Below are 55810 nucleotides of genomic sequence, written 5' to 3'. Positions count from 1 at the left end.
GAGACCTGGATCCAGCGCGATCTCAAGAAGGTCGGCATCGACGTCGAATTGCGCAAATATGAATGGGTGACCTATCTCGGCAAATGGGCCGGCGGCATGCCGGAAGACGTCGCCATGAACGAGATCGGCTGGGGCATGTCGACGCCGTCCTGGATCGACATCGTGTCGCGCTGCGACTCGGCCCCTCCCGGCGGCATCAATTCCGGCTATTATTGCAATCCGGAAGTCGACAAGCTGCTCGACCAGGCGATCCTCGAGCGCGATCCGGTGAAGGCCAAGGAAATCTACCAGAAGGCCAACCGCATCATCATGGACGATGCCGCTTTTGTGCCGCTCGTCGACGACCTGCAGCCGATCATCACGTCGGCCAAGGTCAAAGGCTTCGTCAATCCGCCGGAAGACTGGTACGATCTCTCCGTCGTCACGGTGGAATAGAGTGGAACCGGCCGCCTCCGGGCGGCCGGACTTAAAGGGCGCATATGGGATCGTTCATCGCCAGACGGCTCTTGAGCATCGTTCCGGTGATCTTCGGCGTGTCGGTTGTCATCTTCCTCCTGGTCCAGTTGACGCCCGGCGATTCAGCCACCGCCCTTCTCGGACCCCAGGCAACGGAGGAGGCCAAGCAGGAACTGCGCCAGGCGCTCGGCCTCGACCGCCCCTTGCCGATCCAATATGGCGCGTGGCTCAAGCGCACGCTCTCGGGCGATTTCGGCACCTCGATCGCGACCCAGATCCCGGTCACCGACCTCGTCCTGCCGCGTTTCGTCAACACGCTGATCCTCACCTCCTCGGCCCTCCTCCTCGCCATGATCATCGGCTATTCGATCGGCCTCTTCGCCGCGCTCAGGGCGCATTCGGCCTTCGACCGCTCGACCATGTCGCTGAGCCTGCTCGCCGGCAGCGCGCCCGAATTCTGGCTCGGGCTGATGCTGGTGCTGCTCTTCGCCATCAAGCTCAAATGGCTGCCGGTCTCCGGCATGGAGGACATGGCGGGCGATGGCGGGCCCCTCGACCTCCTGAAGCATCTCATCCTGCCCGCCATCACCGCAGCGCTCGGGCCTGCGGCAATCATCACCCGCATCGTGCGGGCGAGCCTCATCGACACGCTGCGCCGGCCGCATGTGCGCGTCGCCCGGGCGAAAGGCATCAAGCGCGCATCCCTGCTGCGCCGCCATGTCATTCTGAACGCCCTGCCATCGATCACCACCATCACCGGCCTGCAGCTCGGCTATCTGATGGGCGGCACGCTTCTCACCGAAGTGGTCTTCGCCTGGCCGGGCCTCGGCTCGCTGCTCTATGATTCGATCACGGCGCGCGACATTCCGGTGCTGCAGGCGACGACGCTGCTCATCGCCTTCACCTTCGTCATCGCCAATATCGTCGTCGATGTCATCAATGCCGTGCTCGATCCCCGGTTGCGCGAGGCCTGATCATGACCAGCCCCGCGCTCGAGCAGACCGAACCCCTTTCCCGACGCTTGAGGTCGCCGCGGCGCTTCTGGCGCATCAAGGCCTTCTTGCGCAACTGGACCGCGGTCACGGCCGCGGCATTCCTGCTCATCGTGCTCCTGGCGAGCGTGCTCGCACCCTTCCTCAGCGCGCATGGTCCCTATGATGCCGACAACCTGTCGCGCTATGTCCCGATCGGGACCGAAGGCTATCTGCTCGGCACCGACCAGCAGGGCCGCGACATGGTCGCCCGCCTCCTTTATGGCGGGCGCATCTCGCTCCTGGTCGGCATCCTGCCGACATTGACCGCGAGCGCCATCGGCCTGGCGCTTGGTCTCCTCGCCGGCTATACGCGCGGGCTTGCCGATCACGTGATCATGCGCTGCCTCGATGTGGTCTTCGCCTTTCCGATGGTGCTGCTCGCCATCGCCATCGCCGGCGCCATGCAGCCCGGTGTCTCGACCGAGATCATCTCGATCACCGTCATCCTGATCCCCTATTTTGCCCGCCTTGCCCGCACCGCCACGCAGGACGTCGCCGCCATGCCCTATATCGAGGCGGCCCGCGCGGCCGGCGGCTCGCCCACCGACATCATGCTGCGCTATGTGCTGCCCAATGTGTTCAGCCCGGTCATCGTCTATGCGACGACCTTGATGGGCCTGATGATCGTGGTGGGCTCGGGCCTGAGCTTCCTCGGCCTCGGCGTCCAGCCACCGACGGCGGACTGGGGCGCCATGGTGGCGGAGGGACGCGTGGTGCTAAGGCGCGCCCCGCATGTCACCGTGCTCCCGGGAATCATGATCCTTGCCGTCTCGCTTGCTTTTAACTTCCTCGGCGACGGCATCCGCGACGCGCTCGATCCGCGGTCGATCCGGCGATGACGGACGCAGCCGACATCACGCTCGAGGTCAAGAACCTCACCACGCGCTTCGGCAACGCCCGAACCGGCGCCACCGTCGTCGATGGCGTGAGCTTCAACTTGAAGCGCGGGCGCACCACGGCGCTGGTCGGTGAATCGGGCTGCGGCAAGTCGGCCACCGCTCTGTCGGTGATGCAGTTGCTCGAGCCGCCGGGCGAGGTGATCGCGGGCGAGGTCAAGCTCGGCGGCGTCGATCTCATGCGCCTCAGCGATGCCGAGATGACTGAAGTGCGCGGACGCCGCATCGGCATGGTGTTCCAGGACCCGATGACGTCGCTCAATCCGCTCCTGTCCATTGGCGACCAGATCGCCGAGACGCTCACCGCCCATACCGATCTCTCGCGCCGTGAGGCCGAGCAGCGCGCCGTCGATCTTTTGACCCGGGTCGGGGTCGCCGATGCCGGGCGGCGCGTCCATGATTATCCGCATCACTTCAGCGGCGGCATGCGCCAGCGCGTCCTCATCGCCGCGGCGATCAGCTGCTCGCCCGAGATCATCATCGCCGATGAGCCGACGACCGCGCTCGACGTCACCGTCCAGGCCAAGATCCTGCGCCTGCTCTACGACCTGCAGCAGGCCATGCATGCCTCGCTCCTCCTCATCACCCATGATCTGGGCGTCGTCGCGGCGATGGCGGATGAGGTGATCGTCATGTATGCGGGCCGGATCGTCGAGCAGGCCGATGTCGACACGTTGTTCCACCGGCCGCGCCATCCCTATACCAAGGCGCTGCTCGCCTGCGTCGAGGGCATCAGCGACCGGGCTGCGGCGCTCGAGCCCATCCAGGGCATGGCGCCCGATCTGAAAGATCCGCCGCCGGGCTGCCGCTTCGCGCCGCGCTGTCCCTCGGTGCGCGATGTCTGCCGGCGCCGGGATCCCCGCCTCGCGCCCTATTCCGCGCGCCATGACGTGGCCTGTCTTCTCGTCGGCGAGGAGGCCGCAGATGGCTGAGACGCTGCTCGAGGTCGCCCATCTCATCAAAACCTATCCGGCGCGCGGCAAGGGCCAGAAGGTCCAGGCGGTGGCCGATGCCAGCCTCGCTCTGGCGCGCGGCGAGACCTTGGGTCTCGTCGGCGAGAGCGGCTGCGGGAAATCGACCCTGTCGCGCCTCATCCTTTCGCTCGTCGCTGCCGATCAGGGCGCGGTCAGGATCGCCGGCGCCGATTTCCTCGGCGCGCCCCGCGAAGAGCAGCGGCTGATGCGGCGGCGCATCCAGATCGTGTTCCAGGACGCGTTGTCATCGCTCAATCCGCGCATGACGGTCGGCGTCAACATCGCCGAGCCCATGCGGCTGCAGGGGCTTGGCACGCAAGCCTCCAGGCGTGAAGAAGCCCGCCAATTGCTCGAGCTCGTCGGCCTCAGGGCCGAGGACGAAGACCGCTATCCGCATGAGTTCTCGGGCGGCCAGTGCCAGCGCATCGCCATTGCCCGCGCCCTCGTGCTCAAGCCCGATATCGTCATCTTCGATGAAGCGGTCTCGGCCCTCGATGTCTCGATCCGCGCGCAGATCCTGCGCCTGATCCTCGACCTGCAGCAGAAATTCGGCCTGTCCTATATCTTCATCTCGCACGACCTCTCCGTGGTCAAACGCATCTGCGACCGGATCGCGGTCATGTATCTCGGCCGCATTGTCGAGATCGGCTCATCCGATGCCGTCTGCGGCAGCCCGCGCCATCCCTATACGGAGGCGCTGTTGCGCGCCATCCCGATCGCCGATCCGCGGCGCATGCGGGTCGAGAATCTGGGATTGATCGAGGGCGACACGGTCGCCGCTGCGGGACCGTCCGGCGGCTGCGCCTTCGAGCCGCGCTGCCCGCATCGCTTCGCGCGCTGCGGCCTCAGCGTGCCGCCGCTCTTCGATATCGCCGCGGGCCACCGCGCCGCGTGCTTCCTCAACGAGACCGACCGCCAGCAAGGAGATCCCTGACCATGTCCACCAAGATCGTCGTCACCGGCTTTGAACCCTGGCAGCACGGTGCTGAAAACCCGACGCTCGAAGTCCTGTCGCAGCTCGAGACCGCCAATGACGTCGACGGCGAGCTGACGCTGGTCAGGCTGCCGGTCGATTCGAACAAGCTCGCGGACATCACGTCGAAGACGCTCGACGAGGTGAAGCCGGATCTGTGGTTCAGCCTGGGGCTGGCGCCCGGCCTCTCGGTCATCGCGGTCGAGCGCATCGCCGCCAATGTCATGGATTTCCCGATCCCCGATAATGTCGGGACGCAGCATGGCGGTGAGCCCGTCTTCGCCGACGGCCCCGCCGCGCATATGGCGACGCTGCCGGTGAAGCTCATTACCGAAAAACTGCGCCAGAGCGGCATTCCAGCGAAGATCTCCAACTCGCCCTCGACCTATCTGTGCAATCAGATGATGTATACGGTGCTGCATCTCATTGCCAAGAAAGGCCTGAAAACGCGCGCCGGCTTCATCCACGTCCCGGCGCATCCGCGTCTCGCCGCCATGCAGGACTATCCGCTGGTCGAGATGCCGTCGATGAGCACCGAATTGATGGCGCAGGCGGTGAAGAATGCCATCGGCACGACGCTGGTGTCGACGAAAGACAGCCGGGCGCCGGCCTTCAATTACTGAAGCGTCTGCACGATCACGTCGGACGCAGGAGCCCCGGCAGCGACGGCAGGATCGCCGCCGCCGGATCCATGCTCTCGGCGATGCCGGGCGGCAGTTTGCGGTCCAGCAAAAGGGTAGCCGTCCCATGGACCAGCGCCCACACTGCCGCCGCCTTGGCGTTCACCTCACTTTGGCGCTTCTCGCCGAGAACGGCCGCGACACTGTCGCAGAGCTGCTGCCAGGCTGCCCTCGAAGCGGTTTTGAGATGCGGCGAGGCCAGCGAACCGGCGCCCAGACGGAACATCAGGCCATAGACGGCGGGATTGGCGAGCGCGAAGGCGACATAGGCGCGGCCCATGGCTTCGAGCCGCGCCAGAGGCGATCCCTCCGCCTGATCGGCCGCCTTGCCAAGCGCCGCGACGAAGCGCTCGAAGCCCCTGGCGGCGATCTCGGCCAGGAGATCGTCGGCGGTCGCGAAATGATGGGCGGGGGCCGCATGCGAGACGCCGGCGCGGCGGGCGCATTGGCGCAAGGTGAAGCCTGAGAGCCCCTTCTCCTCCAGGAGTGCTATGGCCGCCGCGACCAATGCCTCACGCAGATCGCCGTGATGGTAGGTCCTGGGTCGCTTGCGGGCCGGCATGAAACTCCTCTACACCGCAATCCAGACACTGTCAAAATTAATCTTGACAATGACAAGATTTCGGCATTTTATGTCTTGTCACTGTCAAGATCGGAGTGGAGCATGACCCCCGAAGGCATTTTCACGGCAGCGAATTTCACCGCCATGGCGGGCTGGGCTGTGCTGGCGATAGGCGTGGTCTTCAACAATGCGCTGCTGCGCGACCTCATCGCCGGACGGGTCGTTCCCGCACTTCTGGCCGCCCTCTACACGGCGCTCATCCTGCTCCATTGGGCGGGCTCGCAAGGCGGCTTCGGCAGCCTCGCCGATGTCGCAAGCCTGTTCGCCAATCCCTGGCTGCTGCTCGCCGGCTGGGTGCATTATCTCGCTTTCGACCTCGCGATCGGATCGGCGATCGCGCGCAAGACCTTCGATGAAGGCCTGCCGCGCCTCGCTCTCGTGCCGATCCTGCCTTTGACGTTCCTGTTCGGTCCCATCGGCTGGCTCTGTTTCGAAGCGCTGCGCCTCATCGCACCGCTTCTGCAGCGCAAGGCACCCGCATGAAGGAGCACGCCATGACTCTCTCGATGACGGCTTCCACGCGAATCCCGCAATTGCTGCGCCAGGCGCCGAGCGGTTCGCCCCTGCTCTGGCGGAGCGCGCTCGTCTTCCTCGCCTTCTTCGTCATCCTCTATGCCGGCACCTTCATCGACAGCCGCCTCTTCAATGGGGTCAGCGTGTGGGAGAAGCCGGCCAAGTTCTTCCTGTCGCTCAGCCTGCATATGGCGACGCTCGCCTGGGGCCTGACGCTGCTCCCGGTGAATGATCGGCATAGGCCTGCGATCCGCCTGGCAAGCATCCTCTTCCTCGCGGCGGCCATCGGCGAAGTGATCTACATCACCTTTCGGGCGTCACGTGGCGAGGCTTCGCATTTCAACGAGGCGACGACGATCACCCGACTGCTCTATGCAGCAATGGGCCTGGGCGCCGTGGCCCTTTCGGTCGTGACCGGCTTCATCGGCTGGCGCATCCTGAGGCGGGCGCCTTCATCACCGCTCGCTTTCGCCACGGGCCTGGGCTTCATCCTCGCCGGTGGCATGGCCATCCTGTTCGGCGGGTATATGAGCGGACAAGGCTCACACTGGGTCGGCGGGGATCTGAGCGATGCGACGGGTCTTCCTTTCTTCCACTGGTCGACCACCGGCGGCGATCTCAGGGTTCCGCATTTCTTCGGGCTCCATATCATGCAGGCCCTGCCGGTCCTGGGATTCCTGGTCCGTGATCTTTCGCCGCCACAGGCAAAGAGCCTCACCGGGCTTGGCGCCGTCATCTGGGTCGGGCTGACATTCCTTACCTTTTTCCAGGCGATCTCCGGCCTGCCGTTCATCCCCTCCTAACTCGCCACTTGACGGCCGGCTGGTTTTGTAACACGCTTTACTAAAGCGCTTTACAAACCAGTGGAGGGGTATGACCAGGAAAGCCACGATCGGCGACGTCGCGAAGCGGGCGAAAGTCTCGCCGACCGCCGTATCGCGCTGGCTCAATGGCGGGCTCGAATTGCCGGAGGCGACGGGAGCGCGCATCCGCGCCGCGGTGACGGCCCTCGACTATCAGCCCCATGCCCAGGCGCGCCGCCTGTCGAAGGGCAAGGCCGAGGCGATCGGCATCGTCGTGCCCGACATCTCCAACGCCTTCTTCGCCCTCCTCGCGGGCGAAGCCGAACGTGTCGCCGTGGCATCGGGCCATGATGTGGTGATCTGGTCGTCGCGCAACCGCATCGAGCGCGAGCTCGCCTGTTTCGACCGCCTGCGCGGCGGCTATATCGACGGTCTCCTGCTCATCACCAATCACGAAGATGACGGCCGCCTCGCCGAGCGGATCAAATCCATGCCGGGCCGGGTGGTCATCATCGATGAGGATGTGGTGGGCGGCGTTGCGCCGCGCTTCTTCGTCGAGAACGAGCTCGGAGGCTTTACCGCCACCCGCCATCTGATCGAGCATGGGCATCGCCGCATCGCCCATATTGGCGGACCGAAAGGCGTCATGAGCGCCATCGAGCGCGCAGAGGGTTGGCGCCGCGCCCTCGCCGAGGCCGGCATCACGCCCGACGCCCAATGGCATGTGCGCACCGAATATGAAGTGGAGCCCGCGACCCGCGACGCTGCCCAGCTCTTCGCCCTCGATCCGCTGCCCACCGCGATCTTCGCCGGCAGCGATGCGGTGGCGCTGGGCGTCATGACACAAGCGCGCCGGCGCAGCATCGCCATCCCCAAAGATATCTCGCTTGTCGGCTTCGACGGCATGCCGATCAACGATTTGCTCGGCCCGCCGCTCACCAGCATCGCGCAACCGATCGACGATCTGGGGCGGCTCGGCGCCGAAAAGCTCCTCGCTTTGATCCAGGGTGAGCCCTTTGACGCCACGCGAACACGATTGCCGGTGGAACTGGTCCGGCGCGCCTCGGTTGCCGCCCCAAGGGATGATAAGTTTCGGGCTAAGCCCGCAAAAGATCGATGAGCAAGGGCCGTTGCCTTTGCATCGAGCACAGGGAGAGTGAAAGATGCTGAATATAACACGCAGGAAAATGATGCTGTCGGCAGCCGGCGCGGCTCTGGCGCTGTCTGTCGGCACAAGCCACGCCCAGGACAAGCCGACCATCGCGCTGGTGCAGATCAACCAGCAGGCCTTGTTCTTCACCCAGATGAACGACGGCGCCCAGAAGGCCGCCGATGCCGCCGGCGTCAAGCTCGTCATCTTCAACGCCAATAACGATCCCGCCGCGCAGAACAATGCGATCGAGACCTATATCCAGGAGAAGGTCGCAGGGCTCGTCGTCGTCGCCATCGACACCAACGGCATCATGCCGGCGGTCAATGCGGCGGCCGCGGCCGGCATCCCGGTCACCGCCGTCGATGCCGTCCTCCCTGCCGGTCCGCAAAAGGCGCAAGTCGGCGTCGACAATGAAGGGGCCGGCAAGGCCATGGGCGAGTTCTTCAATAAATATGTGACCGAAAATATGGGCGGCAAGGCCAAGCTCGGCATTGTCGGCGCGCTCAACTCGACCATCCAGAACATCCGCCAGAAGGGTTTTGAGGACGTGGTGAAGACCAATTCCGGCGTCACTACCGCCGGCGTCGTCGATGGCCGCAATGTGCAGGATTCGGCCCTTGCCGCGGCCGAGAGCCTGATCACCGCCAATCCCGACCTCAATGCCATCTATGCCACGGGCGAGCCGGCGCTCCTCGGTGCGGTCGCCGCGGTCGAGAGCCAGGGCAAGCAGGGCGACATCAAGGTCTTCGGCTGGGATCTGACCGCCCAGGCGATCAAGGGTATCGATGCGGGCTACGTCGTCGGCGTGGTGCAGCAGGATCCGGCTGGCATGGGCGCCGCCGCGGTCGATGCCTTGGTCAAGATCACCAAGGGTGAGAGCGTGCCGGCGACGATCCCGGTGCCGATCACCATCGTGACCAAGGACAATGTCGAGCCCTATCGCTCCGTCTTCAAATGACCGGCAGGGCATCAGCAGGGGCGGCTTCGGCCGCCCCACTTCCCCGCATCGCGCTTTCCGGCATCAAGAAGCGCTTCGGCAGCGTCGAGGCGATCAGGGGCGTCGATCTCGAGCTCTATGCCGGTGAGTGTGTCGGGCTCGTCGGCGACAATGCCGCCGGCAAGTCGACGCTGACCAAGATCATCTCCGGAACCTATATTCCCGATGAAGGCTCCATCGCCGTGAATGGCGCCGACGTGCGCTTCGCCACGCCCGCCGATGCGCGCAAGCATCATATCGAAATGGTCTATCAGGATCTGTCGCTCTGCGACACGATCGATGTCGCCGGCAATCTGTTCCTCGGCCGCGAGCCGATGAACGGCCCCTTCCTCGACCGCAAGGCAATGCGCCAGGGTGCGCGAGCGATGCTGGAGCGGCTCGAGATCAAGATCCCCAATCTCGATGCCCTCGTCGCGCAATTGTCCGGCGGCCAGCGGCAATCGATCGCCATCGCGCGCGCCGCGGCCTTCGATCCGCATGTCCTCATCATGGACGAGCCGACCTCGGCGCTCGCCGTCAAGGAAGTCGAGGCCGTGCTCGCGCTCATCAATCGCGTCAAGGCCAAGGGCGTCAGCGTGGTGCTCATCACCCACCGCCTGCAGGACCTGTTCAATGTCTGCGACCGGATCGTCGTCATGTATGAAGGGCTGAAAGTGGCCGAACGCAATATCGCGGAAACCGATCTCACCGACCTCGTCAGCCTGATCGTCGGCAAAGGCCATAAGGGAAGCAAAGCATGAATGCCTATTCCTCCCGGCCGCAAGGCTCGCGCTCGGCCGACCTGCTCGGCAGCCATGCGCAGCTTCTCTCCATTGCCGGCTTCTTCCTCATCATGGTCGTGATCTTTTCCATCGCGAGCCCGGTCTTCCTCTCGACCGGCAATATCCTGAACCTGGTGCGCCAGACCGCTCCCATCCTCATCGTCGCCGTCGCCATGACCTTCGTGATCACGACGGGCGGCATCGATCTCTCGGTCGGCTCGGTGGTGGCGCTGGTCAATGCGTCGGCCGCTCTCCTCCTGCAAGCGGGGATGCCCTGGCCTTTGGCGGTCATCGGCCTCCTCCTGCTCGGCGCCTTGATCGGCGCCACGCAAGGCTGGTTCATCGCCTATCAGGGCATCCAGGCCTTCATCGTCACGCTGGCGGGTCTTTCCGCCTTGCGCGGCATCGCACTCCTGATGACCGAGGGCTTCTCCATCCCGATCTCGACCGATCTCGGTTTCGTCACGATCGGCCGCGGCTGGTTCCTCGGCGTGCCGGCGCCGGCCTGGATCGCGGTCATCGTCGCCGTCCTCGGCCTCATCGCTTTCCAGGCTACCCGCTTCGGCCGCTATGTCACCGCCATCGGCGCCAATCAGGAAGCGGCGCGGCGCTCAGGGATAGCCACCAGGCGCATCATCCTCTGGGCCTATGTGCTGACCGGCATCGCTTCCGCCGTCGCCGGCATCGTCATCGCCGCCCGGCTCGGCTCCGGCAGCTCCAATGCCGCGGTCGGCTTCGAGCTCGATGTCATCGCGGCGGTGGTGCTCGGCGGCACCTCGCTCATGGGCGGGCGCGGCTCCATTCTCGGCACCGTGCTCGGCGCCCTCACCATCGGCGTCATCGGCAACGGCCTCATCCTGTCGCATGTCTCGCCCTTCTTCACCCAGATCGTGACCGGCGCCATCATCCTGCTCGCCGTCTGGCTCAATGCGCAGGTCTTCTCGCGTCTCGCCGGCGCGGTCCGGAGAACAAACTGATGACGGAACTCTCGCAAGCCCATATCCGCTCCGGCCTGGTGATGACGGTGGACGGTCCTGTTTCCGCGCAGGATATGGGCGTCACCCTCATGCATGAGCACATCCTCAATGACTGCCGCTGCTGGTGGAATCCGCCGCAGGAGCCGGAGCGCGCGCATCTCGGCTCCGACAAGGTCCATGCCGGCATATTGGGCGAGCTCCGGATGGATCCCTTCGTCAATCTCGATAATTGCGGGCTCGACGAGCCCGAGCTTGCCATTGCCGAGCTCATGGCCTTCGGACAAGCGGGCGGGCGCACCGTGGTCGATCCGACCTGCCGCGGCATTGGCCGCAATCCGAAACGCTTGCGCGAGATCTCGGCCGCGACTGGGCTCCAGATCGTCATGGGCTCGGGCTATTATCTGCAGAAGTCACATCCGCCGGCGCTCAAATCGATGAGCAAGACAGATGTCGCCGATGAGATCGTGCGCGAGGCGCTGGAAGGAACCGAGGGAACGGACGCGAGGATCGGCCTCATCGGCGAGATCGGCGTGTCGAGCGACTTCACGGCCGATGAGGAAAGATCGCTGCGCGGCGCGGCACAGGCGCAAGCGCGCACGCAACTGCCGATCATGGTGCATCTGCCGGCCTGGTTCAGGCATGGCGGGCGCGTGCTCGACATCATCGCGGAGGAAGGCGGCGATCTCGCCCACACCGTTCTTTGCCATATGAATCCGTCGGGCGAGGATGTCGCTTATCAAACGTCATGCGCCAAGCGCGGCGCCTTCATCGAATATGACATGATCGGCATGGATTACTGGTATGCCGACCAGCAGGTGCAGTGTCCATCCGATGAGGACAATGCCCGCGCCATCAAGCGCCTGATCGATCGGGGCTTCCTCGACAAGATCCTCCTGTCTCAGGACGTCTTCATCAAGATGATGCTGACCCATTATGGCGGCTTCGGCTATGCCTATGTGGTGACCCACTTCGCAGAACGGCTCAAGCGGCACGGCGTCACCGACGGTGAGATCACCACCATGCTTATCGACAACCCACGGCGCGTCTTCAGCGCCCTTTGAAATCATCAGGAGGCCAAATTGACCAATAAGAATGTGCTGCTTGTCGGCGAAAGCTGGGTCAGCGCCGCGAACCACTATAAAGGCTGGGACACGTTTTCGAGCGTCACCTTCCATCTCGGCGCCGAGCCGCTGGTCAAGGCGCTCAAGAACAGCGAGTTCGATCTGACCTACATGCCGGCGCATGAGGCGGCGGAAGGATTGCCCTTCACGCTCGAAGGCCTCGCCAAATATGATGCCATCATCATCTCCGATGTCGGCGCCAACACCTTGCTCCTGCCGCCCGATGTCTGGCTCCATGGCAAGACGGTGCCGAACCGGCTGAAGCTGATCCGCGACTGGACCCAGCAAGGCGGCGGCCTGATGATGATCGGCGGCTATTTCTCCTTCCAGGGCATCGATGGTCGCGCCCGCTGGCGGCGCACGCCGGTCGAGGACGCGCTCCCCGTGGCCTGCCTTCCCTATGACGATCGCGTCGAGGCGCCGGAAGGCATCATCGCCGAAGTGCTAAAACCCGACCATCCGATCCTCACCGGACTTCCGGCACCGTGGCCGGCGCTGCTCGGCGTCAATGAAGTGACGGTCAAGAAAGGTGCCGAGGTGATCGCCCGCTTGCCGGAAGACCAGGGCGGACATCCTTTGCTGGTCGCCGGCGCGCATGGCAAGGGTCGCACGCTCGCCTGGACGTCCGATATCGGTCCGCACTGGCTGCCGACACAATTCGTCGAATGGCCAGGCTATGCGAGGCTTTGGCGCCAGGCGCTCGCCTGGCTCACCAGCAAATAGCCTGGCATGTCTCGCCCGAAGCTCGTGGTGGTCGGCAATGCCTGTCGCGATGTCACCTATCATCTCGACAGATTGCCCGAGCCCGGCGAGACGCTCATCGCGCGCGAGGTCGTCATCGATCTCGGCGGCAAGGGCCTCAACCAGGCCGTTGCCGCTGCGCGCGCCGGCGCCGGCGTGCATCTGATCGCCGCCCTTGGCGATGATGCGACGGCGGCCAGGATCAGGGCCGCGCTTCAGGAAGAAGGCATGGACGATCGCGGCCTCATCACGCAGGAAGGTGTCAGCGATGAGTCCCTCCTTCTGCTTGATCCGCAAGGCGAGAACCTCATCGTCAGCAATACGCAAAGGGCGCAGAGCCTGACGCCGTCGCAAGTGGAAGCCGCCGTGAAGGCTGTGCTCGACGGCGCCGATCTGCTTCTGCTCCAGGGCAATCTGGCGCAGGAGACGACATTTCACGCCATGAAGCTCGCGCGGATGGCGGGCGTGAAAGTCGCCGTCAATCCTTCGCCCTTCCAAGCCTGGCTCGGCGCCATGCCCCAACTCGATCTCATCATCGCCAATCAAGGCGAGGCCAATGCCTTGGGCGATATCCGCGCGGACATGGCGGTCGTCACCTTAGGAGCCAGAGGATGCCGTCTCCGCTTTGCCGGCCGCGACATCGATATCCCGGCGCCGAAGGTCCAGGCCATTGCAGCCGGCGGCGCCGGCGATGTGTTCGCCGGCACCTTCATCGCCGAATTTCTGTCGAGCCGTGATCCTGAGCGCGCAGGCCGTCTTGCCGTCGCCGCGGCGAGCGACAAGGCGACGCGGCATGGCTCCCTTTCCGCCTTCCCACGGCGAGCGGCGATCAATGCCCTGCGCCGCTTCCTTGTGTGAGACCTCGTCATGACCGATGCCTCCCCTCTCCTCTCTTCCGCCGCGGTCCGCGCTGCCGGACAGCGCATGCTGGCTGACGGGCTCGCGGGCCGGCTCGATCATTGGTCGGTCGATCCCGACCGCTTGGCCGACGTGGCGCGCTTCGTCGCCACGGTCACGCGTGCCGCCTATCCCACGCTCACCGTCCCGTTCCATTCGCGCTGGCGCCATTTCGAGGCGGGCGGGATCGCGCGCTGGCAGCAGGCGGCAACGCAGCGCCGGTGGGCGGACAAGGCGCAACGGACGCGCGCCGCTTTCGATCTGGCGATCGTTTCGGTGCTGCTCGATGCCGGAAGCGGCGGGCGCTGGCGGTTCACCGAGAGCCAGACCGGCATGAGCTTCGCCTCCTCAGAAGGGCTTGGCGTCGCGAGCTTCCATCTCATCGCCGGCGGAGCCTTGTCGAAGAATCCGGGCGATCCCTGGCGGGTCGATGCCGAGCGGCTGGTGAGTTTCACGACGGACGACCTCGTCAGGGCCTTCCAGGTCAGTGACGAAAACCCCTTGGCCGGGGTCGAGGGCCGGGTCGAATTGTTGCGGAGCCTCGGACGTGCCTGCCTTGCCGATCCCGTCTTTGCCCTGGAAGACGGTCCGCGTCCCGGAGGCCTCGCCGATCATCTCGCTTTATCCGGCAACAGGATCGAGGCTCCCGCGATTCTCCGTTCGCTTCTCGATCATCTGGGCTCGATCTGGCCGAGCCGTCTCAGGATCGGGGCTCAGCCCTTGGGCGATACCTGGCTCTATGAGCGCTGGCGGCGTGCCGATGATCCGCTCTCGGCCTATGTGCCCTTGCACAAGCTTTCGCAATGGCTGACCTATTCGCTGATCGAGCCCTTGATCGAGCGCGGCATCGATGTGACGGCGATCGACGGCCTGACCGGCCTTGCCGAGTATCGCAATGGCGGATTGTTCATCGATATGGACGTGCTCGGCCTGAAGGATGCGGCGCAAGCCGCCGCGACGCATCAGGTGGGCTCGCCCTTGATCGTCGAATGGCGGGCCTTGACGGTGGCCCTGCTCGATCGGCTGCTGCCTCTTGTCCGCAAGGAGCTCGGCGTCAGCGCGGAGCGCTTCCCCATCGCTTCCATGCTGGAAGGCGGAAGCTGGGCCGCGGGCCGGCGCATCGCGCGCGAGAAGCGGACGGACGGGTCGCCGCCGCTCAAGATCCTGAGCGACGGCACGACGTTCTAGTGCCCGGTCGGGTCGCCGGAGGAATTATTCTCGCCGACCAGATAATGGTTGCGCGCGATCGGCCAGACGGCCGAGACATGCTCGCCGACGCTGCGGGGCCTGGCGAAATAATCGCCGTCCGTCAGATAGACCAGGAACTCGTCCTTCTGGCAGGTCTTGAGCGCCACCTTCACGAAAGTGCCCTGATACTCGATGTTCCTGATCTCGCCCTTGATGGCATTGTCGTGTGCCGCTCTATCGTCGGCGAGCTTGGCGCCGTCGCGGCGGACCGAGAAGGCGACTTTCTGGCCCTTGGCGAGTGTGAGCGCGGCATCGAGCTTGTAGTGATTGTCGGCCTCGTCGGTGACCCGGAAGCCGTCATTCTCCTTCGCACCGACAGTGCCGAAAATCACATTCTGGCCGCCCATGAAGCGCGCCACATAGGGGCTGTGCGGCTCATCGTAGATCTCGCGCGGATGGCCCGATTGCTCGACCACGCCGTGATCCATGATGATCACCTGATCGGCGAGCGCGATGGCTTCGGGCTGGGTATGGGTGACATGGACGAAGGTGATGCCGAGCTCGGTCTGCAGCCGCTTGAGCTCGCTTCGCATGCGCAGGCGCAGGAACTCATCGAGCGCCGACAAGGGTTCATCGAGGAGGAGGACCTGTGGATTGGTGACAAGCGCCCGGGCCAGGGCGACGCGCTGCTGCTGCCCGCCCGAAAGCTGGGCCGGGACCCGGTCAGACAGGTGCGAGAGCTGCACGCGCTTCAGCATGTTCATCGCCTGCTCGCGGCGCTGAGCCGTCGCGAGGCCTGCGACCTTCAGGCTGAAGGCCACATTGTCGAGGACCGAAAGATGCGGAAACAAGGCATAATTCTGGAACATCAGCGCCGTGCCGCGGCTGCCGGTCGGCATGTTGGTCACATCCTCGCCGCCGATCAGGATGCGGCCCGCAGTCGGCGTCTCGTGGCCGGCGATCATCCGCAGCAAGGTGGTCTTGCCGCAGCCCGAGGGGCCCAGCATGCAGCAATAGGAGCCGGCGGCGATCAGCAGATCCACATCCTTCACCGCCCGCATGGTCCCGAAGGTCTTGCTGATTTTCTCGATTTTGATTTCGCCCTTGGCGCTCATGCGTTCGATCCGGATGCTGTCATGATGTTATGGCGGCGCGCTTGCCGCGGCGCTTCTGGATGATCGCGATCGCCCAGAAAGCGAGAGCGATCACGGCGAGGCTCAGCACCGTCGTGATCGTGCCGATGGCGTAGAGCGCCGGCGTCGTCACATTCGACGTCATATTGGCGACCTCGATCGGCAGTGAGTTGCGCGTGCCCAAGGTGAGAAGCGAGCGCGGGAATTCGTCATAGGACAGCGTGAAGCCGAAGAGCGCCACGGCGATGAGGCCGGGGAACAGGATCGGCACCGTGACATAGAGCAGGATCTGCGAAGGCGAGGCGCCGGCATCGCGCGCCGCCTCCTCCCATGAACCGTCGAAGCGGTTGAGGACGGCAAACATGATCAGGAGCCCGAAGGGCAAGGTCCAGGAGAGATGCGCCCCCAGCCCGGAGACGAACCAATGCAGCGGCCAGCCTAAGAGCTGGAACATCTGGCCGATGCCGAAGCTCAAGAGCAGCCCCGGAATGACGAGGCTGACGATCGACAGATAGAAAATAGGTCCCGATCCCCAGAAACGCTTGCGGAAGGCGAGCCCGGCAAAGAAACAGATGACCGCGGTCAGCGCCAGGGCGGCGACGGCCATGATCATCGAGCGGCGAAAGGCGCCGCCCAGATCGCCATAGCGCGTGCTGGTGAATAGGTCGCCGAACCAATGCGTCGAGGCCCCGCGCAGCGGGAAGGTCATGCCGCCCTGCGGTCCCTGGAAGGACAGGATGAAGATCGACAGCATGGGCCCATAAAGGAACAGGACGAACAGCGCGAAGAAGCCCGCCAGCAAATAGAAGGACGTCTTTTTCTTGGTGGAGGAGGACTGCATCTCGTGCCCTCCTAGCGCGCCAGCTCGGCGCGCACGTCGACGATCCTGAGGATCACCACGATCGGCACCAGCACCGCCACGATCAGGAAAACCGCCATGGCGGCGGCGTCGGGATAATAGAGCTGATCGATATTGTTCTTCATGGCGGAGGCGATATTGGCGCTCTGGCCGCCGCTCATCACGCGCACGACGAAGAAGTCGCCCATCACCAGGGTCACGACGAAGATCGAGCCCAACGCGATGCCGGTGCGGGTCAAGGGGATGATGATGTCTTTCAGGATCATGAAGGGCGAGGCGCCGGCATCGACCGCCGCCTCGATGACCGAGGGGCTGATCTTGGCCATCGAATTGAAGATCGGCACCATCATGAACAAGGTGAACAGATGCACATAGGTGAGGACCACCGCGAAATCCGAGAACAGCAGAAACTCCAAGGGCCGGTCGATGATGCCGAGCGCCATCAGGAAGCTGTTGAACAGGCCTTCCTTGCCGAGGAACGGCACCCAGGAAATCATGCGAATGACGTTCGAGGTCCAGAAGGGAATGGTGCAGAGCAGGAAGAGAGCGATCTGCCACTTCAGGTTCTTCACATGGAAGACGAGAAAATAGCTGCAGGTGAAGCCGATCACCAAGGTGAGCGCCCAGGTGATGGCGGCGAATTTGAGCGTGGCAAGCAACAGCTTCCAGGTGATCGCCGACGTCAGGACGGCCTTGTAATTGTCAAAGGAGAAAGCGGGGGTAAGGCTGATGCCGTCCGACAGCCAGAAGCTCAAGGTCACGAGCACGGCGAGCGGTATGGCGACGAACAGCGCCATGAGGATCGCCAGCGGCGCTACCTGAAGATAAGGAACCCAGTCTTTATTGATCATGGCGCCTATGAGGTGGACACGGAAATGAGAAAGGCCGGCAGCTTTCACCACCGGCCTTTGTCGAAGACTTATGACGCGATGAACTCGTTCCAGCGCTGGACGAGATACTTGTCCTCGTCCATGACCGTATTCCAGCAGGCGAAATTGCCGGTGCGCTCGGCATAGGAGCCGCCGTCGCGGACCGCCCCCGGCTTCTCCATGAGATTGCCGAAGGGATCCTTGATCTCGACCGTCGCCGGCTTGCCTTCGTACCAGTAATCCCATTCGGGCGGCGACAGCGCCGCCTTGGTGGTCTCGAGCACCATGTTGTAATAGCCCTGGCGCGCGATGAAGGCGCCCTGCCAGCCGGACAGGTACCAGTTGAGATATTCGTAGGCCGCGTCCCGCTTCAGATCGGTGAGATGCGACGCCAACGCCATGCCGACGCCCCAGCCGCGATAGCCTTCCTTCAACGGCTGATAGGTGCAGGCCACGCCGCGGGTACGAACCGCGGTCACCGCCGGCGACCACATGGACTGGAGCACCACCTCGCCCGCCGTCATGAAGTTCACCGATTCATCGAAGGTCGACCAGAAGGCGCGGAACTGGCCGTCTTTCTTGGCGGCCATGAGGATCTCGATCGTCTTGTCGATTTCCTCCTTGGTCATGTTGCCCTTGTCGCCATATTTGATGTCGCCCCTCGCCTCGATGGCCATGGCGGCATCCATGATGCCGATCTGCGGGATATTGAGGATCGAAGTCTTGCCCTTGAACTCAGGGTTCAAAAGCTCCTTCCAGCTCTCGATCTTGCGGCCGATGAGGTCGGGCCTCAAGCCCAGCGTATCGGCATTGTAGATCGTCGGCACGCAGGTCGAGAGCTCGGTGCGCTGGGGCGAGAAGCCCTTGGCATCGGCCGCTTCGACATAGGTCACTTCGAAAGGCATGGTGCCTTGCGTCGAGACCGGCTCGCCATTGGCATATTTGCCTTCCCGGAAGATCGGCTCGATCTTCTCCCAAAGCTTGATCTTCTTGACGTCGACGGCCTGCAGCTTGCCCGTCGGCCACATCTTCCGCATGCCCCAGAATTCGAGATCGGCGATGTCGACGGTCTCGGCCTGATTGACGATGCGGGTCATCAGGGCATCGGTCCAGGCATTCTGGATTTCGATCTTGAAGCCCAGATCCTTGGACGCCTGATTGGCGATGTCCTGGAAGACGGAATAGGCCGGCCCCACTTGCAGGATGGTGACATCCTTCAAATTCTGGGCCCAGATGGTCGGAAAGCCGGTAATGGCGCCGCTGCCTGCGGCGACGCCGCCTACTGCCGCGGCTCCTTTGAGAAAGGCACGTCTCGAGACACCTTTCGGCGCCTTGCGCAGTCTTGTCATCCTAACCTCCCAAATCGCTTAATTATTCTGCCCCGGCACTCGCCCGCACGGATCAGCGGCCAGTCTTGCGCATGGCAAACCTTTTTCGCGGGTTTTTCAAGCGCGATTTTGTTTAGGTCTAAACTTTCAGCCGCAAAAGGCCTTGAGCGACTGCTTCAGCCGCTTCGCATCGAAGCCACGGCCGATGAAAGCCAGCCGGTTGTCGAAGCGGAGGTCGGCCGCTGCTGTCTCGGGCAGGATTTCCGGCGGCAGGACCGACTTCTGAACACATTGCAGCAGCACGCGTCCGTTCGGTGTGCGAACAACGCCCTTGATGCGGAAGATCTCATCGCCCCTGGCATGAAGAAGGGCCGAAAGCCAGACCGAAAACACCTCCCAGCCCATCGCCGGGTCGATCTCGATGTCGGCGGCAACGATCGGCCCCGCGGCCGGGATTTCGCGCAAGGGGGGCAGCTCCTCGGCCGCGACATTGGCGTAATCGGGCAAGGCCACCTCCGCGCCCTTGACCGTGCCCATGATCCGCGCGCCGGGATTGACACTCTTCAGCGTCGCCGCGAGCCTACCCGCCGCCTCCCCTTCCAAAGCATCGAGCTTGGTGATCACCAGCACATCGGCGGTCTCGATCTGAGCCCGGATCAGCGCATCGCGCTTCAGCCGCTCGAGCGCGCTCAACGCATCGACCGTGACCACGACCTCGTCGACCAGGATGCGGTGAACCAGGAGCGGATCGGCGCGAATGGCCTCGACGATGGCGGCTGGCTCGGCGAGGCCGCTGGTCTCCAGCACGATGTCCTGCGGCTGGCTCTCATTGCAATGTTCGCGCAAGGTCCTGAGGAACGCACTACGCTCGGAACAGCAGACGCAGCCGCCCGAAATCGTCCTCACCTCTGCGAGATCGGCGAGCAAGGCATCATCCACTGGTGCTGCAGCCGCCTCGTTCACGATGACCGTCCGGTCGCGCAAGTGACCGCTGTGCAGCTGATGGCGCAGCCAGGTGGTCTTGCCGGAGCCGAGAAATCCCGAAAGGACCAGAAGGCGTATGCGATTCTGCGGCACCCCGCTCATGGGGCAAGCGGATCGATCGCCCGGCCCAGCAGCTTCTCGGCGGCAATCCACACCTCACGCAAGTCGCTCGCGATGATCACGCGCCCGGTGCGATCGGAAATTTGAATGCCGGGCGTCAGCCCGTCATCATGGGCGGTGAGGCCATGCCGGCGCAGAACGGCGTCGAGCTTGCGGGCGCGGATGAACCGCGCCCGCGCTCTTTGATGCGCATCGCCCGCACCCGCCTCGGACCAATGGCCCTGTGTCGTGGGAAAGCCGCAGGCGGAGCACATGGCAGGCCTAGATGACCGGCGGCCGCGCCTTGCCGCCGAACGGATAGCGCTTGCGGAAGTCGTCGCAGATATCCTCGAAGGCCCGCCACTCCACGCCGCTGTGCTTGCTGATATATTCGATCAGGCGCTCGAGCGCCAAGAGCACTTGCGGCCTGCCGCTGACATCGGGATGGATGGTGAAGGCGAAGACGGCATAGTCCATCTCGCGATAGACCCAGTCGAACTGGTCGCGCCACATCTCCTCGATGTCGCGCGGATTGACGAAGCCGTGGCTGTTGGGGGCCTTCTTCATGAACATCATCGGCGGCAGGTCGTCGACATACCAATTGGCGCCGATCTCGACGAGGTCGATCTCCTTGCCGTGCTTCAGCGGCTTCATCCATTCCTTGGCGGTCTTGGAATAGTCGATGGTGGTCCAGCTGTCGCCGACGCGGGCATAGAAGGGCTGGAAGTCGCGATAGCCCTGGCTGTGGTCATAGGTGAAGCCGTGCTTCTGCAGGAGGGCGGCGGTCGCGGCCGACATCTCCCACCAGGGCGCCACATAGCCGCGCGGTTTCTTGCCGCTCAGCTTCTTGATGAGATCGACGCTTTTGACGAGCACGTCTTCTTCCTGAGACGGCGTCATGGCGACCGGATTCTCATGCAGATAGCCATGCGCGCCGATCTCATGACCGTCCTTGACGATCTGCTCCATCTGCTTGGGGAAGGTTTCGATCGAATGGCCGGGGATGAAGAAGCTGGTCTTCAGGCCATATTTCTTGAACAGGCGCAACAGCCGCGGGACGCCGACCTCGCTCGCAAAGATGCCGCGCTGGATGTCCGAGGGCGAATCGGCCCCGCCGTAAGAACCGATCCAGCCCGCCACCGAATCGATGTCGGTGCCGAATGCGCACATGATTTCCTTCCTGGCCATCTCAATCTCCCGATCCCATTTTTGCGGGGCCATACGAGCACAGCCCCTGGTGAAAATCCACAGATCCGAAACTAACGCATGATCCGGAAAAGTGGGTACCGGTTTTCCGAAAAGATCATGCGCAAACAAAAAGATAAAGCGCGATGGCGACTCCATGTAAAAGCCATCGCGCTTTAGACCCCGATCGGCATATGCTCGGCCGAGCGCGATATCTTGCGCGGCGCCGTCAATTCCTTCCACACGCTCAGCGCCTTGTGGACCTCATGGAAAGGCTCGCGGCGCACGAACTTGCCGCGGCCGGCGCGCGGCAGGTTGCTGCCGTCGCCCCATACGATCTCGCCGCGCGACAGCGTGTAGCGCGGCAGGCCTTTCACCTCGACGCCTTCGAAGACATTATAGTCGATGATCGATTTCTGGGTCGCGGCCTGGATGGTCTTGCCGGCCTTGGGATCGAAGACCACGATATCGGCATCGGCGCCGGGCAGGATCGCCCCCTTCTGCGGATATATATTAAGTATCCGGGCGATGTTGGTGGAAGTGACCGCGACGAACTCGTTGGGCGTCAGGCGACCGGTCAGCACACCCTTGGTCCACAAGACCGACAAGCGGTCTTCGAGGCCGCCCGTGCCGTTCGGGATCTTGGTGAAGTCTTTTACGCCGAACTGCTTCTGCTCGGTGGTGAAGGCGCAGTGATCGGTCGCGACGACCTGCAGCGAGCCCGCCGCGAGCCCGGCCCACAGGCTGTCCTGATGCGACTTGTCGCGGAAGGGCGGGCTCATCACCCGGCGCGCCGCATGGTTCCATTCCTTGTTGAAATATTCGCTCTCATCGAGGGTCAGATGCTGCACCAGGGGCTCGCCATAGACCCGCATGCCCTTCTGGCGCGCCCGCCGGATCGCCTCATGCGCCTGCTCGGACGAGGTGTGGACGATATAGACCGGAACGCCCGCCGCGTCGGCGATCATGATGGCGCGATTGGTGGCCTCGCCCTCGACCTCGGGCGGGCGCGAATAGGCATGGGCCTCGGGCCCCGAAATGCCGAGCGCCAGATATTTCTGCTGCAGGGCCGCGATGACATCGCCATTCTCGGCATGGACCAGAGGCAGGGCGCCGAGCTCGGCGCAGCGCGAGAAGGAGGCGTACATCTCATCGTCATTCACCATCAAGGCGCCCTTATAGGCCATGAAATGCTTGAAGGTGTTGACGCCGCGCTTCACCACCTTCGCCATGTCGTTGAAGATGTCCTTCGACCAGCCGGTGATGCATACATGGAAGGAATAGTCCGAGGCCGCCTGGCGCGCCGCCCGCTCCTCCCATTGATCCAGAGCGTGAAGCAATCCCTCCTTGCCCGGGATGACGAAGTCGACGACCAAAGTCGTGCCGCCGGAAAGTGCGGCCAGCGTGCCGCTCTCCCAGGTTTCCGCCGTGGTCGTTCCCATGAAGGGCATTTCGAGATGAGTATGCGGGTCGATGCCGCCCGGCATGATATAGGCGCCTTCCGCATCGACCGTCTTGGCGCCTTTCAGATTGCTGCCGATGGCGGCGATCTTCTCGCCCTCGATCAACACATCGGCCTTGTAGCTGCGGTCGGCGGCTACGATCGTGCCGCCCCTGATCACGGTGGACATGGTTGCAACTCCCTGGCAGCGGACTCTTGGCGATGTTCTTTAGTTCTGAAGCATTTTGTCAAGCTGTATTCAGGATGGCTCCTATGCGCCCGACACTGACGGCCAGACCGGCTTCAGCGCTTTATATAATGTGCGGAAAGCCTCGATGCGCGGCCGATAGGCTTCGCACAGAGCCGCGTCGGGCGTGATGACGTCGCGTATGGGCGGCGGAACGACGACCCTCTGTGCATCCTCATTCGTCACCGCCAGGCGCGCAAGACGCGCCGCCCCATAGGCCGGTCCGCGATCGGACGCCTCGAAGCGCACCAGGCTCAAATCGAGGATCGAGGCGATGAGCTTGGCCCAGAAGGCCGAGCGGGCGCCGCCGCCAATGAGAGCGACACTCTTTGGCCGCGCCGAGGCGGCGGCGAGCACATCGAGACCGTCGGCGAGCGAAAAGGCGACACCTTCGAGAATGGCCTGGACCACGTCGGCGCGGGTCGTCGAATAGGTCATGCCGATGATCGCGGCGCGGGCGAGAGGGTCGTTATGCGGCGTACGCTCGCCATAGAGATAGGGCAGCGCCAGAAGAGAGGACGGCCCGTTGAAGCCGGCCTCGGCTTCGGCGAGCAGGGTTGCGACATCGCGCGTGCCCGACCAGCGGGCGAAGACCGAAAGCGGGCTCGCCCCGTTCAACAGCGCCGCCATGCGGAACCAGCGATCCGGCAAGGCATGGCAGAAAGCATGGACCAGCCGGCCGGGATCGGGCTGGTGCGCGGTGTCGGCAAGAAAGATCTGCGCCGAGGTGCCGAGGGATATGAAGCCGTCACCCGGATTGACGATGCCGGCGCCGATGCCGCCCGCCGCGACATCCCCTGCCCCGGCGGCGATCACCACCTTGCGCGAGAGACCCCAGCGGGCGGCCAAATCCGCCTTCACCAGGCCGCTCGGCGCGCGCGACTCCGTCAGCGCCGGCAACAGCGACCTGTCGATGCCGCAGGCCGCGAGCGCCCGATCGGACCATCGGCGACGGCCCTCGTCGAGGAGCCAGGCACCCGCCGCATCAGTGACCTCGGTCACCTTCTCGCCCGAGAGTTTCAGGCGGATGAAATCCTTGGCGAGAAGCAGCGTGCGCGTGCGGCGCGCCGCATCGGGCTCATTGCGTGTGAGCCAGAGGAATTTGGGACCGGTGAAGCCCGGCATCGGCAGGACGCCCGTCTCGCATTGGAGATCGAGGCCCAATTGCGCGAGCTCGGCTGCCTCCTTGGTCGAGCGCCCGTCATTCCACAGGATCGCCGGGCGCACCGGCTCGTCTTTCTCATCGAGGAAGACGGCAGAGTGCATCTGGCCGGAAAGACCAAGGCCTGCGACCGCCGCCATGGGCCGCGGATGGTCGCGCGCCAGTTCATCGAGCCCGCTTGCGACCGCCTGCCACCATTTCTCCGGATCGTCTTCCGACCAGAGCGGCTTGGGCTGGACCGGCGCCAGCGGCCGCTCGGCCGTCGCCAGAATAGTCTGATCGGCATCGACGATGACGAATTTGACGGCGGACGTGCCGATATCGATGCCGAGATACATATGCTGCCCCACCCGCCTGCTCTTAACCCTTTATGCGATCGTCGCGGACGAAGCCGAGCGCCTTGCGGGCCGTTGAATTGTCGCGTTGACGTTATTGCATGATCCGACTTTGGTCGAGATGCATCATTATTGGGCAGCGGCTGTTCGATCATTTGCTCTCGGTCCAAATGATCGAAAAGTCACGGCAATTTTCGCTGCGGTGCACCCGTCATTCGTCATACAAAATCGTCAGTGGACGGTTGTGCTTTCTTCTCAAGAATGTATGCTCGCCTCGTCAGATCAAGCCAGAGTGCGCCCGCACAACTGGTAAAATGGGAGGAGTGAACGATGCATCCACTGAAGTGGTCGCTTTTTGCTTTACCCGCTTTGGCGCTGTTCGCGGCGCCGGCATCAGCCGGACAGAATGTCGAATGGAAGGATGACGGCACCGTCCTCCTCAAGCTCGGCGAGGCCTATAATAATCAAGTGATCACCACGACCCGCGAGGAGCTCGGATCCGAATTCGGCCCCGACAAGCAGCCCTTCAAGGACGTGACCGTCACGGTGACCGTCAATGGCGCCGGCCCCAAGGGCGGCATCAGCGGCCCGCTCCATCAGTTCCGCCCGATCTGGGAAGAGCTGTCGGGCGGCAAGGTCAATATCGTCGAGCTGCCTTTCGCCGAGCACTACACCAAGATGATGCTCGATCTCAGGAACGGCACCGGACAATATGATGCCTTCATGGTCGGCGCTTTCTGGTACGGCGATATCGTGCCGGCGGGCTACGCCTATGCCATCGACGACCTGCAGAAGTCGGGCAAATATCCGAAATGGACCTATGACGACATGCCGCCCTCGCTCAAGGCGCTGCATCAATGGAAGGGCGTGGGCTACGGCGTGCTGAACGACGGCGACGGCCAGGTCCTCTATTACCGCTCCGACATGCTCGGCAATGCCGAGCACCAGGCGGCGTTCAAGAAGGAATATGGCTACGACCTGCCGAACCCGCCGCAGACCTGGCAGCAATTGCTCGACATCTCGAAATACTTCAATGGCAAGAACTGGGATGCGACCGATGCCGAGCCGGACAGCGGCACGGTGCTGCATCTGAAGGTCGGCGAGCAAGGGCACTATCACTTCCAGTCGCTGTCCTCGTCCTTCGTCATCAATCCCGGCGACAAGGTCACGCGGACGCAGAATGTCTACTGGTTCGATCCGGAAGACATGAAGCCCCTGATCAACAGCCCGGGCCATCTGAAGGCGCTCGAATTCCTGCAGGAACTGCACAAGACGGGCCCATCGGCGCAAGTCGGCTGGTCGCTCGGCGAAGCCTGGGACTACTTCCTGCGCGGCAAGTCGGTGTTCGTGTTCTCCTGGGGCGATGTCGGCGCTTTGTGCCAGGATGAGAGCCGCTCCAAGATCAAGGGCAAATGCGCCGCGGCGATGATGCCCTCCTCGAATGAATATTACGACTTCGAGAAGAAGGAGTTCGTCAAGCTCGACAAGCCGCGTCTCGTCGGCAACACCACCGGCGGCTCATGGCATGGCGTGGTCTCGAACTTCTCCGCCAATCCGGAAGCGACCTATTCGTTCCTGTCGCTGATGGCGATCCGGCCCGTCTCCAAGCTCATGGCGACGGTCGGCTGGGACGGCGTCGATCCGGGCTTCTCCTACCAGTTCCTGGAGGCGGATGGCGGCACGGCGAAGATCGAAGACTATGTGAAGGCGGGTTGGGCCGAGAATGACGCGAAGACCTATACCCATGCCTATCACGAGGTCTTCTACGCGCCGACCATGCTCACCTATCTGCGCATCCCGGGTTCCTTCGAATATTGGGACATCCTCGACAAGAACCTGTCGGCGGCGATGAGCGGCGGCAAGAACGCCAAGCAGGCGCTCGACGACACGGCGACGGCCTGGGAAGGCGTCACCGACCGCATCGGGCGCGACAAGCAGAAGGCCGACTATCAGGCGGCCATCGGCTATACGCCGTAACAGTCCGGACCAGCAGCGGGAGCGGCTTTCGCCGCTCCCGCCTTCATCCTCACAGTAGCAGCGATGCGTTGGACCGGAAAAATCCGACTCCTTTTCCTTGCCCCGGCGGTCATCTGGGTGCTCGCCTTCACCGTCTTCCCGCTCGGCTATTCGCTCTATCTCGCCTTCTACAAGATCGAGCAGAAGGTCGAGGTGAAGCGCGAGAAGCAGCCGATGCTCGATGCGGAAGGCAAGCCGATGCTCGACGATGCCGGCCAGCCGCGCACCAAGAATGTCGTGATCAAGGACCAGGTGAATATCGCGACCTTCATCGGCATCGACAATTTCAAGCGCATGTTCGGCGATCCGCAAGTGGGCGAGGCGATCCGCGTCACCTTGCTCTTCGTCCTCATCGCCGTGCCGCTCGAGCTCGCGCTCGGCTTCCTGCTCGCCATATTGTTCAACCAGCACCTCTTCGGGCGGCCGGTCTTGCGCGCGGCGATGATTCTGCCGATTTTCGCCACCCCGCTTGCGGTCGGCTATACGTTCTTCACCATCTTCTACGAGGTCGGCGGCCCCCTCGCCTGGACCGGCATACCGTTCCTTTCCAATCCGACAGGCGCCCTGTTCTCGGTCATCCTGGTCGATATCTGGCAGTGGACGCCCTTCTGCTTCCTGGTGTTCCTGGCGGCCCTCCAGGGCGTTCCGGAGGAGCTCTATGAGGCGGCGCGCGTCGATGGCGCGAGCCCGTGGGACATGCTGCGCGAGATCATGCTGCCGCTCCTCGTCCCGACGATCATCATCGTCCTTCTCTTGCGCTTCGCCGAATCGCTCAAGCTCTTCGACATCCCCTTCTCGATGACGGGCGGCGGGCCCGGTGTGGCGACGCAGCCCTTCTCGCTGCTCGCTTTCCGCACCGGCTTGCGCTTCTTCGACTTGGGTTACGCCAGCGCCATGGCCTATGCGCTCCTCATCGTCGTCATGGTCATCATCACATTGTTCTTCCGGCGCCTCAGGGTGAATTATGGCTGAGCGGCTGCCCAAATCCAGATCCCATCTCGGCGAGGCCGTCTCGTCGGTTATCGCCATCACCGTAGCGCTGATCTTCATCTTCCCGCTCTATTGGGCCTTCTCGCAATCCCTGCGCAACCCGCTCGACACGTTCACCGTTGCGGGCCTCGGCATCCCCTGGATCAACTTCACACCGACGCTCGCCAATTGGACCGACCAGCTCGGCACGCCGGAAACGGCGATGTCGCTCTATAACAGCACCGTCATCGCGATCTCGGCAGCCCTTCTCGCTTTGCTCTTGGGCACGCCCGCGGCCTATGCCATTGCCCGCTTCCGCTTCGAGCGCTGGAAGAACCACGACATCGCCATCTGGTTCCTGTCGCAGCGCGTGCTGCCGCCGGTCGCGACCGTGATTCCCTTCTATCTCACCATGCGCTATCTGGGCCTGCTCGACACGAAATTCGCGCTCGTCCTCATCAATGCCACCTTCGTTCTGCCCTATGTGGTGGTGATCCTGCGCCAGACCTTCCTCGATCTCCCGGTCGAGCTCGAGGAAGCGGCCCTCATCGACGGTGCCGGCCACTGGGGCGCCTTCTGGCGCATCGCCTTGCCGCTCGCCGCCCCTTCCATGGCGGCCGCCGGCCTCATCATCTTCGCCTTCACCTGGAACGAGTTCCTGTTCGCCGTCTCGATCGGCAGCAACACCGCCATCACGGTGCCGGTCCACATCGCCGGCGCCATCGATACGCGCGGCGTGCAGTTCTGGTTCATGGGGGTCAGGGCCATGACCGCCATCATCCCGCCCGTCATCATCGCGCTCATCGCCCAGCGCTATATCGTGCGCGGGCTGACGCTCGGCGCCGTCCGGGGCTGACCGCTTGGGCGTGCCCGGCGGCAAGGCCCCCTTGCTGGCGAGCCTCGATCTCGGCACCGGCCGCGTCCGCGCCGTCGCCATCGATCTCAAGGGCCGCATCCTGGCCGAGGCCGCCCTGCCCACGCCGACGCATTTCCCGCAAGCCGGATGGGCCGAATATCATCCGCAGGAGCTCTGGCAGACCGTCGCCGAAGTCTTGTCGCGGCTCACCCAAGCCGCCAAGGCCCATGGCACCATCCGGGGTTTTGCCACCGGCAGCATGGGCGAGGCGGGCGTCCTCATCGACAAAGCTGGCCTGGAGCTCGGCCCCATCATCGCCTGGTATTGCGGCCGCACCGTCGGCGATGGCGAGATGCTGCGCGAGCGGCTCGGCGATGAGCTCATCTTCAGGACCAGCGGGGTCACCGCCTCCCACAGTTTCAGCCTTGCCAAGATCCTGTGGTGGCGGCGCACCCATCCGGAAATCTTCGCCAGGGCACGCACCTGGCTCAATATGGCGGATTGGGTCGCCTTCCGCCTGACCGGCGAGGCGCGCACCGATTATACGCTTGCGTCCCGCACCAATGCGCTCGACCTCGAGCGCGGCACATGGGCGGACGATCTCCTGCGCAAGCTCGATATCGATCCTTCGCTCTTCGCGCCGCTCGTCGGCAATGGCGCGATGGTAGGCCGCGTGCACAAGGCCGCTGCCGCGGAGACCGGACTGCCGGAGGGCTTGGCCGTGTCGGGCGGCGGGCATGACCATGTCATCAGCACCGTCGCGGCCGACACCAACGCGCCCGGCATATTGCTCGACAGCATGGGCACCGCCGAGGGCCTGATCCTCGCGAATGACCGTCCCATCTTCCATGACCTCCTGCGCCAGGGCGGCAATCAGCAAAGCCTGCTCCATCTCGGCACGCCCCGCTATGCGCTCATGTGCGGGCTCACCACCTCGGGCGGCGCCATCGAATGGTTCCGCCAGCAGACGGGCGGCGAAAGCTATGACAGCCTGATCGCGCAAGCCGAGAAGCTTCCGCCCGGCAGCAACGGTCTCGTCTTCCTGCCGCAGTTGCGCGGCGGCGATCAGCCCTATCCCAATCCCCATGCGCGCGGCGCCTTCATCGGCATCACCGGCGACAGCGGGGCGGGTGCCCTGTTCCGCAGCGTGCTCGAAGGCCTCTGCCTCTATACCCGCCTCGAGCTCGATTATCTGAGCGCGGTACCGGGCGTCAATGCGATTACCCGCATCCGCGTCATCGGCGGGGGTACCCGCAACGACCTCATGATGAAGATCAAGGCCAGCGTCTATGGCCGGCCGCTCGAAGTGACACCGCTCAGCGAGGCGACCTGCCTCAGCGCCGCGATATTGGGCGGACTGGGTGCCGGCGTCTTCTCTTCCATCGAGGAAGCGCAGAAAGAGATGACGGAAGGGCTGGGCAAGGTCAGGATCGTCGAGCCTGAGCCTTCATGGATGGAGCGCTATGAAGAGCTTTATCGCACCGTCTATGCAAAGCTGCCGCCGACGCTCACCGCCACCCATGACGCGCTCGCGGCGTTTCGTGACCGCACATGACAAAAAGAAGCGCCGGGCGGTCAGACCCGGCGCAGTCCAGGGAGTACTCGCACTTCTTCTTGATTAAGCGGCCTTGAGCATCGCCTTCTTGAGCGGCTCTTCGGTCACGACCCGATCCTCCTCGAGCGAGCGGAAAGGCTTGAGCCCCAGCTTCTGCAATTCGCCGTGATAGGCGCGCACCGCCTCATCGGGCGAGAGCGTGCCGTCGGTGACCTGGCGCATGAAAGTGAGGATTTTCAGCGGCGCTTCCGCCTGGTTGATCTTGCGGCCGAACAGCGCCACGCGGGCACCATAGCGCTCGGCCTGATGCAGCAATTCGAAGGTGTCGCGGTTGGTGCCGGTGCCGCCGCCGAGGATGCCGATGACCAGGCTCGGATCATAGGTTGCGAGCTCTTCCAGCGCCTTGGGGCCGTTATAGACGATCTTCAGGAATTGCGGCCGGTCCGCCTTCATGACGGCGGCGAGGCAGCGCAGGATGCAGTCATTGATATATTCGCCGAGATGCTCGCGCTCCATGGTGTGCGGCACATTCGGATTGAACACTTCGAGGAAATACTTGAAGCCGTTGGCGGCCGCCTCCTGGCGGAAGGCGGCAAAGGCTTCGAGCGTGCGCAGATCGGCATCGACGTCGTTCATCATGGTGATGGAATAGAGGCCGAGATCGGTGCCGTAGATCTTCCTGGCACCCTTGACCGGCGCCGTCGCATTGTACATCACCCGCGGAATGCTCGCGGTGCGGAAGGGGCGCGAGGCCTCCTTGTGATAGGTGCCGTGGCGGATGAGCCCCCAGCAATCGGTCGTGTCATTGGCGCGGATCGCGGGTTTCACCTTGCTCTTCTTGAAGACGCCCCGCTCATGCAGCAATTCGAGATTGGAGGCCGAGACCAGCATGACATCGACGATGCCCTGCTTCACGATGGCCTCGATGTCGTCGAGGAATTCGACACGGGTCTTGCCCCTGAGACGCGTGCCGTCGGGGCCGCGCTTGGGGGCGGCGCCGAGAACGCCCGCACCCATGTCGCCATCCTTGGCATCGGCGATGATGAAATCCGAGCGCTTGTATTTGCCGGCTCTTATGCGCGCCAGTTTTTCATCCAGCTTCGTCGTCATGTCCCATCTCCAAGGTGCCGATGGGCTTCCATATCACCCGAGGCAGAAATGAGCAATAAATATCAACAGATTCCAACATCTATCACCTGGAAAATCGCGTTGTTATGTATCGTATTGAAATAGCTACATAAATAGCGAGGCAAATCTTCCAAAATGTTTCAATCTGTTGACAGATGTTTGAATATGATCCTCTATGCCCGGCCAGGGAGATTCACCACCCGTGACGGATTGGAACGGCCATTATCAGGAGCTCATCGGGGACATTCCCCGCATCGCCGCGACGGCCCCGCTCATGCTCTTCGGCCTCAGCGCCTGTGTCGACGCCCGCCTCCTGGCGCATGAGCTCGGACCGCTTTTTGCGCCCGACGCACCGCTGCAAGCGCGGAGTTTCGGCGAGATGGTGAAGGACCGCGCCCGGCGCGGCATTGGCGGCGAAGTGCGGGTCGACTGGCCGGAAGGCCCGGCCTGGCTCGCGCAGCATGTGCCCATCACTTACGCGCTCGGCGGCACGGGTCCGCAAGCGGCCTGGTCATTGGCGGCGATCGGCGCTCCCGCCTTGATCGCGCTCGAAGACCGTAGCGCCCATAAGCTCGCGCAGGTCCATCCCGACATATTGATCGCCGAGGCCGGCCAAGCCCGGCGTGCCGCCGAGATCGTTCCTCGCGGCCTAAGGCAGCCCGAGATCTTCATCATCGAATATACTGCGGGCCGGGCGATCGGCGATGTCACGCCGCAACGCTCGTCGCGCATCATCGTGCGCTTCCACGATCCGGGCCTCGAGCATGACGTGCAATTCGATGAGCTCAGCGTGAAGCTTGCGCCCCGGGCCGGCGCAGGATTGATCTCGGGTTTCAACTCCATCCCCTATGAGAAGATCGACCCTGAGATCGCCCCCGTGCGGCGCATGGTCGAGCACTGGCGCGCCGCAGGCGTCCCCACGGTCCATCTCGAGCTCGCAGGCTATGACACGCCCAGCCATCGCGACCGGGTGATCGACCGGCTCAAGGGCGCCATCACCTCGCTCGGCATGAGCCATTCCGAATTCATCCAACTGACGCCGGAAACGCCCGATCTCGCCGAGAGCATGTGCGCGCTCGGCGCGAAGCTCGATCTCGACCGCGTCTGCGTGCATGCCGATCACTGGGCGGCCTCCGTCACGCGCGACGATCCGGAGGAGGAACGCCGCGCCCTGTTGATGGGCTGTCTTCTCGCCGGCACCAGGGCGGCTCATGGCGTTCCGGCCTATCCCCGGAGCATCGCTGCGCAGGCGACCTTCACCGACCCGCCCTTCCCCACTTTCGCGCGGCTCGGCGCCTGGTCCTTCGTGTCCTGCGCCGCGCCGCATCTCGCCCATCCCAAGGCGACCGTCGGCCTCGGCGACAGCTTTACCGGCGGTTGCCTTCTGATGCTGGGCCTTAGGATCATGGCTACAGGATTATCCCATGGAAACACCGTCGAAGCGGGTTGAGATCATCCCGGCCAAGCGCCGCGCCATGATTCTCGAGCGCCTGCGCCGCGACGGGGCCGCCTCGATCCTCGAGCTCGCCGAAGCGATCGGCGCTTCGGCCTCGACGATAAGGCGCGATCTCGAGCAATTGACCGAGGGCGGCTATCTCGAGCGCACCCATGGCGGCGCGCTGTTCGTGCCGCCGCTGCAGGCGACCTTCGAGCACGAGCCCTCCCTCAACGCGCAGCTCCAGCACCGCCAGAAGCGCGCCATCGGCGCGCTCGCCGCCTTGCGCATCAATCCGCGCGAAAGCGTCATCTTCGACACCGGCTCGACCGTGCTCGAGGCGGTGCGCGCCGCGGCCGAGCGCCAGATCCCGCTGACCGCGGTCACCAACAGTATCGAAGCTGCGAGCCTCTGCGCCGCGTGCCCGTCCTGGCGGGTGATCGTGCCCGGCGGCACGGTGCGTCAAGGCGCGCAAATGATGGTCGGCGAACCGGGCCAGGGCTTCTTCGGCACCATCCATGCCGATCTCTGCCTCGTCGGCGCCTATGCCATCACCGGGCGCATCCTCACCGATGCCTCGCTCGAAGTCGCCGCTCTCAAGCGTGCCATGATCCGCTCGGCCCGGCGCGCCATTCTGCTCGTCGACAGCACGAAGTTTCGCGCGCCCTCCTTCTCGGCCTTCTGCGACATCTCGGCGATCTCGGAAGTCATCACCGACGACGGGGCCGATGAAGAGCAGCTGGCGGCGCTCCGCGTCCTCAACGTCAAGGTAACTGTCGCCCATACTGGCGGCAATGACGAGTAGCTTCGCCGCCCTCTGCATGCCATATGTGGTTGGCCGCATCATCAGCCATGGCGCGCGAAAGAAAAGTTATGAAGAAGGCAACATCTAAGGAGCTGACGCCCGAGCAACGAACGGAACTCAAGCCGCTCGCGGCACTGCCCGATGAGGCCATCGATACATCAGATGCTCCGGAACTTCTCGACTGGTCAAATCCCAAGCGTGGTCACTTTTATCGGTCCCTCAAGTAACAACTGACCTTCGAGCGCGACGATCGAGGGCTTAGCTGGCCCGCTTGATCTCGATGACGAAGTCGCGCGGACTCCCGTCGCCGCCATTTGTCGGATAGCAATCATCCGGACAGGCCGAGACGATGATGGTGGCATCGCGGCGCATGCCCAAGGTGACGCGGCCTTCGGGAATATAGGGCGGACGCGCATATTCGATGGTGCCGTCCTCCTTCACCTTGGCGCGCATGAACAGGTTCCAGGGCGAGGGCACGAAGGGAATGGAAAGGCCCGCGGACTTGACCGCCGTCCAGAAATTGCCCGCACAGCTTGGATGATCGGCGGACCGTCCGAACTTCCGGTACATTTCGGGATTGCAGGGCGCGATCAGCGTGTCATGCAAGCCGCCGGTCGTGTCCGCTCGATAATCGATGACCGGTACATAAAGATTCGAGATCAGGACATCGCCCGGCGCAAAATAGATCTTGCCCAGAACCTCGCGGCAATGTTCGAGCGAGAGATATTCCTGGCGCGCGGATTCAGGCAGGCACCAGAAATCGACGACCTGCGTGCCGCTCACATTGACGATCGCGACTTCATCGCCTTCGCCGACCGCCACGGCCGCGCCGCGGCCGGCGAGAACGGTCACCTTGTCCGATTTGCTCATGGCTTGGCTTATAGTGATGCGGCTAGGCGCGGGTCAATCGCGCGAGGCCTTCCGTCAGCACGGCAACCGCCTGGCTGATGGCATCAGGCGGCGAGCTTTCTTCCGGACAGTGGCTGCGGCCGCCGGTGCTTTGCACGAACACCATGCCGGTGGGGCAGGCGGTCGCGAAAAGCTGCGCGTCATGGCCGGCGCCCGAGGCCAGATCATGGACCTCGATGCCCAAGCCTTCGGCGCAGGAATGGAGCAGCGCCTGCATGTCGCGATCCATCGCAGCGGGCTCATCGCGCGACAGCGTCTTCCACTGCGCCGAAACGCCAAGCCTGCGGGTGCAGCCCTCCGCCATGCGCCAGCTCTCTTGCGCGACCGCGCTGAGGATAGCCGGATCGGGATGGCGAAGCTCCTGTTGCACCACCACCCCCGGCCCGGCACGACGTTCAACGCCTTGGGCGTTATGGAGAGCGCGCCGAAATTCAGCCGCAGGGCCGGATCCGCAGCCCGTGCCAGGTCATAGCAGGCCTTGCAGAATTCGACCGCGGCCCGCAGCGCATCCTGGCGCATGTCGAGCGGCGTGGTGCCGGAATGGTCGGGCCGGCCGGTGAAGGCGAATTCCGTCACCTCTATTCCGACGATATTCGTCACGATGCCGACGAAGCGGCCCAGCCGCTCCAGCACCGGACCCTGCTCGATATGCAATTCCACATAGGCATGGAAATCCCTTTTCGAGCGGCGGGCATGCGCGACCTTCGTCGGATCGAGCCCCGCTTCGCGCAGAGCTTCGGTCAGCGACTTGCCTTTGCCGCCAAGTGCGGCCGTGATCTCTTCTGGCGTCACCAGGCCCAGCATGGCGCGCGAGCCGAACAGGCTGAAATATTCGCCTTCCTCATCGGCGAAGGCGATGATCTCGAGCGCCCGGTCGAAGGCATGGCCGCGCGCTTTCAGCCGGCGGAACGCCTCGAGCCCCGCAATCACGCCGAGCGCGCCATCGAGCGCGCCGCCATTCGGCACCGTGTCGATATGCGAGGCTGAGACGACCGCGGGTCCCTGCGGCCCGTGGCGCCCGATGACATTGCCGGCGGCATCGATCCTGACCGCAAGGCCCGCATCCGCCATTCTCTGCAACAGCCAGGCTTGCGCCTCGACGAAAGCGGGAGAGAAGGCCGTGCGGCTGATGCCGCCCGTTCTCTCCGCACCGAAGCGCGCGAGCTCATTCAGGTCGGAAAACAGAGCCTCGGCCATCGCACCATGTCATCGCTGGATTCGCCTATTTGCCAGTATAGGCGATGAAATCCATTTCGACACGGGCCTTGATGGTGAGGCTTGCCGCCAGGCTGACGCGCGCCGGCGGATCTTTGCGGAAATAGCGGGCATAGGCCTCGTTGAAGGCCGCGAAATCTGCTGCATCCGTGAGACAGATATTTACCTTGACGATATCGGCGAGGCTGGCGCCGGCCCGTTTCAGTATGTCGGCGACATCGGCCATGATACGGTCGGTTTCGGCGGCAATACCGCCCTCGACGATGCGGCCGTCCGGACCGAAGCCCACCATCCCTGAGACGAACACGAAATCGCCGGCCCGCACCGCCTCCGACAAGGGAAGGCCCTCAGTGCCGCTTCCCGAAATAACCTGCTTGGCCATGACCGCTCCTCTTCTGACCGCTGATGCCGGGAAAATCCCGCAAATGCCCGCTTCGAGAAACCCTCTCTTCCGGAAACTTCACTTGACGGTTTTGCGAACGACGGGCGCGCCGCTTCCGTCGGAGCATGCCGGCAATGTGTTCGGAAGGTTCACGCCCGGTGTTCGATCAAAGGACGGCAATAGAGCTCAGCCAGGCCCGGCATGACGGCAGGCCCAAGCTCGAGATCCGTGAGCTCCACAAATCCTTCGGCAGCCTCGAGGTGCTGAAAGGCGTCTCGCTCTCGGCCCATGAGCATGACGTCATCTCGATCCTTGGTGCCAGCGGATCGGGCAAGAGCACACTTCTACGCTGCGTCAATTTCCTCGAGGCGCCGACGCAAGGCACGATCGCTCTCAATGGCGAGCCGATCCGGACCAGGCTCAGTCCCGATGGCGATCAATATCCCGCCGATCCGAAGCAGATCCAGCGCATGCGCGCCAAGCTGGCGATGGTCTTCCAGAGCTTCAACCTATGGTCCTATATGACCGTGCTCGAGAATGTCATCGAGGCCCCGGTCCATGTGCTGGGCATCGACCGGGCGCCGGCGATCGCCCAGGCCGAGGCCCTGCTCGACAAGGTCGGCCTCTATGACCGCAAGGACACCTATCCGGCCTTCCTGTCGGGCGGCCAGCAGCAGCGCGCCGCCATTGCGCGCGCGCTTGCCATGGAGCCCGAGGTGCTTCTGTTCGACGAGCCGACCTCGGCCTTGGACCCTGAGCTCGTCGGCGAGGTGCTCACCATCATCCGCGCCCTGGCCGAGGAAGGGCGGACGATGATCATCGTCACCCATGAGATGGGCTTTGCGCGCGAAGCCTCGAGCCGCGTCATTTTCCTGCGCCAAGGCGAGATCGAAGAGGAAGGCGATCCCAAGAGCGTCATGACGCGCCCGGCCTCGTCGCATTTCCAGCGCTTTCTCGCCCGCGCCCATGGGTGAGCCGTTCGAATGATTTCGATGACAACAAAACAGGAGGAGACTCGAAAATGAAACGACAATGTCTGATGCTCGCGGCGGCCGCCGCCCTGCTCATGACGAGCATGATGGCCAAGGCCGAGGACACGATCCGCTTCGCCACCGAAGGTGCCTATCCGCCCTTCAACGAGCGCGGCCCCGACGGCGCGCTGATCGGCTTCGAGATCGATCTCGGCCAGGCGCTGTGCGACAAGATCAAGCGCAAATGCGAGTTCCTGGCGCAGGACTGGGACGGCATGATCCCGGGGCTGCTTGCCAACAAATATGACGGCATCTTCGCCTCGATGGCCATCACCGAGGAAAGAAAGAAGAAGATCGATTTTACCAACAAATATTATCAGACCGGCGGTGCCTTCGTGGCGCGCAAGGGCACGAGCCTCGATGTCAGCGACAAGAAGCTCGGCGGCAAGGTGATCGGCACAATTCCCGGCACCACCCAATGCTATCTGGAGAAGACCTTCCCCGACGCCACCATCCGCGTCTATGAGACGGCGGACTCGCTCTATCTCGATCTCGTTTCAGGGCGGATCGATGCGGCGCTGTCGGATGCCATCGCCATTGATTTCGGCCTGCTCAAGACCGAGCGCGGCAAGGACATGGCTTTCGCCTCCGAGATCTACACCGATCGCGAATGTTTCGGCGAAGGTGTCGGCATCGGCATGCGCAAGGAAGATGCGGAACTGCGCGAGGCCTTCAACAAGGCGATCGCCGAGGTCCGCGCCGACGGCACCTATGACACGATCGCCAAGAAATATTTCGCCTACGACATCTACGGCAAGTAACGGCTCTCGACGCCTGCCATGGACGCGGTCCTGCAATTCTCGCCCTTCGTTCTGTCGGGCTTGCGGATAACGGTGGCCTTGAGCCTGTTGTCGCTCCTGGTCGCCGTTACCCTGGGGCTTTTGGGCGCCTGGGCGAAACTGTCCTCGTCCAGGGCGGCGCGGCGGATCGCCGAATTCTACACGACGCTGGTGCGCGGCGTGCCCGACCTCGTCCTCATGCTGCTGCTCTATTTCGGCGGGCAGATGGCCCTGAACCGGATCGGCGCCGTGACCGGCCTGTGGCGGCATTGGGAGCTCAATGCCTTCACCGCCGGGATTCTCGCGATCGGCTTCATCTTCGGCTCCTATATGACGGAGACCTTCCGCGGCGCGGCACTTGCCATCCCGCGCGGCCAGATCGAGGCCGGCATTGCGGGCGGCATGAGCCGCAGCGTGCTTTTCCGGCGCATCATCTGGCCGCAGCTCGTGCGCTACGCGCTGCCGAGCTTCACCAATATCTGGCTCACGCTGATGAAGACGACGGCGCTGGTCTCGGTGATCGGCCTCGAGGACCTCGTCTATAATGGCTATGCCGCGGGCAAGGCGACGCAAATGCCCTTCACCTTCATGTTCGTCGTGCTCATGACCTATCTGGTCCTGACCGCGATCTCGGATGTGGGCCTGAGATGGCTCGACCGGCGCTACAGCGCGCATCTGAGGAAGGCCTGACGCCATGATGCTCGCCGATATCATCGCCGACCTCACCAGCTTCAGCGAGACCTGGTCGCCGGTCGACTTCATGCTGGCGGCAAAGCATCTCGACCTGTTCCTGCTGGGCTTGAGGAACACGATCATCCTTCTCATCGGGCCCTTGTGCCTCGCCTCTCTCATCGCCATTCCGCTGGCGGCCGCACGCGCCAACAGGGTGCCTGTCGCGAGCCCGCTGATCTTCGCCTATACCTATCTCTTCCGCGGCACGCCGCTGCTGGTCCAGCTCTATCTTCTCTATTACGGCGCGGCGCAGTTCTCCTTCATCCGCGACTCGGCTCTATGGATCATCCTGCGCGAGGCCTGGTGGTGCGTGTTCATCTCCTTCACTCTGTGCTCGACCGCCTATGTGACCGAGATCCTGCGCGGCGCCATCGAGGCGGTGCCGCCAGGCGAGATCGAGGCCGCCAAAGCCTGCGGCATGAGCCCCTTCACTCTGTTCCGCCGCATCGTGCTGCCGAGCGCGCTCCGGCGCGCGCTGCCCGCCTTCTCGAATGAGGTGATCTTCTCACTCCACGCGACGGTCATCGCCAGCACCGTCACCATCATCGACATCCTCGGCGCCGCCCGCCAGTTCAACAACAAATACTATCTCGGCTTCGACGGCTTCATTATCGCCGCCCTCCTCTATATGGCGCTCGTCTTCATCATCAATCGCGGCTTCAAATTCTGGGAAAGCAAATGGCACCGTCATCTGCCGCACCAGCGCGCCGCTTGAGCCATCTCACAAACAGAAAGGTCACTCTTCATGCAACGCCTTGGTACCATCGACGTCTTTCCGCCGGCCGAAAACTTCGTCTATATGGACGCGGCCTCGGTCGGGCTCACCCATAAGGGTGCCGCGGCGGCGATCAATCGCTGGCAGCAGGCGCTGGCGGATGAAGGCACCATCGCCTTTGACGAAGAGGACGAGGTCGAATGCCTCGACAATCTCAACAACGCCGCGGCCCGCTTGTTCAACGCCCGGCCGGAAGACATCGCCACCGCCTCGAGCGAGACGGTGCTCATGGCATCGCTCGCCTGGGCCGTCATGCCGCCCAGGGGCTCGACCATCGTCGCCACCGAGACCACCCATCCGAGCACGGTCTATCCGTGGATGCGCGCCGCCGAGGCGACCGGCGCCAAGATGCGCTGGGTGCCTGCCGACAATCTCTATATCGATCCTGACCGTCTCGAAGCGGCTATCGATGACTCGACATCGGTCGTCTGCCTGTCGCATGTCGAATATGGCACCGGCCAGGTCTTCGATCTCGCCCGCTTCGCCAAGAAGGCGCACCAGCATGGCGCGATTTGCGTGGTCGACGTCACGCAGTCGGCCGGCCAGGTGCCGATCGACATCGCTGCGACGGGCATCGATGCGGCGGCGGCCTCCACCTATAAATGGCTATGCGGGCCCTTCGGCACCGGCTTCATGTATATTTCGCCCGCGTTGCAGAAGCTCAATCCCGGCATCATCGGCTGGCGCACGCATAAGGACATGTGGGATTTCCAGGCCAATCGCCTGGAAATGCCCGAAAATGCCAAGCGCTATGAATTCGGCACAATGGCCTATGGTACCGCGCTCGGTGCCACCGAGGCGATGAACTACCTCCTCGATCACTCGATCGAGAAGATCCGCGTCCATAACCGCCACATCGCCGATCGCCTGATGGCCGGCCTTCTCGAGCTCGGCGCCGAGGTTCTGTCGCCGAAAAAGGCTGAGGAACGCTCGGCCACGATCGCGGCGCGCCTCCCCGGCAAGAACAGCAAGGATTTCGCCCGCACCCTCAAGGCGAACAATGTCATCGCCTCCTTGCGGCGCGATTTCATCCGCTTCTCGCCGCATCTCTATAACAATGCCGACGACATCGACCGCGGCCTTGCCGCGATCAAGGCGGTGCTGTGAGCGCTTCGATCGACATCGATCTCGACGCGCCGGGCCGGCAAGTAGGCCTTGTCAGCATCGACTCCGCTTCTGTGCCCATCTGCTCCTTCGCCCATGGCGACGGTCCGACCCTCGTGCTCACCGCCGGCGTCCATGGCGATGAATACGAAGGCCAGGTGGCGCTGGCGGAACTGGCGCGCGAGCTCGATGTCAACGACATTCGGGGCCGGGTCATCATCATGCCCATGGTGAATGGCCCGGCCTGCCGCGCGGGCACGCGCCCCACGCCGGTCGACGGTCTCAATCTCAACCGCGCCTTTCCCGGCAAGGCCGACGGCAGCTTCACCTCAAGGCTTGCACATTTCATCGAGACCGAGCTCTATGCCAGGGCCGATTATGCCGCCGACTTCCATGGCGGCGGCGCCATCCTGCATTTCCTGCCCGCGACCCTTTTCGTGGTGACGGGTGATGCCGAAGGCGATCAGCGCCGGCAGGATCTCGCAGCCGCATTCGGTGCTCGCTACTGCATGCTGTTCGGCGCCAAGACCATGGGTGTCGAGGTCGGCATCGAATCGGCCATGCTCAGGCAGAAGGTTATCGGCATCGCCGGCGAATATGGCGGCTCGGCGGAGATCTCCGCCGATGCCTTGGCGCTCTGCCGGGAAGGGCTGCGGCGGCTGCTGACTCATCTCGGCATCATCGCGACGCCGGCGCCGGAGCTTCGACAGCCGGAGCTCATCGATGTGCGCCCCGATGATTGTTATGTCATCGCCGAAAGCGAAGGCGTGTTCGAGCCTCTGGTGCGGCTCGGCGATGCCGTACGGTCCGGCGTGCCCGTCGCGCGCCTGCATCGGCCTGACCGGCCGGACGAGCTGCCGCTTTCCCTCCCTGCGCGATGCGACGGCCTGGTCATGGCGCGCCGGTCGCTCGCCAAATCGTCCCCGGGCGACTGGCTCTTCATCATCGGCCGGCCCGCCTGAAGAAAGGATCTTGTCCCATGCATCGGCATGAATGGTACCAGGCGCTTTTCGAGAAGATCCCTGAGATCGAGCGCGAGGCTAGGGCCTATGGCGAGAGCATCGGCCTCGCGCGCTTTGCCGGCGGGATCGCGCTCTATTCCGGCATGTCGTCGCGCCCGGCGCCCCTGCCCGATTACGTGCTCGAAGCGATCGTCGCCGCCAATCGCGAACCCGTCGGCAGCGTGAAGTCGATCGAGGACCGGATCCGCAGCCTCATCAAGAATGCCTATGGCGATGGGTTCGACTGCGCCGTCGTCAACACCTGCGAGGCGGGCTTGCGCGTCGCCATCGAAACGCTGGTGGCCCCACCCATCCTGCGCCGGGGCGATGCCCGCCGCGCCGCCATGCTGTTCCCCTATGGCGAGGATTGCGACTGGGGTGCCGCCTATGGCCGGCCCTTCCCGCCCAAATACAAGAATGTCGCGATCGACCGCAGCGTCAGCGCCGGCGAGCTCGGCATGGAAGCCAAAAGCCTGTGCGATCTCGACACCTTGTTCGTGCCCTTCGCCAATGCGCGCTACGAGGTGCATGGCATAAGGCAGAACATCGTGCCCTTCCTGCTCGACGTCGATGCGCAAGAGACGATCACCGCCTTGGAGCGGATGGCGGCCCGCCATGGCGCCAGCCTCGCCGGTCTCCATGTCATCGGCTATGACACGCCGGGCTATGGCTACCATGAACGCGACGCCGAAGGACGCGCCGTGCTCATGCGCCGGTTCGGTGATCTGGCGCGCCATTACGACATTCCCTTCATCGTCGATTCTGCGAGCGCCCTGCCGATCATCGGCAGCGGCCCCGCCGAGCTCAATGCCGATGTCCAGCTCTGGAGCCTCGACAAGATCGCCCGCGCCCCGACCGCCGGGCTGATCGTCGGCCGGGAGGACGCCATGCTGCCGATCCGCAAGGGCCTCGGCCTTGCCGGCGACCGCTTCGGCAATGTCTCCTCTCATGGCAAGGCGGTGTTCTCGGCCTTCGATCCGGGGCGGACCGCGCTTGCGGGCGTGCTCGCGGCGCTCACCATGCTTCATGAGGAACCCGAGCGCATCCGCCGGCCGATCGACCAGCTTCATGACATCGTCTGCCGGCATTTCGCGGCGATATCCTGCTTCGCCGGCGATTTCGTCATCACCAAGTCCTATCATCTCGGCGGCACCGAGGTGAATTATCTCAAGAGCTGGGACGGAGGCGAAAAAGGCATCCCGATCTTCACGCTGGAAGACCTCTATGCCGAGACCAATCCGATCGGACGCGCTCTGTCGGCGATGGGTGTGCAGCCGCCGCCGATCTATGCCGGCGAGATGATGATCACGCCCGGGGCCGGACTTCTGGACGACAAAGGCGAGTTGATCGCCGAGAAGGCGGAACTCGCGGTTCAGGGCCTCGTCAGATCGATCGAGATCGTCTGCCGCCACGCCGGGCTTTAGCCGGCCGCTCCCGCGTCATCCTTCTTCTTCCGCGCCTTGACGATCGACAGGAAGCTGCGCACCATCGGATTGGCCAAGGACGAGCGGTTGGCTTTTACCGCGATCCGCGTCGTCTTCATGATTTCTTGCGGCCGGATCGGCCGGATGAGGCCCCGCACCTCCCAGCTCTTGGCGTAATGCGCCGGCAGGAACCCGATATGGGTTCCGGCGAGAACCAGGAACAGGATGCCTTCCGTCTGATGCGACGTGGCCGCGGAACGCAAGCCCAGCTTGGCGATCATCCGGTTCTCGGCGGCCGAATAGCCATGCTGGACGAGGGCATATTTCGACAGAGCCTCGTCCTTGAGCTCGCTGTCGGCGACGGCGAAAGCTTCATGCCCGGCGCCGCAATAGAGATAGCTTGTTTCGACCGAGATCGGCGTCGTCAGAGCGCGCACCGACCCCTCACCGGCGACCGAGACGCCAATATGGAGACGACGCTCCTCCACGGCGCGGTCGATCTCGCTCTCGGTGCCCACCATCATATTGAGCCTGATCGCCGGGTTGGCCTTCGAATAGTCCGACAGGATCTCGCGCAAAGGCGTCGCCTCGTCGGTGACGAGCGAGTCGATGAAGCCGATATAGAACTCGCCGATCAGCTCGGCGTGGAAGGCGTTGATGCGCGAGCGGAATTCCTCGAAGGAGACGAGAAGCTGGGAGATCGCCTCATAGACGACCTTGCCCTCCTCGGTCAGCGCGAAGCCGCCGCGGCCTCTCTCGCACAGCCTGACGCCGAGCCTGATTTCGAGATCGCTGACATGCTTGCTGATCGCCGATTTGGTGAGGCCGATCTCGGCCTCGGCGGCGGAAAAGCCGCCGCAATCCACCACCACGCGAAACACGCGTAGCAGTTTCAACTCAAAATCGGTGAATTGCCCGGCAAACAGGCGATGCGGCCAGCTCATCTTAAACCCAAATATTTCTCTGTCTATTCAATAGCTTATTCCTGTTCGTGAATAAACCGAGTCAATTGCGCGGCAAGCGAATTTCGACGGGCGGCGCTTGCGCCGAATCTCGCGCCATGAAACATTTGTGGGCTAAGCGGCGAACTCGGATTTGGATGCTAGCTCAACAAGGAGGAGTGCATCATGGCCCAGGAAACAGCTCTCAGGCCTGCCTTACCCGGACTGCATGCTCTCGCCAAGAACTGGTGGCTTTTGCTTCTGCGCGGCATCGCCGGCATCATCTTCGGCGTGCTGGCCTTCGTCTGGCCGGGCATCACGCTCCTGACGCTCATCATCTTCTACGGCGCCTATGCGCTGGTCGACGGCATCTTCGCCATCGCGGCCGCCATACGCGGCGGCGAAGCGCAGTCGCGCTGGTGGCTGATCCTGATCGGGATCCTCGGTATCGCGGCCGGCCTCCTCACCTTCCTGTGGCCGGGCCTCACCGCGCTCGCGCTGGCGATGTTCATCGGCGTCTGGTCGCTGATCCACGGCATTTTCGAGATCGTCGGCGCCATCAAGATCCGCAAGGAGATCGACAATGAGTGGTGGCTCATCCTGTCGGGGGCACTCTCGGTGCTCTTCGGCCTGGTGATGCTGCTGATGCCGGGTGCCGGCGCCCTGGCGCTCGTCTGGGTCATCGGCGCTTATTCGATCATCTTCGGGGTGCTCTTCGTCGCCTTCGCCTTCCGGCTGAAGAAGCACAGCCACGAGACTAAGACCTAAGGAACGAGAACGACCTTACCCATCGACCGGCGCGCATCGATCAGGCGATGCGCTTCGCTTGCCTGATCGAGCGGAAAGCTCGCGCCGGGCGGGATTCTCAATCCGCCGGATACGGCAAAGTCGAAGAGATGAGCGAGATCGGCTTTGACCGTCTCCGGCGCGAGCAGCGGCAGGAGCGCAAATCCCTTAAGCGCTTGATTGCGGGCGAACATCGCCTCCAGCGCGCCCTTGCCCAGCGCGGTCCGGCCCAACGCCCCGAACAGCAGCTCGCCTTGCGGCGCCAGGGCCTTCAGGCACGCTTCGGTCAGTTCACCGCCGACGAAATCATAGATGACATCGGCATGCACGGCCTCCGCCCAGCCGGGATGAGTGTAGTTCGCGCCGTCATCGGCGCCTAGCGTGCGGGCGAGATCGAGCTTCTCTTCCGTCCCGGCGGCGGCGATCACGCGACGGGCGCCCGACCGCTTGGCAAGCTGCACCAGCACTGACCCGACGCCTCCCGCGGCGGCCGTCACCAGCACCGTCTTTCCCTTGGGGTCGCTGCGCCGCACGGCATGCAAGGCGGTCAGGCCCTGCACCATCAAGGCGACGGCCGTCTCGAAGGAGAGAGCCTCGGGAAGAGGTACGATGCTCCTTGCGTCGACGGCGATATGATCGGCATAGCCGCCGCCCGGCCGGTTGAAGGCAAAGAGCGGCACCGCGACACGACTGCCGGGCCTCACCTCCACGCCGCTGCCTGCCTCCTCCACGACGCCCGCGACCTCGACGCCGAAGATCATCGGCAGATCCGGCGTCACCGCATAGCGGTCCTGGCGCATCAGGGTCTCGAAGAAATTGACGCCCGCCGCCCGGATGCGGATGAGCACCTCGCCCGCCTTGGGAACCGGCTTCGGCATCTCGATCAGCTCCAGGACCTCAGGTCCGCCGAAGCGGCTCAGTTGGATCGCCCGCATGGATCATCCTCGTTGCAATGTCCTCAGAGCGTCCTATCTCTAGGGGCCAGTCCGGCTCTACAGAGTTTTTATTCCCTAAGGCACCAGCAGGTAACCATGGCCAATGTGAAGAGACTGCCGGTTCTCCCGATCGAGCGGGCCTTGAAGGCGATCTCCGGCCGCTGGAAGGCGGTCATCCTCTATCATCTGCTCGGCGGGCCGAAACGTTCCTCGGAATTGAAGCGGCTGCTGCCTCACATCACCCAGAAGGTCCTGGTGCAGCAACTGCGCGAGATGGAAGAGCACGGTCTCGTCCATCGCGAGGTCTTCCGGCAAGTGCCGCCGCGCGTCGATTATTCCGCGACACCCTTGGGCCTCAGCCTCGAGCCGGTGATGCTCGCTTTATGCGCCTGGGGCCAGCGCCATGCGGCGGAACTGAACGAGCTCGACCATATCGCCGACTGCATCGTGCGGCCCGTCAATACGAGAGTTGACGCTGCGCCAATACGATAACGGATTGTGGACTGTCCTCCTGCGCGATTCAGGTACCGCCGGGGGTCGGGGTTTCGTCCCAAAACGACCACAGGAGAACAGCCCGAGGGTTGTCATGCAGAATTCGGGCCATCTCCGGCATTTGTGCTTCCTTGCGCAAGGACCGGAGAGGCGTCAGACGCATCGAAGGACTGGCGCGGCGCCGTTGCCTCGCGCTTCGCTGCCAGCGCCTTCAGGGCTGCGCGATCGATCTTGCCGGCGTTGAGGGGCATCTCCGTCAAGAACTCAACCCTCTCGGGCGCCTTGTAACCAACCCGGGCGCGGGCGAACCCGATAAGCTCCTGCTCTGTGGGTACGGGTGCGCCAGGCTTCAGTGCGACATAGGCATGGACGTTCTCGCCATGCACGAGATCCGGCACGCCGACCACGCCGGCGAGCGCTACAGCTTCATGTTGAAGCAAGGCGTCCTCGACCTCCTGGGGCGAGATATTTGAACCGTCATGGACGATGAGTTGCTTCTTGCGACCGCAAAAGGCGAGATAACCTTCCTCATCGGCCTTCATGATATCACCGGAATCGAACCAGCCGCCCCGCATGACCGCCGCGGTGGCCACCGGATCGCCCAAATAGCCGGTAGCCAGACCACGGGCGCTGATCCATAGGCGGCCTTCCGCGCCGGCCGGCAGCTCCCGGCCAGCCTCGTCGCGGATCGAAAGTTGCACGCCCGGCGCAGCCTGTCCGATCGTGCCCACCTTGATCATGGCCGAGGACGGCGTAGCGGTGACGACGCCGACCTCCGTCATGCCCATGCCCTCGCTGATTAGCATGCCCGTCAAATCGGCGAAGGCGCGGGCCAGCTCAGCCGGAACCTTATCGCTGCCTGACCGGCAATGCCTGAGCGAGCGGAAGTCCTCCCGCCGCGCGCTCGCGTCACGGACCAGCTGGAACAGCATCATCGGCTGTATCCAGAGAATTGTCGGCCGTTGCGCGCGCAGCAACTCCAGCAGGTGCTGACTATCGAAGCTATGGGCAACTATCGTCCGTGCGCCTACGGCCAGCGACCCGAACGAGAAGCCGAAGCCGCCGATATGCGACATCGAGCTGGCAGGCAGCATCACATCGTCGGCCGTGAGTTCAAGGGCGGCGGCGTAAGTAGCGAACATCCAGCCTAAACCTTCACGGGAATGGGTCACGCCTTTGGCAGGCCCGGTGCTGCCCGAAGTAAAAAAGATGAAGGCCGGGTCACTCGCCTTGGGGACCGGCAGCTCCCTCTGCGCGGGCCTCTTGGCGATCAGATCCTGAAGGCTTGGGCGGCACCCTGCTTCGGCTTCGTGGAGAATGAGACCGTGCGGAAGCTCCGCAACTTGGCGGGAGCCCGCAAGATCGCGTTCACGTCCGCCATGCGCAATCAAAACGGAGGCCTGGCTGACAGCCAGCGCACGGTCGATCTCCGGAGCCATGTAGCGATAGTTGAGCGGTACTCCCACCACGCCCGATTTCATGCAGGCGAGGTAGTGAATAATCAAAGCCGCGCAGTTGGGCAGGAGAGAGGCCACTCGGTCGCCGGGCTTGAGCCCAAGATCCAGGAGATTGCCTGCGAGATTGCCGCTTGCCCGGTCCAGCTCTCGCCAACTATAGCGCGCCGCGGTCGACACCAGAGCCAAGCCGTCGGGCGCCCGCGCCACCCCGGCGCGCAGGAGCTGCGCTATGTTAATCGGCGCTTCGAGCGGTCTTCCGGATAGCGGCATATCGGTTCTCCAGACATTGACATGAAGCTCCGTGAGTTTGGCCTGCTTCGACCGGCCAGGTCCAGTGGTCTGAATCACAGACGACTGCTCCATGCGAAACTCCGCCGCTTCTTCTGCGATCGCTGAGGTTCACTTCACAAACTGTCTCTGTTAGGCCGCTCGTGCCGCTTTTAGCAGGAAGACCGTGGAGCAACGGGAAGATGAGCATGTGGCGCAGCCTCTCACCGGGCGAGATCGACCTCGCGGTTCCGGGCAAGCAGTGCGTCCAGGTTCGTCTTGGCCGCGAGGCCGAACTGATGCTGCCCATCGTTATCGTCCATAATGGGTACGGCCCTACCATCCTGGTGGCCGGCGGCACGCATGGCGATGAGTTCGAAGGTCAGATCACAGTCGCCAATTTCTGCCGCGGCATCGAACCTGAGAACGTCCATGGCACGCTCGTTCTGCTCCCCTTGCACAATGTGCTTGCCTGCAAGGCAGGGACGCGTCTCACACCGGGTGACGGCAGCGATCTCAACAGGCTCTATGGCCGGCCGGGCGGTGACGGGCCGGCGCACGCCATCGCCCGCTTTGTCGAGACCGTTCTCCTTGCCGATGTCGACTGGGTGATCGACCTTCATTCAGGCGGCAGCGCCCATGAATTCGTGTTGAGCTCCAACCTCCAGGCACGCCTGAATTCTGCCGAATTCGAAACCATGCGCGATCCGCTGCTCGCTTTCGATGCGCCCTATGCCATCGTCTTCGACGAGGTTTCAGCCGCGGGCGACATGCCGCATACCGGCACGCTCGAGGGCCATGCGCGCGCCCTCGGCAAGAAGGCCATCTCTTCCGAGCTCGGCGGTGCCGGACGTGTCACGCCGGCCTCGCTCGGCGTCGCCGAACATGGTTTGCGCAGCCTGCTTTCCCATATTGGCGTGGTGCCTTGGGCGGGAGCCACGCGGCCCGATCAGAGCCGCTCGCAATTGCTGTTCCTTGGGCGTCCAGAGCACTATGTCCGCAATTCCCTGGCCGGCCGCTTCGCGCCGACCGTCGCCTTGGGCGACAAAGTCCGCAAGGGCATGCATCTTGGCAGCATCGCGCCTCTGGATGATCCCCTGGCGCCGCCCGAGCCGATCATCTCCCCAACGGACGGCATCGCCGTGGCCATCGCCCGTCATGGCCTGCAGCAGGCCGGCGCCGGCGTCATATACCTTGCCGACACGCAGGATCGGGTGGTTCGCCGGAAAGAGCCCGCCACGAAGGACGGTCGATCGTGACGGGCTCCCGCATCCGCTCCTACGGCGACAGGAGGCGGAGTGCTGGTCCCATTGATTGCGCGCAAATTCACCCTACGGCAAGACCCGAAGCGCAACCGGGTCAGGGCCGGCTCACACCGGCAATGACATCGACCTCGAGACGCGCATCGATGGTGAGGCCGGCGACCATGGAAATCCGGGCCGGCGGTGACTTCGGAAAGAACGCGCGGTAGGCATCGTTGAAGGCGTCGAAATCGGAAGCGTCGGTCAGAATGATCGTGACCTTCAGCACATCAGCCAGCGAGGAGCCCGCCTTGGCGAGGACGCGCTCGATATTCCGGAAGGTCTGGCGCGTCTCGGCCGCGATCCCGCTCTTGACGATGGCCCCGTCGTCGCCGAAGCCCACCATGCCGGAAACGAAGACGAGATCGCCGAAACGCACCGCATCCGACAGCGGCAGGCCTTCGACATTGTCGAGGGTGATCGTCTCACGTTTCATGCGGCAAGCTCCTTCAGACGGGGTTCCGGTGTGTTCTCGCGATAAAGCCAGGGCGACAGCCTGCGCTCAAGCAGCCTGATGCCGGTCACGATCAGGAGCGCGAAGCAGAGATAGATGGCGCCCGCGATCAGAAGCGGCGTGAACGGGTCGAAGGTGTTGAAATAGACCTGGTTGGCGGCGCCGATGAGATCGGTGATGGTGATGAAGTTGACGGCGGCCGTGCCCTTAAGGACGAAGACCAGCTCATTGCCGTAGGAGCGCAGCGAAAGCCGCGCCGCGGCCGGCAGCGTGAAGCGGAAAAAGGCTTTCAACGTCGAGAAGCCGAAGGCGCGCGCCGCTTCGATCTCGCCCACGGGCACGTTGCGCAAGGCGACGGCGAAGATTTCGGCAAGGAAGCCCGCCGAATTGAGCGACAGAGCGAGGACGGCGATCGGCATCGGCCGCTCGATCACATGCCAAAATATGCTTTCTCTGATGCCGGGGATCTGCGGCAGGCCATAATAGAGCAGGAACAGCACGGCGAGGATCGGCGCCCCACGGAAGAAGAAGGTGAAACTCTGGGCTGCGCCGCGGGCGAGCGGCGATGCCGAGTTCCGTCCGATCGCCACCGGCAGCGCGATGGCGAAGCCGAAAAGGGCCACGAGAGCCGTGATCTCGATCGTCGTCACCGCCCCTTTCATCAGGATGGGGAGGTATTGAACGAGCGTCGGCCAATCCAGCATCATGTGGCGGGGCCCCGGCGCAAATGAGCGAACAGCCGGCTTTCCGCCTTGGTCTGCAGGATCATCATCAAGGCGGCGATGACGAGATAGATCGACAGCGAGATCATGAAGAACTGGAAATAGAGCTTTGTGTTCTGGCCCGCTTCGCCGGCGACGCGGACCAGATCCTGGAGCCCGATCGCCGAGACGAGCGGCGTGTTCTTGAGCGTCGCCATCAGGAGATTGGCGAGTCCGGCGATCGACAGCCGGAAGGCCACCGGCCATTTGATGCGCCGGAAGGTGAGGAAGCGGCCCATGCCAAAGGCTTGCGCCGCTTCGATCTGCCCCTTCGGGATGACCTGGAAGGCGCCGCGGAACACTTCGCTCGCATAGGCGGCATGGATGAGGGAGAGCGCCAAGGTGCCGGCCCAGAAGGGTGACACCTCGACGAAGCCGTCGATGCCGAAAGGCGCCAACGCGCCCATGATGAGGAAGGACAGGCCGTAATAGAGCAGGAAGATCACCAGCAGCTCGGGCACGCTGCGCATCACCAGATTATAGGCGGCGACGAGCCGCGCCAGGACGGTGAAGCGCGACAGCTCGGCCAAGGCCGAGGCGAGCCCGAGCGCGGTGCCGAGCGCCACGGCCGTGAGTCCAAGCCGGATGGTCAGCCACAAACCGGCGAGGAGCTCATCGCCCCAGCCTTGCGGGCCCGGCAGGAAGAGTGACCAATCCATGTCTCAGAAGCGCATGCTCACTACCAGAGCTGATCGGCGCGGATATTGGCACCGGCAAGCCATTTGGCCTGCAGCTTGTCGAAGGTACCGTCGGCATAGACGTTGCGGATGGCCTCGTCCACTTTCGCCTTCAACGCATCGCCCTTGTTGAACATGGCGCCGACGCCGCGGCCCAGGACTTCGGGATCGTCGATCAGTGGTCCCGCCTGCTCGAAATCCTTGCCTTGCGGCGAATTCATGAACTCGATCGCCGGCTGCTGCTCGCCGAAGGCCAGATCGATGCGGCCATTCACCAGATCGGCATGGATCTGGTCGGCATTCTCATAGCCGACCGGCTCGAGCACGCCTGCATGGTATTTGCGCACATATTGATCCTGGGTAGCGCCGGCATAGACGCCGACGCGCTTGCCCTTGATGTCTTCATCGAAATTCTTGAACGCGCCCTTCTTGCCGTAGAAGACGAACTTGCCGGCATAATAGGGAATGGAGAAATCGGCGACCTTCTCGCGCTCCGGCTTGATCGACATGGACGAGAAGACCATGTTGAACTTGCGTGCGATCAAAGCGGCGATCATGCCGTCGAAATCCTGCTTGACCCATTCGCAGTCGAGCTTGGCGCGCTTGCAGACTTCATTGCCGAGATCGATCTCGAAGCCCGTGAAGCTGCCATCGGCTTCGGTCTTGGAGAAGGGCGGGAAGGACGCTTCGGTCGCGACCGTGACTTTCTCCTGCGCATCGGCGGCGAGCGGCGATGCCACGAGCACGGCGCCCATCAGAAAAAGGAACTTGAACGGCAATCTCATCTGAGGCCTCCCCGACCATTGTCCTTGCTTATACTTGCCCCTGAACGAAACCACATGCGGTGCCGGATTAAATCAGCCATTGCGGAAGTTTGGTTCGACGTCGGTCGAAGCATTGCAATCCCCTCTCCCCCGTCGCGTCTTACCCTCTCCCCGCTAAAGCGGGGCGAGGGTTACTTCTTCTTCTCCGCCGCGGAGGCGCGCAGGTCACTATAAAAGGTTTTCGCCGCGAGGCCGGGCTCGGCGCCTTTGCGCGTTACCATGAAGAAATCGGGCGCATAGCTCAGGATATCCGGCCGCAGCGCCCGCATCTCGCCCGCCGCCACCCAGCGCTGCGCATAGGTGGAGGGCAGGAAGCCGCCGAAGCGGCCGGAGAGGATGAGCACCGCCGAGGCCTCCATGCTGTAGGCGGTCGCATGATGCGGCGCGTCCTTGAAGAAGCGCTGATCGAAATTGGAAATATAGCCGCGCCCGACCAGGCCCGCCGCGGCGATCTCGTCCAGCGACAGTTTCCGCTTCATCTGGGCGAAGAGCGGGTGCTTGCGGCCGCAATAGAAATAATTGGGCTCCGACAAGAGCTTCTCATAGCGCAGGCCCGCCACGCGCTGATGGCGCGGCGTGATCGCCAGATGCAGCCGGCCATCGAGCACGCCACGCTCGAGATCGCGCGGCGTCAGGACCTCGACCGTGATGTGGACGGCATTGTCGCGGCCATAGAAGCGATCGATGGCCGCGCTGAGCGGGAATTCCGGATGGGTGATGATGTTGTCGGGCATGCCGATGATGAGCGGCCCGTTCAATTGCCGCTTGCGGGTGGCGATCTGGCCCTGGAAACGGTCGAGCGAGCCGAAGAGATCGCTCGCCGCCTTGAACACGGCCTCGCCATCCTCGGTCAGGCGGAAGCCGCCGCGCCCGCGCTGGCAGAGCCGCAAGCCGAGCCTGGTCTCGAGATCGTGCATGTGGGTGCTGATGGTGGATTCGGACACGTTGAGAAGCGCCTGCGCCGCGGCGAAGCCGCCGCATTCGACGACGGCCGAGAATACCCTGAGCAGCCTCAGATCCGCATCGCTCACCCGTCCCAGCATGGCTCGTCTCCGCTCCCTCTTGGCGCTTCGTTTTGTTATTGCGCGAGGTTTACCTCGATAGATTTCAATGTTTGATCCGCGGCAAAGTCACATCCTGCGCTCGACCATTCACCTATATGAGATCGTCCATGCCAACAACCGCGATGAACGGATATGACCTCTTCCAGCATCTGGGCTTGAGCCCGGTGATCAATGCCGCAGGGATTTATACCGATCTCGGCGGATCGAGGCTCAGCCCCAGGGCGTGGGCGGCGGCCGAAGCGATCAACGACCATTTCGTGCGCATGACCGATCTGCTCGACAAGAGCGGCGAGCGCATCGCCGACCTCCTCGGCGTCGAGGCGGCCCGCATCACGCCAGGGGCCGCCGCGGCGATCTTCCTCGGCACTGCCGCCTGTCTTGCCGGCACTGACGGCGACAAGTCGCAGCAGCTCCCCGATATCACCGGCATGAAGCGCGATGTCCTGATCCAGGCGGGGCATCGCTATAAATATGACCGGCAGGTCGCCATGACGGGCGCTGCCTTGCGTGAAGTCGGTTCTGAGAACGGCACGCGCCCCGACCAGCTCGACGCGGCGATCGGCGAGAACACCGCCGCCATCCTTCATCCGGCCCATCTCGACGGCAAGCCCGGCACGCTCGCGCTCGAACAGGTGGTCAGGATCGCGCGGGCCCGCGGCGTCCCGGTGATCGTCGATGCCGCCTATATGAACTATCCGACATCGATCATGGGCGATTATGCCAGGCGCGGCGCCGATCTCGTCTGCATCAGCGCCAAATATTTCGGCGGGCCCAATGCCGGCGGCTTCATCATGGGGCGCAAGGATTTGATCCAGGCGGTCAGCAATGTGCATTTCACCCGCTATGAATCGGGCAAATATCTGAAGCTCGGCCGTCCCCTCAAGATGGACCGGCAGACGATCATCGCCGTGCTGGTGGCGCTCGAGGAATGGCTCGCCATGGACCATGCGGCCCGCTTCGCCGGCTATCGTCGCCAGGTCGCGATGCTGGAGCGGCGTCTCTCCGGCCTCACGGACCTGAAGGCCGAGCCCAAATGCTTCACCATGGACGAGCGCTTCATCGATGAGCCGGTCAACTGCCTGCTCCTCACTTTCGACGGCGCGAAGAACGGCAAGTCAGCCGCCCAGGTGGCACGTCGGCTGGAAGAGAGCTCGCCGCCGATCATCGCCATCCTGGAAGGCGACAAGATCGGCATCGTCATGGACGTGCTCAAGGATGACGAGGTGAGCTATATCGGCGACCGTCTGGTGGAAGTGATGTCGTGATCTTTTATCCCCTCTCCCCCAGCGGGGGAGAAGGTTAGGGTGAGGGGGAACCGGCGGAGAGAACAATCAACGTCCTTTCCCCCTCACCCTCCCAATGCTGCGCATTGGGCCCCTTCCTCTCCCCCGTTGGGGGCGAGGGGAAGTTTTTTTGAAGCACGCCACCAGAATTAAATATTTTGACGATCCAGCCGCATCCCGTAGCCTCTTCCCACCTCAAAAAACCGGTGTGAGACAGATGTTACGGACGGGTGAGCAATATCGTGAAGGCCTGCGCGACGGGCGGGAAGTGTGGATCGACGGCGAGCGGGTGAAGGACGTCACCAGGCACCCGGCGCTCAAGCCGATCATCGACATCCGGTCGCGCATGTACGACATGCAGCATGACAACGAGCATGCGGCGACCCTCACCTATCAGGAGAACAGCCACAGCCATTCGATCTTCAACCGCCTGCCCAAGGTGCAGCAGGACTGGCATGACAAATGGAAGGCCGTCGACACGGTCATGGAAGACATCGGCGGCGTCGTCACGCGCGTCGGCGACGAGACCGTGGGCGAGATGTGGTCGCTCTATGACGGGCGCGACGTCCTCAACGAGATCGATCCGCAATTCTCCGAAAACATCAGCCGCCACATCCAGGGCGTGATCGAGACCGACGTCTTCCATGTCTCGGCCAATACCGATCCCAAGGGCGACCGCTCCAAGCCGCCGCAGGACCAGGATCCCGACATGATGGTGCATGTCGTCAAGGAGACCGACAAGGGCATCATCGTGCGCGGCGCCAAATATGAGACGGCGGCGGGCTATGCCGACCAGGCCTTCCTCAAGCCGACCGTCGGCGCCTGGACCAACGAGAAGCTCTCCAACTATGCCGTCGGCGGCATCGTCAAGATGGGCGCCCCCGGCGTCAAGATGATCGCCCGCTCGGGCTTCGCCGGCCGCGGCACGCCGGACGACTATCCGCTCGCCAACAAGTTCGACGAGGTCGACTTCCTGATGGTGCTGGACAATGTCCTCATCCCCTGGGAGGACGTGTTCTTCTACCGCCATACGCGCGCCGCCGCCTATATCCGCGGCACGCTGCACCGCTATTCGGCCTTCCCCTATACGCTGCGCCTCCTCTATGTCGCCGACATGATGATCGGTGCGGCGCTGTGGAACGCCAAGCAGACCGGCCTCGACAAGCTCCAGGCGGTGCGCGAGAAGCTCGCCGATCTCGTCTGCTATCGCGAGGGCATCAACGCGCATCTGACGGCCTCGATCGCGCTCGCCCAGAAGAGCCCGGGCGACCTCCTGATGCCGCACCAGTCCATCCTCTATGCCGGGCGCATCCATGCCTGCGCGAACCTGCCGCAGATGATGCATATCGCGCGCGAACTATGCGGCGGACAGATCTGCGTCACGCCCAATGCGGCGGCTTTCAACAATGGCGATTCGAAGGACTGGCTGCAGAAGTTCTACAGCCTCAATGAGAATTGGCAGGCCGAGGACCGGCGCAAGCTCCTGGCTTTCGCCCGCGACCTGCTCAATTCCGACTATGCCAATCACCGGCTGACTTTCGTGCAGTTCGCGCAGGCTCCGCACTTCAACCATCTCGCCGCCGTCTATGGCGCCTTCGATTTCTCAGGCCCCCTCGACTTCGTGCGCAAATCGGCCAATCTCTCGGACCGCGTGAACGGCTCGCTTTAGCTACGAGTCTTGGATATGCGCAGTCTCTCCTTTGTTTCCCCTTCTCCCGCGCGCAGCGTGGGAGAAGGTGGCCGAAGGCCGGATGAGGGCTCTTTCTCGAAAGAGGGCCCTGATCTCAACGAGTATTCCCTTTGCAGGCAAAGAGCCCTCACCCGCCCTCCGGGCACCCTCTCCCATTGCTTCGCAACGGGAGAGGGGAAAAATGAGGGCGTCTGACATCGCATGGATACTTTGAAGGACACTCTCGACATTCTCGACAGGCTGGTCGGCTTTCCGACCGTCAGTGCGAGGTCCAATCTCGATCTCATCGATTATGTCGAGAAGCGGCTCGCGCAAGAGGGGATCGGGGTGCTCC

58 protein-coding genes and 1 pseudogene (2 of these 59 running past the window's edge) are annotated in these 55810 nt (G+C 63.6%); 36 read left to right on the top strand and 23 right to left on the bottom strand.

Features of this window, described 5'->3' with window-relative positions; translation table 11 throughout:
- The 6 genes in view from DS839_RS26115 to DS839_RS26090 are tightly spaced (at most 44 nt apart) and all read left to right on the top strand, a layout consistent with a single transcriptional unit that may run on beyond the window.
- Window positions 1–435, top strand: the 3' end of a protein-coding gene (locus DS839_RS26115) for an ABC transporter substrate-binding protein (RefSeq protein ID WP_119273421.1). 1146 nt of this gene lie to the left of the window's left edge; 435 of the gene's 1581 nt are visible here — the last part of the coding sequence; its start codon lies beyond the left edge, outside the window; it ends in the stop codon at window positions 433–435.
- 44 nt (window positions 436–479) lie between these two features.
- A complete protein-coding gene (locus DS839_RS26110; RefSeq protein WP_119273420.1) occupies window positions 480–1430 on the top strand; it encodes an ABC transporter permease in 951 nt (316 codons plus the stop codon).
- Between the two features lie 2 nt (window positions 1431–1432).
- Complete coding sequence (locus DS839_RS26105; RefSeq protein ID WP_119273419.1) at window positions 1433–2329, top strand: ABC transporter permease; 897 nt, start codon at window positions 1433–1435, stop codon at window positions 2327–2329.
- On the top strand, window positions 2326–3318 hold the full coding sequence (locus DS839_RS26100; protein WP_119273418.1) for an ABC transporter ATP-binding protein: 993 nt from the start codon (window positions 2326–2328) through the stop codon (window positions 3316–3318). The genes DS839_RS26105 and DS839_RS26100 overlap by 4 nt, the downstream gene beginning before the upstream one ends.
- On the top strand, window positions 3311–4294 hold the full coding sequence (locus DS839_RS26095) for an ABC transporter ATP-binding protein (protein WP_119273417.1): 984 nt from the start codon (window positions 3311–3313) through the stop codon (window positions 4292–4294). The genes DS839_RS26100 and DS839_RS26095 overlap by 8 nt, the downstream gene beginning before the upstream one ends.
- Window positions 4295–4296: 2 nt before the next feature.
- Window positions 4297–4956 carry a pyroglutamyl-peptidase I gene (locus DS839_RS26090; protein WP_119273416.1) on the top strand — a complete coding sequence of 220 codons (660 nt, stop codon included), beginning with the start codon at window positions 4297–4299 and terminating at the stop codon, window positions 4954–4956.
- Between the two features lie 13 nt (window positions 4957–4969).
- On the opposite strand, the gene DS839_RS36685 is transcribed toward DS839_RS26090, so the two are convergent.
- Complete coding sequence (locus tag DS839_RS36685; RefSeq protein ID WP_162918800.1) at window positions 4970–5575, bottom strand: TetR/AcrR family transcriptional regulator; 606 nt, start codon at window positions 5573–5575, stop codon at window positions 4970–4972.
- A 102-nt stretch (window positions 5576–5677) separates the two neighbouring features.
- On the opposite strand from DS839_RS36685, the gene DS839_RS26075 reads away from it, so the two are divergent.
- The 10 genes from DS839_RS26075 (at window position 5678) to DS839_RS26030 (ending at window position 14786) form a co-directional block, all read left to right on the top strand.
- Complete coding sequence (locus tag DS839_RS26075; protein ID WP_162918799.1) at window positions 5678–6118, top strand: abscisic acid-deficient protein Aba4 family protein; 441 nt, start codon at window positions 5678–5680, stop codon at window positions 6116–6118.
- A gap of 11 nt (window positions 6119–6129) precedes the next feature.
- Window positions 6130–6951, top strand: a complete 822-nt coding sequence (locus DS839_RS26070) for a hypothetical protein (protein WP_119273414.1) — start codon at window positions 6130–6132, stop codon at window positions 6949–6951.
- A 70-nt stretch (window positions 6952–7021) separates the two neighbouring features.
- Window positions 7022–8071: a LacI family DNA-binding transcriptional regulator gene (locus DS839_RS26065; protein WP_119273413.1), complete on the top strand. Its 1050-nt coding sequence runs from the start codon at window positions 7022–7024 to the stop codon at window positions 8069–8071.
- A 43-nt stretch (window positions 8072–8114) separates the two neighbouring features.
- The gene (locus DS839_RS26060; RefSeq protein ID WP_368911929.1) at window positions 8115–9062 is read left to right on the top strand and encodes an ABC transporter substrate-binding protein; all 948 of its coding nucleotides are present in this window, start codon (window positions 8115–8117) and stop codon (window positions 9060–9062) included.
- Window positions 9059–9841: an ATP-binding cassette domain-containing protein gene (locus DS839_RS26055; RefSeq protein WP_119273412.1), complete on the top strand. Its 783-nt coding sequence runs from the start codon at window positions 9059–9061 to the stop codon at window positions 9839–9841. Before DS839_RS26060 ends, DS839_RS26055 begins: the two co-directional genes overlap by 4 nt.
- Window positions 9838–10839, top strand: a complete 1002-nt coding sequence (locus tag DS839_RS26050; protein ID WP_119273411.1) for an ABC transporter permease — start codon at window positions 9838–9840, stop codon at window positions 10837–10839. The genes DS839_RS26055 and DS839_RS26050 overlap by 4 nt, the downstream gene beginning before the upstream one ends.
- The gene (locus tag DS839_RS26045) at window positions 10839–11900 is read left to right on the top strand and encodes a phosphotriesterase family protein (RefSeq protein ID WP_119273410.1); all 1062 of its coding nucleotides are present in this window, start codon (window positions 10839–10841) and stop codon (window positions 11898–11900) included. Before DS839_RS26050 ends, DS839_RS26045 begins: the two co-directional genes overlap by 1 nt.
- 18 nt (window positions 11901–11918) lie before the next feature.
- Entirely contained in the window at window positions 11919–12683 is a 765-nt protein-coding gene (locus DS839_RS26040; protein WP_119273409.1) for a glutamine amidotransferase, read from the top strand.
- Between the two features lie 6 nt (window positions 12684–12689).
- Entirely contained in the window at window positions 12690–13559 is an 870-nt protein-coding gene (locus DS839_RS26035; protein ID WP_119273408.1) for a PfkB family carbohydrate kinase, read from the top strand.
- Between the two features lie 9 nt (window positions 13560–13568).
- Entirely contained in the window at window positions 13569–14786 is a 1218-nt protein-coding gene (locus DS839_RS26030; protein WP_119273407.1) for a DUF1688 family protein, read from the top strand.
- Here the strand turns inward: DS839_RS26030 and DS839_RS26025 are convergent.
- The 9 genes from DS839_RS26025 to xylB all read right to left on the bottom strand — a co-directional run bounded on the left by DS839_RS26025 (window position 14783) and on the right by xylB (window position 24443).
- A complete protein-coding gene (locus DS839_RS26025; RefSeq protein ID WP_119273406.1) occupies window positions 14783–15901 on the bottom strand; it encodes an ABC transporter ATP-binding protein in 1119 nt (372 codons plus the stop codon). The two genes, DS839_RS26030 and DS839_RS26025, sit on opposite strands and share 4 nt — an antisense overlap.
- Window positions 15902–15920: 19 nt before the next feature.
- Window positions 15921–16760 carry an ABC transporter permease gene (locus DS839_RS26020; RefSeq protein ID WP_119273405.1) on the bottom strand — a complete coding sequence of 280 codons (840 nt, stop codon included), beginning with the start codon at window positions 16758–16760 and terminating at the stop codon, window positions 15921–15923.
- A gap of 11 nt (window positions 16761–16771) precedes the next feature.
- Window positions 16772–17629, bottom strand: coding sequence for an ABC transporter permease (locus DS839_RS26015; protein ID WP_119273484.1), 858 nt, complete (start codon window positions 17627–17629; stop codon window positions 16772–16774).
- A 68-nt stretch (window positions 17630–17697) separates the two neighbouring features.
- Window positions 17698–18996 (bottom strand): ABC transporter substrate-binding protein, encoded by a 1299-nt coding sequence (locus DS839_RS26010; protein ID WP_119273404.1) that lies wholly within the window; start codon window positions 18994–18996, stop codon window positions 17698–17700.
- Window positions 18997–19122: 126 nt separating this feature from the next.
- Window positions 19123–20052: a CobW family GTP-binding protein gene (locus DS839_RS26005; RefSeq protein WP_162918798.1), complete on the bottom strand. Its 930-nt coding sequence runs from the start codon at window positions 20050–20052 to the stop codon at window positions 19123–19125.
- Window positions 20053–20057: 5 nt separating this feature from the next.
- Window positions 20058–20333, bottom strand: a complete 276-nt coding sequence (locus DS839_RS26000) for a hypothetical protein (RefSeq protein WP_119273402.1) — start codon at window positions 20331–20333, stop codon at window positions 20058–20060.
- Window positions 20334–20340: 7 nt separating this feature from the next.
- Window positions 20341–21246: a polysaccharide deacetylase family protein gene (locus DS839_RS25995; protein ID WP_119273401.1), complete on the bottom strand. Its 906-nt coding sequence runs from the start codon at window positions 21244–21246 to the stop codon at window positions 20341–20343.
- 173 nt (window positions 21247–21419) lie between these two features.
- Window positions 21420–22874 carry a dihydropyrimidinase gene (hydA, locus tag DS839_RS25990; RefSeq protein WP_119273400.1) on the bottom strand — a complete coding sequence of 485 codons (1455 nt, stop codon included), beginning with the start codon at window positions 22872–22874 and terminating at the stop codon, window positions 21420–21422.
- 81 nt (window positions 22875–22955) lie between these two features.
- Window positions 22956–24443 (bottom strand): xylulokinase, encoded by a 1488-nt coding sequence (xylB, locus tag DS839_RS25985; RefSeq protein ID WP_368911928.1) that lies wholly within the window; start codon window positions 24441–24443, stop codon window positions 22956–22958.
- Between the two features lie 315 nt (window positions 24444–24758).
- Here xylB and DS839_RS25980 point away from each other — a divergent pair, with 315 nt between their 5' ends.
- The 4 genes from DS839_RS25980 (at window position 24759) to DS839_RS25965 (ending at window position 29824) form a co-directional block, all read left to right on the top strand.
- A complete protein-coding gene (locus DS839_RS25980) occupies window positions 24759–26405 on the top strand; it encodes an extracellular solute-binding protein (protein ID WP_119273398.1) in 1647 nt (548 codons plus the stop codon).
- A gap of 63 nt (window positions 26406–26468) precedes the next feature.
- A complete protein-coding gene (locus tag DS839_RS25975) occupies window positions 26469–27416 on the top strand; it encodes a carbohydrate ABC transporter permease (RefSeq protein WP_368911927.1) in 948 nt (315 codons plus the stop codon).
- Window positions 27409–28269: a carbohydrate ABC transporter permease gene (locus DS839_RS25970; RefSeq protein WP_119273397.1), complete on the top strand. Its 861-nt coding sequence runs from the start codon at window positions 27409–27411 to the stop codon at window positions 28267–28269. The genes DS839_RS25975 and DS839_RS25970 overlap by 8 nt, the downstream gene beginning before the upstream one ends.
- 10 nt (window positions 28270–28279) lie before the next feature.
- Complete coding sequence (locus DS839_RS25965) at window positions 28280–29824, top strand: FGGY-family carbohydrate kinase (protein ID WP_368911937.1); 1545 nt, start codon at window positions 28280–28282, stop codon at window positions 29822–29824.
- Between the two features lie 63 nt (window positions 29825–29887).
- Here the strand turns inward: DS839_RS25965 and DS839_RS25960 are convergent, their stop codons facing one another.
- Window positions 29888–30934 (bottom strand): hypothetical protein, encoded by a 1047-nt coding sequence (locus DS839_RS25960; protein WP_119273395.1) that lies wholly within the window; start codon window positions 30932–30934, stop codon window positions 29888–29890.
- A gap of 220 nt (window positions 30935–31154) precedes the next feature.
- Between DS839_RS25960 and DS839_RS25955 the strand changes: the two genes are divergently transcribed.
- The 3 genes from DS839_RS25955 (at window position 31155) to DS839_RS36680 (ending at window position 33419) form a co-directional block, all read left to right on the top strand.
- Window positions 31155–32402, top strand: coding sequence for an ADP-dependent glucokinase/phosphofructokinase (locus DS839_RS25955; RefSeq protein WP_162918797.1), 1248 nt, complete (start codon window positions 31155–31157; stop codon window positions 32400–32402).
- Window positions 32377–33192 carry a DeoR/GlpR family DNA-binding transcription regulator gene (locus DS839_RS25950; protein WP_119273393.1) on the top strand — a complete coding sequence of 272 codons (816 nt, stop codon included), beginning with the start codon at window positions 32377–32379 and terminating at the stop codon, window positions 33190–33192. The genes DS839_RS25955 and DS839_RS25950 overlap by 26 nt, the downstream gene beginning before the upstream one ends.
- A gap of 68 nt (window positions 33193–33260) precedes the next feature.
- A complete protein-coding gene (locus tag DS839_RS36680) occupies window positions 33261–33419 on the top strand; it encodes a hypothetical protein (protein WP_162918796.1) in 159 nt (52 codons plus the stop codon).
- A gap of 31 nt (window positions 33420–33450) precedes the next feature.
- On the opposite strand, the gene DS839_RS25945 is transcribed toward DS839_RS36680, so the two are convergent.
- The 4 genes and pseudogenes from DS839_RS25945 to DS839_RS25935 all read right to left on the bottom strand — a co-directional run bounded on the left by DS839_RS25945 (window position 33451) and on the right by DS839_RS25935 (window position 35698).
- Window positions 33451–34062 (bottom strand): DUF1989 domain-containing protein, encoded by a 612-nt coding sequence (locus tag DS839_RS25945; protein WP_119273392.1) that lies wholly within the window; start codon window positions 34060–34062, stop codon window positions 33451–33453.
- Window positions 34063–34084: 22 nt separating this feature from the next.
- The gene (locus DS839_RS37045) at window positions 34085–34471 is read right to left on the bottom strand and encodes a M20/M25/M40 family metallo-hydrolase (RefSeq protein WP_368911936.1); all 387 of its coding nucleotides are present in this window, start codon (window positions 34469–34471) and stop codon (window positions 34085–34087) included.
- A 20-nt stretch (window positions 34472–34491) separates the two neighbouring features.
- Window positions 34492–35298 (bottom strand): annotated as a pseudogene (locus DS839_RS25940) (hydantoinase/carbamoylase family amidase); the annotation flags it as partial.
- 25 nt (window positions 35299–35323) lie between these two features.
- Window positions 35324–35698: a RidA family protein gene (locus DS839_RS25935; protein WP_119273390.1), complete on the bottom strand. Its 375-nt coding sequence runs from the start codon at window positions 35696–35698 to the stop codon at window positions 35324–35326.
- A gap of 158 nt (window positions 35699–35856) precedes the next feature.
- Here DS839_RS25935 and DS839_RS25930 point away from each other — a divergent pair, with 158 nt between their 5' ends.
- The 7 genes from DS839_RS25930 to DS839_RS25900 are packed head-to-tail and all read left to right on the top strand — an operon-like array spanning window position 35857 to window position 42544.
- Window positions 35857–36672 carry an ABC transporter ATP-binding protein gene (locus tag DS839_RS25930; RefSeq protein ID WP_368911926.1) on the top strand — a complete coding sequence of 272 codons (816 nt, stop codon included), beginning with the start codon at window positions 35857–35859 and terminating at the stop codon, window positions 36670–36672.
- 47 nt (window positions 36673–36719) lie between these two features.
- Window positions 36720–37490: a lysine/arginine/ornithine ABC transporter substrate-binding protein gene (locus DS839_RS25925; RefSeq protein WP_368911925.1), complete on the top strand. Its 771-nt coding sequence runs from the start codon at window positions 36720–36722 to the stop codon at window positions 37488–37490.
- 18 nt (window positions 37491–37508) lie between these two features.
- The gene (locus DS839_RS25920; protein ID WP_119273388.1) at window positions 37509–38198 is read left to right on the top strand and encodes an ABC transporter permease; all 690 of its coding nucleotides are present in this window, start codon (window positions 37509–37511) and stop codon (window positions 38196–38198) included.
- 4 nt (window positions 38199–38202) lie between these two features.
- Window positions 38203–38955 carry an ABC transporter permease gene (locus tag DS839_RS25915; RefSeq protein ID WP_368911924.1) on the top strand — a complete coding sequence of 251 codons (753 nt, stop codon included), beginning with the start codon at window positions 38203–38205 and terminating at the stop codon, window positions 38953–38955.
- Between the two features lie 30 nt (window positions 38956–38985).
- Window positions 38986–40122 carry an aminotransferase class V-fold PLP-dependent enzyme gene (locus tag DS839_RS25910; RefSeq protein ID WP_119273387.1) on the top strand — a complete coding sequence of 379 codons (1137 nt, stop codon included), beginning with the start codon at window positions 38986–38988 and terminating at the stop codon, window positions 40120–40122.
- On the top strand, window positions 40119–41081 hold the full coding sequence (locus tag DS839_RS25905) for a M14 family metallopeptidase (protein WP_119273386.1): 963 nt from the start codon (window positions 40119–40121) through the stop codon (window positions 41079–41081). Before DS839_RS25910 ends, DS839_RS25905 begins: the two co-directional genes overlap by 4 nt.
- A gap of 17 nt (window positions 41082–41098) precedes the next feature.
- Entirely contained in the window at window positions 41099–42544 is a 1446-nt protein-coding gene (locus DS839_RS25900) for a hypothetical protein (protein WP_119273385.1), read from the top strand.
- Here DS839_RS25900 and DS839_RS25895 read toward each other — a convergent pair.
- Complete coding sequence (locus tag DS839_RS25895) at window positions 42541–43488, bottom strand: LysR family transcriptional regulator (protein WP_119273384.1); 948 nt, start codon at window positions 43486–43488, stop codon at window positions 42541–42543. The two genes, DS839_RS25900 and DS839_RS25895, sit on opposite strands and share 4 nt — an antisense overlap.
- Window positions 43489–43671: 183 nt before the next feature.
- Here DS839_RS25895 and DS839_RS25890 point away from each other — a divergent pair, with 183 nt between their 5' ends.
- Window positions 43672–44253: an HdeD family acid-resistance protein gene (locus tag DS839_RS25890; RefSeq protein WP_119273383.1), complete on the top strand. Its 582-nt coding sequence runs from the start codon at window positions 43672–43674 to the stop codon at window positions 44251–44253.
- Here the strand turns inward: DS839_RS25890 and DS839_RS25885 are convergent.
- Entirely contained in the window at window positions 44250–45206 is a 957-nt protein-coding gene (locus DS839_RS25885; RefSeq protein WP_119273382.1) for a quinone oxidoreductase family protein, read from the bottom strand. The genes DS839_RS25890 and DS839_RS25885 overlap by 4 nt on opposite strands.
- Window positions 45207–45302: 96 nt before the next feature.
- Here DS839_RS25885 and DS839_RS25880 point away from each other — a divergent pair, with 96 nt between their 5' ends.
- Complete coding sequence (locus DS839_RS25880) at window positions 45303–45698, top strand: winged helix-turn-helix transcriptional regulator (RefSeq protein WP_119273381.1); 396 nt, start codon at window positions 45303–45305, stop codon at window positions 45696–45698.
- Window positions 45699–45790: 92 nt separating this feature from the next.
- On the opposite strand, the gene DS839_RS25875 is transcribed toward DS839_RS25880, so the two are convergent.
- Window positions 45791–47518, bottom strand: coding sequence for a class I adenylate-forming enzyme family protein (locus tag DS839_RS25875; RefSeq protein ID WP_368911923.1), 1728 nt, complete (start codon window positions 47516–47518; stop codon window positions 45791–45793).
- Between the two features lie 107 nt (window positions 47519–47625).
- Here DS839_RS25875 and DS839_RS25870 point away from each other — a divergent pair, with 107 nt between their 5' ends.
- Entirely contained in the window at window positions 47626–48681 is a 1056-nt protein-coding gene (locus DS839_RS25870; protein ID WP_119273379.1) for a M14 family metallopeptidase, read from the top strand.
- A gap of 100 nt (window positions 48682–48781) precedes the next feature.
- On the opposite strand, the gene DS839_RS25865 is transcribed toward DS839_RS25870, so the two are convergent.
- From DS839_RS25865 to DS839_RS25845, 5 genes are all read right to left on the bottom strand, one after another.
- Entirely contained in the window at window positions 48782–49159 is a 378-nt protein-coding gene (locus tag DS839_RS25865; RefSeq protein ID WP_119273378.1) for a RidA family protein, read from the bottom strand.
- Window positions 49156–49884 (bottom strand): ABC transporter permease, encoded by a 729-nt coding sequence (locus tag DS839_RS25860; RefSeq protein ID WP_119273377.1) that lies wholly within the window; start codon window positions 49882–49884, stop codon window positions 49156–49158. Before DS839_RS25860 ends, DS839_RS25865 begins: the two co-directional genes overlap by 4 nt.
- Window positions 49881–50597, bottom strand: coding sequence for an ABC transporter permease (locus DS839_RS25855; RefSeq protein ID WP_119273376.1), 717 nt, complete (start codon window positions 50595–50597; stop codon window positions 49881–49883). The genes DS839_RS25860 and DS839_RS25855 overlap by 4 nt, the downstream gene beginning before the upstream one ends.
- A gap of 20 nt (window positions 50598–50617) precedes the next feature.
- Window positions 50618–51400, bottom strand: a complete 783-nt coding sequence (locus DS839_RS25850; RefSeq protein WP_119273375.1) for a transporter substrate-binding domain-containing protein — start codon at window positions 51398–51400, stop codon at window positions 50618–50620.
- Between the two features lie 170 nt (window positions 51401–51570).
- Window positions 51571–52482 (bottom strand): LysR family transcriptional regulator, encoded by a 912-nt coding sequence (locus DS839_RS25845; protein ID WP_119273374.1) that lies wholly within the window; start codon window positions 52480–52482, stop codon window positions 51571–51573.
- 128 nt (window positions 52483–52610) lie between these two features.
- Between DS839_RS25845 and DS839_RS25840 the strand changes: the two genes are divergently transcribed.
- The 3 genes from DS839_RS25840 to argE form a co-directional block, all read left to right on the top strand.
- Window positions 52611–53768, top strand: coding sequence for an aminotransferase class V-fold PLP-dependent enzyme (locus DS839_RS25840; RefSeq protein WP_162918795.1), 1158 nt, complete (start codon window positions 52611–52613; stop codon window positions 53766–53768).
- A 235-nt stretch (window positions 53769–54003) separates the two neighbouring features.
- Entirely contained in the window at window positions 54004–55455 is a 1452-nt protein-coding gene (locus tag DS839_RS25835; RefSeq protein ID WP_119273372.1) for a 4-hydroxyphenylacetate 3-hydroxylase family protein, read from the top strand.
- Between the two features lie 222 nt (window positions 55456–55677).
- Window positions 55678–55810: the 5' end (the start) of an acetylornithine deacetylase gene (gene argE / locus DS839_RS25830; protein WP_119273371.1), read on the top strand. 1055 nt of this gene lie beyond the right edge of the window; 133 of the gene's 1188 nt are visible here — the first part of the coding sequence; the start codon lies at window positions 55678–55680; the stop codon falls past the right edge of the window.

The sequence above is a fragment of the Taklimakanibacter deserti genome, from assembly GCA_003574785.1.
The sequence above is the reverse complement of the archived record's forward strand: the minus strand, read 5'-3'. Positions and strand labels throughout refer to the sequence as shown.

Bases quoted from the DNA above. Each gene is read 5' to 3' on its own strand.
- DS839_RS25960 (WP_119273395.1), bottom strand. From the start codon at position 30,934: ATGACGACGAAGCTGGATGAAAAACTGGCGCGCATAAGAGCCGGCAAA.
- DS839_RS26035 (WP_119273408.1), top strand. From the start codon at position 12,690: ATGTCTCGCCCGAAGCTCGTGGTGGTCGGCAATGCCTGTCGCGATGTC.
- DS839_RS26060 (WP_368911929.1), top strand. From the start codon at position 8,115: ATGCTGAATATAACACGCAGGAAAATGATGCTGTCGGCAGCCGGCGCG.
- DS839_RS25890 (WP_119273383.1), top strand. From the start codon at position 43,672: ATGGCCCAGGAAACAGCTCTCAGGCCTGCCTTACCCGGACTGCATGCT.
- DS839_RS25915 (WP_368911924.1), top strand. From the start codon at position 38,203: ATGATGCTCGCCGATATCATCGCCGACCTCACCAGCTTCAGCGAGACC.
- DS839_RS25975 (WP_368911927.1), top strand. From the start codon at position 26,469: ATGCGTTGGACCGGAAAAATCCGACTCCTTTTCCTTGCCCCGGCGGTC.
- DS839_RS26075 (WP_162918799.1), top strand. From the start codon at position 5,678: ATGACCCCCGAAGGCATTTTCACGGCAGCGAATTTCACCGCCATGGCG.
- DS839_RS25835 (WP_119273372.1), top strand. From the start codon at position 54,004: ATGTTACGGACGGGTGAGCAATATCGTGAAGGCCTGCGCGACGGGCGG.
- DS839_RS25895 (WP_119273384.1), bottom strand. From the start codon at position 43,488: ATGAGCTGGCCGCATCGCCTGTTTGCCGGGCAATTCACCGATTTTGAG.
- DS839_RS26070 (WP_119273414.1), top strand. From the start codon at position 6,130: ATGACTCTCTCGATGACGGCTTCCACGCGAATCCCGCAATTGCTGCGC.
- DS839_RS36680 (WP_162918796.1), top strand. From the start codon at position 33,261: ATGAAGAAGGCAACATCTAAGGAGCTGACGCCCGAGCAACGAACGGAA.
- DS839_RS25920 (WP_119273388.1), top strand. From the start codon at position 37,509: ATGGACGCGGTCCTGCAATTCTCGCCCTTCGTTCTGTCGGGCTTGCGG.
- DS839_RS25935 (WP_119273390.1), bottom strand. From the start codon at position 35,698: ATGGCCAAGCAGGTTATTTCGGGAAGCGGCACTGAGGGCCTTCCCTTG.
- DS839_RS36685 (WP_162918800.1), bottom strand. From the start codon at position 5,575: ATGCCGGCCCGCAAGCGACCCAGGACCTACCATCACGGCGATCTGCGT.
- DS839_RS26055 (WP_119273412.1), top strand. From the start codon at position 9,059: ATGACCGGCAGGGCATCAGCAGGGGCGGCTTCGGCCGCCCCACTTCCC.
- DS839_RS26100 (WP_119273418.1), top strand. From the start codon at position 2,326: ATGACGGACGCAGCCGACATCACGCTCGAGGTCAAGAACCTCACCACG.
- DS839_RS25870 (WP_119273379.1), top strand. From the start codon at position 47,626: ATGAGCATGTGGCGCAGCCTCTCACCGGGCGAGATCGACCTCGCGGTT.
- DS839_RS26095 (WP_119273417.1), top strand. From the start codon at position 3,311: ATGGCTGAGACGCTGCTCGAGGTCGCCCATCTCATCAAAACCTATCCG.
- DS839_RS25875 (WP_368911923.1), bottom strand. From the start codon at position 47,518: ATGGAGCAGTCGTCTGTGATTCAGACCACTGGACCTGGCCGGTCGAAG.
- DS839_RS26065 (WP_119273413.1), top strand. From the start codon at position 7,022: ATGACCAGGAAAGCCACGATCGGCGACGTCGCGAAGCGGGCGAAAGTC.
- hydA (WP_119273400.1), bottom strand. From the start codon at position 22,874: ATGTCCACCGTGATCAGGGGCGGCACGATCGTAGCCGCCGACCGCAGC.
- DS839_RS25880 (WP_119273381.1), top strand. From the start codon at position 45,303: ATGGCCAATGTGAAGAGACTGCCGGTTCTCCCGATCGAGCGGGCCTTG.
- DS839_RS25885 (WP_119273382.1), bottom strand. From the start codon at position 45,206: ATGCGGGCGATCCAACTGAGCCGCTTCGGCGGACCTGAGGTCCTGGAG.
- DS839_RS26050 (WP_119273411.1), top strand. From the start codon at position 9,838: ATGAATGCCTATTCCTCCCGGCCGCAAGGCTCGCGCTCGGCCGACCTG.
- DS839_RS25970 (WP_119273397.1), top strand. From the start codon at position 27,409: ATGGCTGAGCGGCTGCCCAAATCCAGATCCCATCTCGGCGAGGCCGTC.
- DS839_RS25950 (WP_119273393.1), top strand. From the start codon at position 32,377: ATGGAAACACCGTCGAAGCGGGTTGAGATCATCCCGGCCAAGCGCCGC.
- DS839_RS26045 (WP_119273410.1), top strand. From the start codon at position 10,839: ATGACGGAACTCTCGCAAGCCCATATCCGCTCCGGCCTGGTGATGACG.
- DS839_RS26110 (WP_119273420.1), top strand. From the start codon at position 480: ATGGGATCGTTCATCGCCAGACGGCTCTTGAGCATCGTTCCGGTGATC.
- DS839_RS26020 (WP_119273405.1), bottom strand. From the start codon at position 16,760: ATGCAGTCCTCCTCCACCAAGAAAAAGACGTCCTTCTATTTGCTGGCG.
- DS839_RS25850 (WP_119273375.1), bottom strand. From the start codon at position 51,400: ATGAGATTGCCGTTCAAGTTCCTTTTTCTGATGGGCGCCGTGCTCGTG.
- DS839_RS26030 (WP_119273407.1), top strand. From the start codon at position 13,569: ATGACCGATGCCTCCCCTCTCCTCTCTTCCGCCGCGGTCCGCGCTGCC.
- DS839_RS26025 (WP_119273406.1), bottom strand. From the start codon at position 15,901: ATGAGCGCCAAGGGCGAAATCAAAATCGAGAAAATCAGCAAGACCTTC.
- DS839_RS26090 (WP_119273416.1), top strand. From the start codon at position 4,297: ATGTCCACCAAGATCGTCGTCACCGGCTTTGAACCCTGGCAGCACGGT.
- DS839_RS25925 (WP_368911925.1), top strand. From the start codon at position 36,720: ATGAAACGACAATGTCTGATGCTCGCGGCGGCCGCCGCCCTGCTCATG.
- DS839_RS25845 (WP_119273374.1), bottom strand. From the start codon at position 52,482: ATGCTGGGACGGGTGAGCGATGCGGATCTGAGGCTGCTCAGGGTATTC.
- DS839_RS25855 (WP_119273376.1), bottom strand. From the start codon at position 50,597: ATGGATTGGTCACTCTTCCTGCCGGGCCCGCAAGGCTGGGGCGATGAG.
- DS839_RS25865 (WP_119273378.1), bottom strand. From the start codon at position 49,159: ATGAAACGTGAGACGATCACCCTCGACAATGTCGAAGGCCTGCCGCTG.
- DS839_RS25910 (WP_119273387.1), top strand. From the start codon at position 38,986: ATGCAACGCCTTGGTACCATCGACGTCTTTCCGCCGGCCGAAAACTTC.
- DS839_RS25945 (WP_119273392.1), bottom strand. From the start codon at position 34,062: ATGAGCAAATCGGACAAGGTGACCGTTCTCGCCGGCCGCGGCGCGGCC.
- DS839_RS26105 (WP_119273419.1), top strand. From the start codon at position 1,433: ATGACCAGCCCCGCGCTCGAGCAGACCGAACCCCTTTCCCGACGCTTG.
- DS839_RS25840 (WP_162918795.1), top strand. From the start codon at position 52,611: ATGCCAACAACCGCGATGAACGGATATGACCTCTTCCAGCATCTGGGC.
- DS839_RS25860 (WP_119273377.1), bottom strand. From the start codon at position 49,884: ATGATGCTGGATTGGCCGACGCTCGTTCAATACCTCCCCATCCTGATG.
- DS839_RS25995 (WP_119273401.1), bottom strand. From the start codon at position 21,246: ATGGCCAGGAAGGAAATCATGTGCGCATTCGGCACCGACATCGATTCG.
- DS839_RS25980 (WP_119273398.1), top strand. From the start codon at position 24,759: ATGCATCCACTGAAGTGGTCGCTTTTTGCTTTACCCGCTTTGGCGCTG.
- DS839_RS26000 (WP_119273402.1), bottom strand. From the start codon at position 20,333: ATGTGCTCCGCCTGCGGCTTTCCCACGACACAGGGCCATTGGTCCGAG.
- DS839_RS25900 (WP_119273385.1), top strand. From the start codon at position 41,099: ATGCATCGGCATGAATGGTACCAGGCGCTTTTCGAGAAGATCCCTGAG.
- DS839_RS26015 (WP_119273484.1), bottom strand. From the start codon at position 17,629: ATGATCAATAAAGACTGGGTTCCTTATCTTCAGGTAGCGCCGCTGGCG.
- DS839_RS26010 (WP_119273404.1), bottom strand. From the start codon at position 18,996: ATGACAAGACTGCGCAAGGCGCCGAAAGGTGTCTCGAGACGTGCCTTT.